Annotated in this window: 54 protein-coding genes and 3 tRNA genes (2 of these 57 running past the window's edge); 32 read left to right on the plus strand and 25 right to left on the minus strand. The window is 63.6% G+C overall.

What is annotated here, in order from left to right:
• Positions 1-1,138, minus strand: partial view of an alpha/beta hydrolase gene (locus QXZ85_RS27340; protein WP_315705109.1) — the 5' portion only. It extends 149 nt beyond the left edge of the window; 1,138 of the gene's 1,287 nt are visible here — the first part of the coding sequence; its start codon is at positions 1,136-1,138; its stop codon lies beyond the left edge, outside the window.
• Between the two features lie 416 nt (positions 1,139-1,554).
• On the opposite strand from QXZ85_RS27340, the gene QXZ85_RS27345 reads away from it, so the two are divergent.
• The gene (locus QXZ85_RS27345) at positions 1,555-2,931 is read left to right on the plus strand and encodes an APC family permease (RefSeq protein ID WP_315768157.1); all 1,377 of its coding nucleotides are present in this window, start codon (positions 1,555-1,557) and stop codon (positions 2,929-2,931) included.
• A complete protein-coding gene (locus tag QXZ85_RS27350; RefSeq protein ID WP_315768155.1) occupies positions 2,931-4,166 on the plus strand; it encodes a hypothetical protein in 1,236 nt (411 codons plus the stop codon). The genes QXZ85_RS27345 and QXZ85_RS27350 overlap by 1 nt, the downstream gene beginning before the upstream one ends.
• A 5-nt stretch (positions 4,167-4,171) precedes the next feature.
• Here the strand turns inward: QXZ85_RS27350 and QXZ85_RS27355 are convergent, their stop codons facing one another.
• Positions 4,172-4,354: a hypothetical protein gene (locus QXZ85_RS27355; RefSeq protein WP_315741378.1), complete on the minus strand. Its 183-nt coding sequence runs from the start codon at positions 4,352-4,354 to the stop codon at positions 4,172-4,174.
• A gap of 124 nt (positions 4,355-4,478) precedes the next feature.
• Entirely contained in the window at positions 4,479-4,829 is a 351-nt protein-coding gene (gene yidD / locus QXZ85_RS27360) for a membrane protein insertion efficiency factor YidD (protein WP_315768153.1), read from the minus strand.
• A 268-nt stretch (positions 4,830-5,097) separates the two neighbouring features.
• Between yidD and QXZ85_RS27365 the strand changes: the two genes are divergently transcribed.
• Positions 5,098-5,994 carry a hypothetical protein gene (locus QXZ85_RS27365; RefSeq protein ID WP_315705114.1) on the plus strand — a complete coding sequence of 299 codons (897 nt, stop codon included), beginning with the start codon at positions 5,098-5,100 and terminating at the stop codon, positions 5,992-5,994.
• Positions 5,995-6,207: 213 nt separating this feature from the next.
• Here the strand turns inward: QXZ85_RS27365 and QXZ85_RS27370 are convergent, their stop codons facing one another.
• A complete protein-coding gene (locus QXZ85_RS27370) occupies positions 6,208-6,675 on the minus strand; it encodes an iron-sulfur cluster assembly scaffold protein (RefSeq protein WP_315705115.1) in 468 nt (155 codons plus the stop codon).
• Between the two features lie 185 nt (positions 6,676-6,860).
• Between QXZ85_RS27370 and folE the strand changes: the two genes are divergently transcribed.
• The 4 genes from folE (at position 6,861) to QXZ85_RS27390 (ending at position 10,648) form a co-directional block, all read left to right on the plus strand.
• Positions 6,861-7,571: a GTP cyclohydrolase I FolE gene (gene folE, locus QXZ85_RS27375; RefSeq protein WP_315705116.1), complete on the plus strand. Its 711-nt coding sequence runs from the start codon at positions 6,861-6,863 to the stop codon at positions 7,569-7,571.
• Positions 7,572-7,609: 38 nt separating this feature from the next.
• Positions 7,610-8,041: a phosphoribosyl-AMP cyclohydrolase gene (gene hisI / locus QXZ85_RS27380; RefSeq protein WP_315741375.1), complete on the plus strand. Its 432-nt coding sequence runs from the start codon at positions 7,610-7,612 to the stop codon at positions 8,039-8,041.
• 151 nt (positions 8,042-8,192) lie between these two features.
• Positions 8,193-9,185, plus strand: coding sequence for a lytic transglycosylase domain-containing protein (locus QXZ85_RS27385; protein WP_316175277.1), 993 nt, complete (start codon positions 8,193-8,195; stop codon positions 9,183-9,185).
• A gap of 287 nt (positions 9,186-9,472) precedes the next feature.
• Positions 9,473-10,648: a DUF2336 domain-containing protein gene (locus QXZ85_RS27390; RefSeq protein WP_316175275.1), complete on the plus strand. Its 1,176-nt coding sequence runs from the start codon at positions 9,473-9,475 to the stop codon at positions 10,646-10,648.
• A gap of 123 nt (positions 10,649-10,771) precedes the next feature.
• Here QXZ85_RS27390 and QXZ85_RS27395 read toward each other — a convergent pair whose 3' ends face one another.
• The 5 genes from QXZ85_RS27395 to QXZ85_RS27415 all read right to left on the minus strand — a co-directional run bounded on the left by QXZ85_RS27395 (position 10,772) and on the right by QXZ85_RS27415 (position 15,985).
• Complete coding sequence (locus tag QXZ85_RS27395) at positions 10,772-11,356, minus strand: Hpt domain-containing protein (RefSeq protein ID WP_315705120.1); 585 nt, start codon at positions 11,354-11,356, stop codon at positions 10,772-10,774.
• Between the two features lie 126 nt (positions 11,357-11,482).
• Positions 11,483-12,028, minus strand: a complete 546-nt coding sequence (locus tag QXZ85_RS27400; RefSeq protein WP_316167206.1) for a response regulator — start codon at positions 12,026-12,028, stop codon at positions 11,483-11,485.
• A gap of 121 nt (positions 12,029-12,149) precedes the next feature.
• On the minus strand, positions 12,150-12,929 hold the full coding sequence (locus QXZ85_RS27405; RefSeq protein WP_315705121.1) for an NAD kinase: 780 nt from the start codon (positions 12,927-12,929) through the stop codon (positions 12,150-12,152).
• 226 nt (positions 12,930-13,155) lie between these two features.
• Positions 13,156-15,309, minus strand: coding sequence for an adenylate/guanylate cyclase domain-containing protein (locus tag QXZ85_RS27410; protein WP_316175273.1), 2,154 nt, complete (start codon positions 15,307-15,309; stop codon positions 13,156-13,158).
• Positions 15,310-15,322: 13 nt separating this feature from the next.
• A complete protein-coding gene (locus tag QXZ85_RS27415; RefSeq protein ID WP_315705123.1) occupies positions 15,323-15,985 on the minus strand; it encodes a hypothetical protein in 663 nt (220 codons plus the stop codon).
• Between the two features lie 251 nt (positions 15,986-16,236).
• On the opposite strand from QXZ85_RS27415, the gene QXZ85_RS27420 reads away from it, so the two are divergent.
• Positions 16,237-17,811, plus strand: a complete 1,575-nt coding sequence (locus QXZ85_RS27420; RefSeq protein ID WP_315741370.1) for a S10 family serine carboxypeptidase-like protein — start codon at positions 16,237-16,239, stop codon at positions 17,809-17,811.
• A 160-nt stretch (positions 17,812-17,971) separates the two neighbouring features.
• On the opposite strand, the gene QXZ85_RS27425 is transcribed toward QXZ85_RS27420, so the two are convergent.
• Positions 17,972-18,523, minus strand: coding sequence for a tetratricopeptide repeat protein (locus tag QXZ85_RS27425; protein WP_315705125.1), 552 nt, complete (start codon positions 18,521-18,523; stop codon positions 17,972-17,974).
• Positions 18,524-18,815: 292 nt separating this feature from the next.
• Between QXZ85_RS27425 and QXZ85_RS27430 the strand changes: the two genes are divergently transcribed.
• The 4 genes from QXZ85_RS27430 to QXZ85_RS27445 all read left to right on the plus strand — a co-directional run bounded on the left by QXZ85_RS27430 (position 18,816) and on the right by QXZ85_RS27445 (position 21,277).
• A complete protein-coding gene (locus tag QXZ85_RS27430) occupies positions 18,816-19,229 on the plus strand; it encodes a hypothetical protein (protein WP_315705126.1) in 414 nt (137 codons plus the stop codon).
• 184 nt (positions 19,230-19,413) lie between these two features.
• On the plus strand, positions 19,414-19,815 hold the full coding sequence (locus QXZ85_RS27435; RefSeq protein ID WP_409977523.1) for a hypothetical protein: 402 nt from the start codon (positions 19,414-19,416) through the stop codon (positions 19,813-19,815).
• A 302-nt stretch (positions 19,816-20,117) separates the two neighbouring features.
• Positions 20,118-20,831 carry a porin family protein gene (locus QXZ85_RS27440; protein WP_315705127.1) on the plus strand — a complete coding sequence of 238 codons (714 nt, stop codon included), beginning with the start codon at positions 20,118-20,120 and terminating at the stop codon, positions 20,829-20,831.
• 206 nt (positions 20,832-21,037) lie between these two features.
• Entirely contained in the window at positions 21,038-21,277 is a 240-nt protein-coding gene (locus QXZ85_RS27445) for a hypothetical protein (protein ID WP_315705128.1), read from the plus strand.
• A 145-nt stretch (positions 21,278-21,422) separates the two neighbouring features.
• On the opposite strand, the gene QXZ85_RS27450 is transcribed toward QXZ85_RS27445, so the two are convergent.
• Complete coding sequence (locus QXZ85_RS27450; RefSeq protein ID WP_315705129.1) at positions 21,423-21,677, minus strand: hypothetical protein; 255 nt, start codon at positions 21,675-21,677, stop codon at positions 21,423-21,425.
• 360 nt (positions 21,678-22,037) lie between these two features.
• A complete protein-coding gene (locus tag QXZ85_RS27455; RefSeq protein WP_315729721.1) occupies positions 22,038-22,592 on the minus strand; it encodes a hypothetical protein in 555 nt (184 codons plus the stop codon).
• Between the two features lie 333 nt (positions 22,593-22,925).
• On the opposite strand from QXZ85_RS27455, the gene QXZ85_RS27460 reads away from it, so the two are divergent.
• From QXZ85_RS27460 to QXZ85_RS27475, 4 genes are all read left to right on the plus strand, one after another.
• On the plus strand, positions 22,926-23,504 hold the full coding sequence (locus QXZ85_RS27460) for a TetR/AcrR family transcriptional regulator (protein WP_315705131.1): 579 nt from the start codon (positions 22,926-22,928) through the stop codon (positions 23,502-23,504).
• 168 nt (positions 23,505-23,672) lie between these two features.
• Positions 23,673-24,335 (plus strand): DUF3313 domain-containing protein, encoded by a 663-nt coding sequence (locus QXZ85_RS27465; RefSeq protein WP_315705132.1) that lies wholly within the window; start codon positions 23,673-23,675, stop codon positions 24,333-24,335.
• A gap of 61 nt (positions 24,336-24,396) precedes the next feature.
• A complete protein-coding gene (locus QXZ85_RS27470; RefSeq protein ID WP_315741790.1) occupies positions 24,397-24,972 on the plus strand; it encodes a DUF2147 domain-containing protein in 576 nt (191 codons plus the stop codon).
• A 109-nt stretch (positions 24,973-25,081) separates the two neighbouring features.
• Positions 25,082-25,345, plus strand: coding sequence for a hypothetical protein (locus QXZ85_RS27475; RefSeq protein ID WP_315741366.1), 264 nt, complete (start codon positions 25,082-25,084; stop codon positions 25,343-25,345).
• 477 nt (positions 25,346-25,822) lie between these two features.
• Here the strand turns inward: QXZ85_RS27475 and QXZ85_RS27480 are convergent, their stop codons facing one another.
• Positions 25,823-26,041: a helix-turn-helix transcriptional regulator gene (locus tag QXZ85_RS27480; RefSeq protein WP_315741789.1), complete on the minus strand. Its 219-nt coding sequence runs from the start codon at positions 26,039-26,041 to the stop codon at positions 25,823-25,825.
• 121 nt (positions 26,042-26,162) lie between these two features.
• Between QXZ85_RS27480 and QXZ85_RS27485 the strand changes: the two genes are divergently transcribed.
• Complete coding sequence (locus QXZ85_RS27485; RefSeq protein ID WP_315705134.1) at positions 26,163-26,492, plus strand: hypothetical protein; 330 nt, start codon at positions 26,163-26,165, stop codon at positions 26,490-26,492.
• A 491-nt stretch (positions 26,493-26,983) separates the two neighbouring features.
• Here the strand turns inward: QXZ85_RS27485 and QXZ85_RS27490 are convergent.
• Together QXZ85_RS27490 and QXZ85_RS27495 are read right to left on the minus strand one after the other, a co-directional pair.
• Positions 26,984-27,058: transfer RNA gene (locus tag QXZ85_RS27490), tRNA-Thr, on the minus strand.
• 191 nt (positions 27,059-27,249) lie between these two features.
• A complete protein-coding gene (locus QXZ85_RS27495; RefSeq protein WP_315761974.1) occupies positions 27,250-27,699 on the minus strand; it encodes a hypothetical protein in 450 nt (149 codons plus the stop codon).
• Positions 27,700-28,088: 389 nt separating this feature from the next.
• Here QXZ85_RS27495 and QXZ85_RS27500 point away from each other — a divergent pair, with 389 nt between their 5' ends.
• Entirely contained in the window at positions 28,089-28,547 is a 459-nt protein-coding gene (locus QXZ85_RS27500; protein ID WP_315705469.1) for a hypothetical protein, read from the plus strand.
• Between the two features lie 61 nt (positions 28,548-28,608).
• A complete protein-coding gene (locus QXZ85_RS27505) occupies positions 28,609-29,070 on the plus strand; it encodes a hypothetical protein (RefSeq protein ID WP_316167068.1) in 462 nt (153 codons plus the stop codon).
• Between the two features lie 46 nt (positions 29,071-29,116).
• Here QXZ85_RS27505 and rlmB read toward each other — a convergent pair whose 3' ends face one another.
• Complete coding sequence (gene rlmB / locus QXZ85_RS27510; RefSeq protein WP_316167066.1) at positions 29,117-29,956, minus strand: 23S rRNA (guanosine(2251)-2'-O)-methyltransferase RlmB; 840 nt, start codon at positions 29,954-29,956, stop codon at positions 29,117-29,119.
• A 213-nt stretch (positions 29,957-30,169) separates the two neighbouring features.
• Here rlmB and QXZ85_RS27515 point away from each other — a divergent pair.
• A tRNA-Tyr gene (locus QXZ85_RS27515) sits at positions 30,170-30,255 on the plus strand.
• Positions 30,256-30,451: 196 nt separating this feature from the next.
• Positions 30,452-32,350, plus strand: a complete 1,899-nt coding sequence (locus QXZ85_RS27520; protein ID WP_315705138.1) for an acyltransferase family protein — start codon at positions 30,452-30,454, stop codon at positions 32,348-32,350.
• A gap of 2 nt (positions 32,351-32,352) precedes the next feature.
• Here the strand turns inward: QXZ85_RS27520 and QXZ85_RS27525 are convergent, their stop codons facing one another.
• The gene (locus QXZ85_RS27525) at positions 32,353-34,293 is read right to left on the minus strand and encodes an acyltransferase family protein (protein WP_315768143.1); all 1,941 of its coding nucleotides are present in this window, start codon (positions 34,291-34,293) and stop codon (positions 32,353-32,355) included.
• A 189-nt stretch (positions 34,294-34,482) separates the two neighbouring features.
• Between QXZ85_RS27525 and QXZ85_RS27530 the strand changes: the two genes are divergently transcribed.
• The 5 genes from QXZ85_RS27530 (at position 34,483) to QXZ85_RS27550 (ending at position 39,309) form a co-directional block, all read left to right on the plus strand.
• Complete coding sequence (locus tag QXZ85_RS27530) at positions 34,483-35,274, plus strand: hypothetical protein (RefSeq protein ID WP_315768142.1); 792 nt, start codon at positions 34,483-34,485, stop codon at positions 35,272-35,274.
• Between the two features lie 150 nt (positions 35,275-35,424).
• Complete coding sequence (locus QXZ85_RS27535; RefSeq protein ID WP_315768140.1) at positions 35,425-36,027, plus strand: TMEM175 family protein; 603 nt, start codon at positions 35,425-35,427, stop codon at positions 36,025-36,027.
• 354 nt (positions 36,028-36,381) lie between these two features.
• A tRNA-Gly gene (locus QXZ85_RS27540) sits at positions 36,382-36,455 on the plus strand.
• A gap of 649 nt (positions 36,456-37,104) precedes the next feature.
• Positions 37,105-38,745 (plus strand): autotransporter domain-containing protein, encoded by a 1,641-nt coding sequence (locus tag QXZ85_RS27545; RefSeq protein ID WP_316188379.1) that lies wholly within the window; start codon positions 37,105-37,107, stop codon positions 38,743-38,745.
• A gap of 123 nt (positions 38,746-38,868) precedes the next feature.
• Complete coding sequence (locus QXZ85_RS27550) at positions 38,869-39,309, plus strand: hypothetical protein (protein WP_315705143.1); 441 nt, start codon at positions 38,869-38,871, stop codon at positions 39,307-39,309.
• A gap of 177 nt (positions 39,310-39,486) precedes the next feature.
• Here the strand turns inward: QXZ85_RS27550 and QXZ85_RS27555 are convergent, their stop codons facing one another.
• On the minus strand, positions 39,487-40,680 hold the full coding sequence (locus tag QXZ85_RS27555; RefSeq protein ID WP_316167059.1) for a urate hydroxylase PuuD: 1,194 nt from the start codon (positions 40,678-40,680) through the stop codon (positions 39,487-39,489).
• 89 nt (positions 40,681-40,769) lie between these two features.
• On the opposite strand from QXZ85_RS27555, the gene QXZ85_RS27560 reads away from it, so the two are divergent.
• Positions 40,770-41,042 carry a hypothetical protein gene (locus QXZ85_RS27560; RefSeq protein ID WP_315705145.1) on the plus strand — a complete coding sequence of 91 codons (273 nt, stop codon included), beginning with the start codon at positions 40,770-40,772 and terminating at the stop codon, positions 41,040-41,042.
• Between the two features lie 35 nt (positions 41,043-41,077).
• Here the strand turns inward: QXZ85_RS27560 and QXZ85_RS27565 are convergent, their stop codons facing one another.
• Positions 41,078-43,801 (minus strand): molybdopterin-dependent oxidoreductase, encoded by a 2,724-nt coding sequence (locus tag QXZ85_RS27565; RefSeq protein ID WP_315705146.1) that lies wholly within the window; start codon positions 43,799-43,801, stop codon positions 41,078-41,080.
• Complete coding sequence (locus QXZ85_RS27570) at positions 43,798-44,625, minus strand: FAD binding domain-containing protein (RefSeq protein ID WP_315705147.1); 828 nt, start codon at positions 44,623-44,625, stop codon at positions 43,798-43,800. Before QXZ85_RS27570 ends, QXZ85_RS27565 begins: the two co-directional genes overlap by 4 nt.
• 163 nt (positions 44,626-44,788) lie before the next feature.
• Between QXZ85_RS27570 and QXZ85_RS27575 the strand changes: the two genes are divergently transcribed.
• Entirely contained in the window at positions 44,789-46,138 is a 1,350-nt protein-coding gene (locus QXZ85_RS27575; RefSeq protein WP_315705148.1) for an 8-oxoguanine deaminase, read from the plus strand.
• Positions 46,139-46,228: 90 nt separating this feature from the next.
• Here QXZ85_RS27575 and QXZ85_RS27580 read toward each other — a convergent pair whose 3' ends face one another.
• From QXZ85_RS27580 to QXZ85_RS27595, 4 genes are all read right to left on the minus strand, one after another.
• Positions 46,229-47,308, minus strand: a complete 1,080-nt coding sequence (locus QXZ85_RS27580) for a BMP family ABC transporter substrate-binding protein (protein ID WP_315705149.1) — start codon at positions 47,306-47,308, stop codon at positions 46,229-46,231.
• Between the two features lie 76 nt (positions 47,309-47,384).
• Positions 47,385-48,302, minus strand: coding sequence for an ABC transporter permease (locus QXZ85_RS27585; RefSeq protein WP_315705150.1), 918 nt, complete (start codon positions 48,300-48,302; stop codon positions 47,385-47,387).
• On the minus strand, positions 48,289-49,380 hold the full coding sequence (locus tag QXZ85_RS27590; protein WP_315705151.1) for an ABC transporter permease: 1,092 nt from the start codon (positions 49,378-49,380) through the stop codon (positions 48,289-48,291). Before QXZ85_RS27590 ends, QXZ85_RS27585 begins: the two co-directional genes overlap by 14 nt.
• The gene (locus tag QXZ85_RS27595; protein ID WP_315705152.1) at positions 49,364-50,935 is read right to left on the minus strand and encodes an ABC transporter ATP-binding protein; all 1,572 of its coding nucleotides are present in this window, start codon (positions 50,933-50,935) and stop codon (positions 49,364-49,366) included. The genes QXZ85_RS27590 and QXZ85_RS27595 overlap by 17 nt, the downstream gene beginning before the upstream one ends.
• Positions 50,936-51,496: 561 nt before the next feature.
• On the opposite strand from QXZ85_RS27595, the gene QXZ85_RS27600 reads away from it, so the two are divergent.
• Positions 51,497-52,603, plus strand: a complete 1,107-nt coding sequence (locus QXZ85_RS27600; protein WP_315705153.1) for a hypothetical protein — start codon at positions 51,497-51,499, stop codon at positions 52,601-52,603.
• Between the two features lie 73 nt (positions 52,604-52,676).
• Here the strand turns inward: QXZ85_RS27600 and QXZ85_RS27605 are convergent, their stop codons facing one another.
• Positions 52,677-53,207, minus strand: coding sequence for a nucleoside deaminase (locus QXZ85_RS27605; RefSeq protein WP_315705154.1), 531 nt, complete (start codon positions 53,205-53,207; stop codon positions 52,677-52,679).
• A gap of 446 nt (positions 53,208-53,653) precedes the next feature.
• On the opposite strand from QXZ85_RS27605, the gene QXZ85_RS27610 reads away from it, so the two are divergent.
• The 3 genes in view from QXZ85_RS27610 to QXZ85_RS27620 are tightly spaced (at most 10 nt apart) and all read left to right on the plus strand, a layout consistent with a single transcriptional unit that may run on beyond the window.
• A complete protein-coding gene (locus tag QXZ85_RS27610; RefSeq protein WP_315705155.1) occupies positions 53,654-54,814 on the plus strand; it encodes a transporter substrate-binding domain-containing protein in 1,161 nt (386 codons plus the stop codon).
• Positions 54,811-55,476 carry an ANTAR domain-containing response regulator gene (locus QXZ85_RS27615; RefSeq protein ID WP_315705156.1) on the plus strand — a complete coding sequence of 222 codons (666 nt, stop codon included), beginning with the start codon at positions 54,811-54,813 and terminating at the stop codon, positions 55,474-55,476. The genes QXZ85_RS27610 and QXZ85_RS27615 overlap by 4 nt, the downstream gene beginning before the upstream one ends.
• A 10-nt stretch (positions 55,477-55,486) precedes the next feature.
• A protein-coding gene (locus QXZ85_RS27620) for an urea ABC transporter substrate-binding protein (protein ID WP_315741354.1) crosses the window boundary here: on the plus strand, positions 55,487-56,240 show its 5' portion. Its footprint extends 488 nt past the window's final position; only the first 754 of its 1,242 coding nucleotides appear in the window; the start codon lies at positions 55,487-55,489; its stop codon lies off the right edge, out of view.

The following is a 56,240-nucleotide window of genomic DNA, read 5'->3' on the forward strand; positions in this document are numbered from 1 at the left end:
ACACCACGCTGCCGGGCTTGAGCGGCCCGTCAATGTCCTCGGAAATCGCAATGCCGCGCTCTCGCAGCGTTGCCATCAGCTCGCGGTCGTGGCGGGCCGTGTAGTGCGTATAGGACGAGACGAAGAAGCCGGAACGATTGCGCTCGATCCAGCCCGCGAACTTGTCGAGCTGGCCATACACGGCGTCGAGCAGCACGACACCGCGGACGCGATCCGTGACGCCGCCGACCTCGAGACTCCATGCGGTCGGCAGGAAGCCGCCGCTATAGCCGACGATGACGATCGGCATGGCCGCAAACGCCTTTGCCGCGTTCGGATCTCTGGTGAGACGGGCGAGGCTGCCGGCGGCCTCGTCCATGAAACGCTTGAAGCCGCCGGGCTGCCAGAACTTGCCGGCGCTGGAATCGGCGGCATCCACGGCCATCTGCGGGGCCAGCAGCACCGCATTCACACTGGAGTCGCTGATCTGCTGCGGAACCAGCTGGCGGTCCCGCACGTCGCGCTCCAAGGTGGCGCCGTTACCGTGGAAGAACACGACGATCACGCCGGGTTTGCGAACGTCAAAATGTTCCGGGACGTGCACCAGCACGCGGCTGTCATTGTAGGTCTGGTCCTGCCAGTAGACGCGTCCCGACAAGCTGCGATGGCCGCGGCGCTCGCCGCTCGTGACGTTGAGAAACGGTGCGTCGGAAGCGGGGTTCGTGCCGTAATAGGGGAACGCCGACGATTTCATGCTGACCAGCGTCGTCAGCTCTTCGCGTGTGTGCGAGGCCGGCGCCTGCGGTTCGAGCGATGCGACCTGATAGGACGCGGGCTTTGTCTCCGCCGGCTTTGGTGTGAAGTCCTCTGGGCTATGCAGCGCGAAGCTTTCGGAAGGCGAGGGGAAGCGGTCGCGGAATTGCGGCGTGGGAAAACGCTCGTCGAAAGTCGTCGGCTGAGCTGGCGCTGCATTGGCGGCCAGAACGCCTGCGTTCGGCGCCTTGCTGCACTGAACAAGCGGAAGCGACAGCAGCAGCGCGGTGGTGGCGGTCGTGACTCGGCGCGGCGCGATGGGAAGCCAGCGGCGCGCGGGCAGGTTCAGCCGACCGGGCGCGCGCGCACGACGATATCTCAGGCTTTTCGGATAAGATCCGAGCATCCGCCCCTGCAACCCCCAAGACCCCCTAACAAGCTTACCCCAAAGACCTAGACCCAAGATCGGCGCTGCGACCGACAGCGCCAGCTTCAGTCCCTCAACTCTGAGCCGGCGATGTTGAGGTGGCGTTAAGCCTGAGCGCCGGACCGCACCCCGCGTTCTCGAGCCGGTTTGCCGCGCTGTAGAGACGCTGGGCGCCTCAAAGGTGTCCCAATCGCGCGACACAGCACGAGATCGTGTCGCGATTGTGGGCTTGGTCGCGCCGCAATGCAACGCCCTCGACCACCGAGTCTGGCTAAGCGGTTCTGAAATACCTCCTTATTGAGGCCTTATTTAGTCCCTGTTAACTATGTTTGAATGGTTTGGGTCGAATCTGGGGCTGGAGCTAAGGGGAGGGGCGTTCAACGCCCCTGCGCGAAATGGCTGCCTCCGACACGGACGGTGCGACTTGGCCCGAGCGGGTGCTTGAGAGCGCCGTGCCGTCGGTGTCGGTGCCGGTCGCCACGGCCCTCGTGGTGGCCGACATGGTCGGTGTCGGCGTCTTTACCAGCCTTGGCTTCCAGGTCAGGGATATCCCGTCCGGCTTCTCCATTCTGCTGCTGTGGGCCATTGGCGGGATCGTCGCGCTGTGCGGTGCGCTTTCCTATGCCGAATTGGGCGCAATGTTTCCGCGCTCGAGCGGCGAATACAATTTGCTCTCGCGCGCGTTTCATCCTGCCATTGGCTTCATGGCCGGCTGGGTGTCAGCAACGGTCGGCTTCGCCGCGCCGGTTGCGCTCGCGGCGATGGCGTTCGGCGAGTATGGCAAGGCTGTCATTCCGGGCGCACCGTCACTGGCGCTGGCGGTCGGCGCGGTCTGGCTGGTGTCGCTGGTGCAACTTGGCGGCATCAGGCAATCAAGCAGCTTCCAACTGATTTCAACGCTCCTGAAAGTTGGCCTGATCGTCGCCTTCCTGATTGCAGGCTTCGCTTCTCCGTCGCCGCAGCCGGTCACGTTCAGCCCGGTAAGGGCCGATGTCGGCTACGTGCTGAGCGGCCCGTTTGCGATCGGGCTCGTCTTTGTCATGTACGCCTTCTCCGGCTGGAACGCCGCGACCTACATCATCGGCGAGCTGCGAGCGCCGGAACGGACGCTGCCGCGTGCGCTGCTCGCGGGCACGTCGCTCGTGCTCGTGCTCTATGTCGCGCTGAACGCCGTGTTCCTGCTCGCCGCGCCGATCGACAAGCTGTCCGGACAGCTCCAGGTCGCAAGCATCGCCGGCACCTACATCTTCGGTACCACCGGCGGGCGTATCGTCGCCGGCATGATCTGCATCGGACTGGTGTCTTCGATCGCCGCCATGATGTGGATGGGGCCGCGCGTGTTGATGACGATGGGTGAAGACATTCCGGCGCTCGCATTCTTTGCCCGGAAGTCGCGAGGCGGCGCGCCGACCTACGCCATCCTGTTTCAGCTCGCCGTGGCGAACCTGATGTTGGTCACCGAGAGCTTCGAGGCGGTGCTCGATTTCATCCAGTTTGCGCTGCTGACGTGTTCGTTTCTCACGGTGCTTGGGCTCATCAAGCTGCGCGTCACCCGGCCGGATCTGCCGCGGCCGTATTTGGCTTGGGGCTACCCGCTGACGCCCCTGGTGTTCCTGCTCGTGACCGGCTTCATGATGTACTCCCTGTTTGCGGAGCGGCCATTGCAGGCCGGCCTCGGCGCGGTGGCGATGATGTCCGGCGTGCTGATTTATCTCCTTGCTAACAAGCGGCCGGGTCGGGATGCCGCGACAGCATTGCCAGGTGCGGATTGATGGTGCGATTTCCCAACGTGCAGACGCTGGTGCTGTGGATCGTCCTGTTGGGGACCGGTTCAGCCCATGCGCAGACGGTCTCGCCCGACGACACCGCGCGGGTCCTTGCGGGGATGCAGCCGTCGGCCGGATCGCCACTGGCTGCATTGACGCAGGATCCGTCGTGGCAGCGCCATGCGAAATTCTTCGACAATGCGTTCGGCCAGCTCGAACAACGTCAGCTTTCAAAAATACGTGCCTGGGCGGATACCAATCTCGCCGCGCCCCGACCGACGATGTTCTACTTCTTCTCGGGGCCCGACTTCCTCTACGCCGACGCGTTCCATTCCAAAGCGACGACCTATGTCATGGCCGCGCTGGAGCCGACCGGTCCGGCGCCCGACTTGACCCGTCTGCCGCGCGGCGGCATCGGGTCGGCCTTGGCCTATGTCGAACACTCGTTGCAATCGATCCTGAGCTTTTCCTTCTTCATCACCAAACAGATGAAGACCGACCTGCATGAGGGTGACGTCAACGGCACTTTGCCGATCCTCTATGTGTTCCTGGCGCGGAGCGGAAAGACCATCCACACGGTCGAGTTGGTCTGGTTGGATGACAACGGTGCTGTGCATGGCAGCAACGAGCAATCCAAACCGAACGCAACGCGCGGCGCGCGCATCAGTTTTGCCGGCGGCGACGGGGTGGAGAAGACGCTTTACTACTTCTCGACCGATCTCTCCAATTCCGGGGTCAAGAGCAGCGGTTTCCTGAAGTTTTGTGAGCCGCTGGCGCCCGGCAACAGCCTGCTCAAGAGCGCATCCTATCTCCTCCACTCCGGCAATTTCTCGGTGGTGCGCAGCTGGCTGCTCAAGAACAGCGCGACGATCGTTCAGGACGATTCCGGGATTCCGCTTGCCAGCTTCGACTCGCGGGCGTGGCGTTTCTTCCCGTTCGGGCGCTACGCGGGGCCGATCGAGAAGTTTCCCAGCATGTATCAGGAACGTTATGTCGACCTGTTCGATCGTGCGCAGCCGCTCGACTTCGGTATCGGCTATCGCTGGCGCACACGCGAATCCAACGTGCTGCTGGCGGTCAGGTTGCCAGCGGCAGAGGCGACGTCATCGGCCGAGGCGATGTTGCCCGCCGAGCCGGTAACCCAGGCTGCGCGACCGCGCCGCGGGCCGCGGCCGCCCGAGCCGATCCCGGCCTATCCGCGGCGGCAGCGTAGCGGTTTCTGGTTCTGGCCGGGCTGGTGAAGCGCTCACCAATGCACGTTCTGGCTGGGAACGATGAATCCTGAGGTGTTGGGCGGCAGGGCGGTGGAGTCGTCGAAATAACGCCACGCGGCGACGATCACGATCAGCAGAGCGACGATGGCGATGAGATCGAGCTGTCTGCCGTCGCGGCGGCCGGGCGAGAATTTGGGGCTGATTTTCCAGCGCATTGTTGTGTCCTCCCATCGGGAAGCATCAAATCAATGCGAGGATCGGAACAAAGTTCCAGGGCGCGGTCTTTGGTCGTGAATGCGCCGCAGCAAATGGAGCGATCGTCCTGGCTGATGCAGGACGTCACCTCGGTGTCGAAGGATCGTTGACGCCGCGCCAGCGCGCATAGCGCCACGGCAGATACCAGCGCGCGCCAGCTGGCGCGGCAAGCGGAACATTGTCGATGCCGGAGGTGCCAAATGGCTGGCAACGCAGCAGCCGCGCCAACGTCATCCAGCCGCCGGCCCACAAGCCGAACCGCTCGATCGACTCATCAGCATAGACCGAGCAGGTCGGCAGATGACGGCAATTGTATCCGACCAGAGGCGAGAGCGTGTGCCGATAGACCCAGATCAGCGCGCGGGCCATCCGGCGTGGCACACGGGACAGGAGCGCCGGCTCGTGATGGTGAGGATGGGAACATGCGTGCTTCATGGGTGAATGCAGGACTCGTGAGCGGAGCGGTGCATAGTTCCCGAGCGGGGAACCGGAACTCGCGTATTTTTGTGCTTATGTGATGCAACTATCACACGTTTTTAGGGGCAGCGCAGCGATCCGCGGCTGGACGGTAAGGAATTGCCCGGATAGTTTTTCCTGACGTCGGTGTGACAGAATAAATAATGCATCGAGGTGGAACTTGCCACGTTTTGACTGGCCACGCGTGACGGCGCGGTTTGGATCTGAGATTGGGTAGGGGGGCGAATTGGACGTGAAGCTGCTGCGGTCGCGTATTTTGCGCTGGACGCTTCTGAGCGTTGCAGCGGTCGGAACCGCGCTCGGCGGCGCGATGATGTCAGCCTCCAACAGTGCCCAGGCAGGGTCCTCGCTTGAGGAGCGCAAACAGCCGATGCGCTTCAGCTGGGTCGCCTGTGAGCCGAATTGCGGCTGGGTCAGTGCGGTCGGCATCATCACGGGGGACAGCCCCAAGGATTTTGACGATTTCTCCAAAACCCGCGATTTGACCGGCACCACCGTGGTGCTGGATTCGAGCGGCGGGTCGGTCAATGATGCGATCGCGCTCGGGCGCCGGTTCCGCGAATTGAAGCTGCGAACCACGGTAGGCATCAGCGTGCGTGGGCGCCGTCCGGGCGAGGCCGCGCGGATCACGCCAGAGGCCTATTGCGAATCGATGTGCGTGTTCCTGCTGCTTGCCGGCACCACACGTTACGTGCCGGAGCGGGCGCATGTCCGCGTGCACCAGATCTGGATGGGCGATCGTGCCGACGATGCCAAGGCCGCAAGCTATACGGCGCAGGACATGATGATCGTCGAGCGCGATATCGGCCGCCTTGCGAAATACACATTCGATATGGGAGGCGCCGGCGATCTGTTGTCGCTCGCGCTCAACGTGCCGCCGTGGGAGGACCTGCATGAGCTGTCGCACGGCGAACTCGGGCTCACCAACCTCGTGACGACCCAGATCGCTGCCGACGTGTTGCCCCAGGGGAGGCCCGCAATTCCGATGGCGGAGCTCACGCCAAAGGGGCAGGACCGTTTTGGTGCTGCGAGCCCTGACGCCGACAAGGCGCCGCTCAAGTCGACGCGGACCGCGGAGGCGGTTGCCCCCGCTAGCACGGGCGCCACGACGCCGGCGCAATAGCTTCCTGCATACGGCCCAAGCCCGGACCGGCCTCATGGTTCGAGACGCGCCGCAAGCGGCGCACCTCACCATGAGGGTTTGCCATTTTTCGCAAAGCGGGCCTCGTCCTGAGGAACTCGCCGGAGGCGAAGTATCGAAGGACGGTCGCGGAGAGAATCGGCGGCCGCGTTTCTTCCCATATGCGATAACCCTGCCCTGAGAAGGGCCGGCCATTCACCCCTGCGCCGCCGCCGGCTCCTTGCCCTTCGCCGCCGCTTTCGCCTCGATCTGGTTGATCGCATCGACCACGGCATCGAAGGTCAGTAGCGTCGAGGCGTGTCGCGCCTTGTAATCGCGTACCGGCTCGAGCAGGGCGATGTCGGCCCATTTGCCGTCCGGAGGGGCGCCGTTCTCCTTCAGCATTTTGCGCACCGTTTCGCGCAACTCGCGCAGCTCCTGCGCGTTGGAGCCGACGACATGGCGGGCCATGATCGAGGAGGATGCCTGGCCCAGCGCACAGGCCTTCACGTCATGGGCAAAATCGGTCACCACCGGCCCCTCCATCTTGAGATCGACCTTGACGGTCGACCCGCACAGCTTGGAATGCGCCGTGGCGCTGGCGTCGGGGTTCTCCAGCCGCCCCAGCCGCGGAATATTTCCTGCCAGTTCGATGATCCGTTTGTTGTAGATGTCGTTCAGCATGTGCCTGACGTCCCGGAATTACCCACCCGGGCGGCCTTGGCGGCCCGGTTTCATCGCCCTATATTGGGACTATATGGAAACGATTGGCGGAAAAACCAGCCAAATCCTTCAGGCGTCCGGCGCTGAGGCGCCCCGTCTGCCGGTGACACTCCGGTCGGATCGCCGGCCGGTCGAACGGAGTTGAGATGGACGCTTTGATCAAGACCCTGCGTACGAACAAGCAAGACAACAAGGCGCTCGAAGGCAAACTGCCGGAGGCTCGCCCCGCCGACCTCGATCCGACGGAATTCCTCGCGGCCGCCGTGCGCGCCGACCGGGCGCGTCCGTCGCGCGCCGAGGCCGAAGCCGCCGTCTATACGCTCCTCAATTATATCGGGGAGGATCCGTCCCGCGAGGGGTTGGTCGATACGCCGCGGCGGGTAGTTGAGGCCTTTGACGAGCTCTATCAGGGCTACCATCTGTGCCCGGCCGAGGTGCTCGACCGCACCTTCGGCGAGACCGCCGGCTACGACGATTTCGTGCTGGTCCGCGACATCGAATTCACCTCGCAATGCGAGCACCACATGATGCCGTTCTACGGCAGGGCGCATATTGCCTACACGCCGGTCGAGCGGGTCGTGGGACTCTCAAAGCTCGCGCGGCTGACGGACATCTTCGCGCGTCGCTTGCAGACTCAGGAACATCTGACCGCGCAGATTGCGGCCGCGATCGACGAGGTCCTCAAGCCGCGAGGCGTTGCGGTCATGGTCGAGGCGGAGCACACCTGCATGTCGGTGCGCGGTGTGGCCAAGCATGGTGCGGTGACCTTCACCAGCCGTTTCACCGGGATGTTCCGCGACAATCCGGCCGAACAGGCGCGCTTCCTCTCCATGGTGCGCGCGCCGCAACGTTATTAGCGCCAGGGATTGGCGCCAGAAGGCCCAGGCAGAAATTCGTGTCCGCGACCTCAGATCACCTTGAGCGCGAGGAGGGGCTTTCCTTCCTTCCGCGATTCGACGCCTCCGGCCTCGTCACCTGCGTCACGACTGATGTCGCGACCGGCGAGGTGCTGATGGTCGCGCATATGAACGACGAGGCGCTGCGGAAGACCGTCGCCACCGGCGAGGCTTGGTATTTCAGCCGCTCGCGCAACGCCTTGTGGCGCAAAGGTGAGACTTCGGGTCAGACCCAGCGCGTCATCGAGATGCGCACCGACTGCGATCAGGATGCGGTCTGGCTCCGCGTCGAGCAGCTTGGGGCGGCCTGCCATACCGGCCGCCGCTCCTGCTTCTACCGCAAGGTGGAGAATGCGGGCGACGGCTCGGCGCACCTGTCCTTTGTCGATGCCGACCGGCTGTTCGACCCTTCGGCGGTGTACCGCAAGTAAGCCAAAGGCCGCATCCACTGCGGAGGCGCTCGGTCATTGGCCCGCCGTATCGGGCAATCTTAACCCGTCATTAACCATGCCCGCCGCAAGTTGCCGGAGGTTTCCGGCGCGTTGGTCTGCCAAGATTCCTCTGCGAAAAGCGGGTCACCTGATGTCGGTCGACGCATCCATTTCCTCGTCCACGGGAATCCTCGATACTGTCCGGGCGCGCGTCGCCGGCGCGATCAAGCAGGCCGCCGACACGGTCGGCACGAGCTTCGAATATCTCTTGTCCACCGCCAAGATGGAGTCGGACTTCAACCCGACCGCGGGCGCATCGACCTCCTCGGCGCACGGCCTCTATCAGTTCATCGACCAGACCTGGCTCGGCACCGTCAAGGAGGCCGGCGGTCAACTCGGCTATGGCGACTACGCCGATGCCATCACCAAGACATCGTCCGGCGACTATACGGTCAACGATCCCGCGATGCGGCAGGCGATCATGAAGCTGCGCGACGATCCGCAGGCGGCGTCCGCAATGGCTGCGGCGCTGACGCAGTCGAACAGCTTCCAACTGACTGGGCTGATCGGCCGGCGGCCAAGCGATGCCGAGCTCTACATGGCCCACTTTATGGGGGTGGGCGGCGCGGCCAAGCTGATCACCAGTGCGCAGGACTCGCCGCAAGCATCCGCGGCGCGGCTGTTTCCGAATGCCGCCGCCGCCAACCGGCCCATCTTCTATGATCGCGACGGCCGGGCGCGCAGCGTGTCCGAGGTCTATTCGGTCCTGACCTCCCGCTATTCCGGTGCAGCCAACTCAACGGCCACCCGCGGCGCACTCGCGCTGTACGGCGGTTCGTCAGCGGGCTCAGGTGCGCTGCCGACGACGGACACTGCGACCTTCCTGTCGATGTTTCCGGACGTGCGCGGCTCCGGGCAGGCCGCTCCGACGAGCGCGGACGGTTCGAGCGCGAATAGCGCGCCAATGGATCCGACGTTCCGCTCGCTCTTCCAGGTCGACGGTCAATCGTCGCAGGCGGTGTCGGCATCGGTACGCGAATTGTGGGGCACCTCGTCGGTCGCCAGTACCTCGTCGACGGGGCAGGGCAGTGGCGCACGTCCGCTCGATCTATTCAGCGATCCCCAGGGCACATTCTCCGGCTGACGCACCGATTCTCGGCCGACAACTTTCTTTGCAGTCTTCGTGGACAGCGGGCGGCCTTCGGCTGCCCGCCTGCTATGTGTGCGCGAGGTGTCTCCGAATTGCGCGCAAGAGTGCGCAAAGAACGCCGTTGATCTGTATCATGATACAGCTTCGGACGTGGTCACTTAATAAAACGTCAATAATACCAGTCACTTATGGTGAACGCTTTGTTAAGCGTCGTGGTTTATTTTCGGTGCTGTTGAGGCCAAGTCAGGTCTCCTGAACAAGTTGCGTAAGCCGGAAAGACCATGATCGTTCGGCAGTTTCTTAGTTGGGTTAGAACCGCGCCAGCCGGTGAACGGGCAGAGGCGGGCCGGGCGTTGGCGCGGGCCTGGCTGATCTCGGACCTCACCGATGAGGACCGCGCCGCCGCCGAAGGCGCGCTGTTGATGCTGCTGGACGATCCTTCGCCGCTGGTGCGGCAGGCCATGGCAGAGGTCTTTGCCCGATCGGGCGAGGCGCCGGCCGCCATCGTTCAGGCGCTCTCGTCGGATCAGCCCTCGGTCGCCGTCCCCATCCTCGAGCACTCGCCGCTGCTGATCGATGCCGACCTCGTCGACATCGTCGCGACCGGCAATTCGGAAACCCAATGTGCGATCGCCCGGCGCATCAAGTTGCCGGCTCCCGTCTGCGCGGCGATCGCGGAAGTCGGCAGCGCTGCCGCTGCACTCGAGCTGATTGAAAATCCCTACGCCGAGCTTGCGCCGTTCTCTTGGGATCGCATTGTCGAACGTCACGGCCACCTTGCTGCGATCCGCGAAGCCATGCTCGCGCTCGACGACCTGCCGGCGGCGACGCGGGCGGCGCTGGTCGACAAGCTCTCCGAGACCTTGGCGCAATTCGTCGTCGCCAAGAACTGGCTCAGTCTTGACCGGGCCGGGCAAGTCGCCAGCGAAGCGCGCGATCGCTCGACGATTACGATTGCCGCGCGCTCGCGCGGCGAGGAGCTGCTCGGCCTGGTGCGGCATCTCCGGACCACCTCGCAACTCACTGCGGGCTTGATCTTGCGGGCGCTGCTCTCCGGCAACATCGAGCTGTTCGAGACGGCGCTGTCGGAGCTCGCCGACATGCCGCGTGCGCGGGTGTCCGGATTACTCAAGGATCGCGGCACGGCCAGCCTGCACGCGTTGTTGCGCCGCGCCGGCATCCCGGAGACCACCTTTGATGCCTTCCGTGTCGCGCTCGATGCCTGTCATGAAACCGGGTTCACCGACACGCTGAGCAGCGCGGCCAGTCTGCGGCGGCGAATGGTGGAGCGGGTGTTGACGCATTGTGCGACGGAGCGCGATGCGGCCGAGCCGCTGCTGATCCTGCTGCGCCGCTTCGCAACCGAATCCGCCCGGGAAGAGGCGCGTCTGCTGTGTGACGAGGTGATGGCCGAGGATTTCGTGGCCGGCATCGAACTGGGGCTGATCGCCGCGTAAGCGACGACAGCGCATCCGGCGCGGCTCGACCTGTTATCGCCTTCCCTTAAGGACCGTGGCGATGGCGTTACAGAAGATCAACAGATCGGTTGCGCGCGGCTGAACGACGCGCTCGGCACCCTATCAAAGATGATCGCCAGGGACGATGCTGGGCGCCAGGATCGCTTCGAGATGTTCGGGGCGGTCTCGGTTGACGTGGATGAGATATTCGTCCGCAACCTTGCGCAATTTGCGGCTGAGCTCGCGTGCCATGGTGACGCTGTCGAGCTTGGTATGGTCGTGCACGATCGCATTGATGGCGTTGATGTGGTGAGTGAACAGCTCCGGCGGCACGCTGTCGAGGTCCGGGGCGTGCTCGATGATCCGGCACAGGCTGTCGGCGGCGGCGCCTGCTGAGGGATAGCCGAAGGTCGACGCATCGCCCTTGATGTCGTGGGCGGCGCGAAACAGTTCGTCGCAGGCCTCCTGGTCAAAGCCGTTCTTCACGATCGCCGCATAAGCCCTCGACAGGCGTTCGGCTTCCGTCACCATCCAGGACTTGAACTCACCGGAGAGGTCGGCGAGCGCAGCTTCCGCGCGGGCGACCGGATCGTCGAGATCCTGGTCGTCGACGGGGCGCAGGACCTTTTTCAAGGGGTTCGGCTGGGTGATGACGTGGTGATTGGCGTAAGTCTTGACTTCGATCGCCGGAGCTTTCTGTTTCGCCATCGGATTTCCTGCGCTGCGCCTTCCTAAGAGAACGCGTTCGACTGCTCGCTCAATCTGATACCTGAGTTACGCTTACGCGGAGCGCCGTTTCCCAGTTTGCGTTAATGCCGCCTCACTGGTCCGCCGCTAAAGCACTGAACGCGCTTTATCCAGAAGTGACGGTTGCTGAAGGATTTCGGCTTCGCCGCCGATCCGGCGCTCGGGGCCGATATAGGCGGTGCTGGTGTTGCGGCGACGATCAGGACCGAAATAGGTCTTGGTCTTGATGAAGGGCCGGGGATTGGCGACCACGTTGAGGATGCGCTGGTACAATCCCTTGGCGGAGATCGGCTTGGCCAGGAATTCGGTCACCCCGGCATCGCGGGCTACCGTCACGCGCCGTTTCTCCGAATGCCCCGTCAGCATGATGATCGGCGCGAATGGATTACCCTTGGCTTCGGGCTGGCGGATCATCTGCGCCAGTTCGAGCCCGTCGAAGATGGGCATCGCCCAGTCGGTGATGACGATGTCCGGAACGTAGTGGGTATACATTTCCAGCGCGGTGGCACCGTCTTCGGCCTCGTAGACTTCGCGCGCGCCGAACGAGTGCAGCAGCGTCCGCAGGATGCGGCGCATGTGGGGATTGTCGTCGCAAACGAGGAAGCGCAGCTTGTTGAAATCGATACGGAACATTGGCCGGCCTGCAGGGGGGACCGATTGAAGCGGTATACCTGCATTAACCATAAAGGTTCGCGGGTTAACGAACGGTTTGCGGCGCAGACGAAAGCGTCGAAGGCCGCCGGCGGCGCGCGGCTCAATAACCGAATTGTTCGCGCAGAATGCGCTCTTCGAGGCTGTGACCGGGATCAAACAGCATCCGCATCGAGATGGTCTTGTCGGACAACACCTCGACGCGACGCACGTCGCGCACTTCGTCATGATCCGCGACCGCCGCAACCGGCCGCTTGTCGCCCTCGAGCACCTCGATGATCACGTAGGCCGTGTTCGGCAGCAGCGCGCCGCGCCAGCGCCTCGGCCGGAAGGCGCTGATCGGCGTCAGCGCCAACAGGGCTGCATTGATCGGCAGGATCGGGCCCTGGACCGAGAGATTATAGGCCGTGGAGCCTGCCGGGGTTGCAACCAGCACGCCGTCCGCGACGAGTTCAGGCATGCGTTCGCGCTCATCGACCAGGATGCGCAGCCGCGCGGCCTGATAGCTTTGCCGGAACAGGGCCACCTCGTTGATGGCGTGATGAATGTGAATTGTGCCGTCGACATCGGTCGCCCGCATCAGAAGCGGGTGAATGAGCGATTCCTGCGCCGCGGCCAGGCGTTCGCGAAGGTCCACCGTGCTGAACTCGTTCATCAGGAACCCGACGGTGCCGCGATGCATGCCGTAGATCGGCTTTCCCGTGCGCATGTGTTCGTGCAGCGTCTGCAGCATCAGCCCGTCGCCGCCGAGCGCGACCACCACGTCGGCCGTCGTGGGATCGCAACTGCCGTACAGTTCGGTAAGCTGCTTGAGCGCGGCCTGGGCTTCGGCACTCGAGCTCGCGACGAAGGCGATGCGCTCATATCGCTTGGGCGTTGTCATGCAGTCGCAGGCTCGCTGGTCGGCTTTCGGTTGGTTTGTCGTCTAACCGACCTTGGCCTTGGTTGTCGAGATGACCGGGCCGCGAATCGTTCTTTCACGACCATCGGGCAGCATTGCGTGCCCTGCCGGCCGGGAATGAGGCTGCGGTGCGGAATGTTGCCTTGCCCAGGTTTTCAGGCCGGCGGCGGCGCGACGAACTCCTTGGATTTGCCCTGTTATGGTCTTGTCATTTCTCCTGCAGGCTCCGCACGGGATCCCAGCCGGGGCAGGGGACTTCGCACCCGGCCTGGCGGGCCCGTTCGGCGAACAGCGCGCTGGGACGGTCGGCATCGGCCGAGCGTGCGAAGCACTCGACGGCCTCTTCGCATTGGCCGGCCCGCCAATGTCCGAGACCTGCCGCATAATCGGCGAGCACGCGCTTCTGCTCTGGCGTCAGCTCCTGCGCGAAACAGACCAGCTCGAAGATCGTCAAAGACTGTTCGCGGCCCTTGACCCTGACGGTGTCGAGCTCGCGCCAGGCAAATTCGGCGCCCGCGGCTGCGACGGTGCTGTCCGAGGCGATGATGACCGTGCCATAGAACTTGTTGGCGCCTTCGAGCCGCGAGGCCACATTCACCGCGTCGCTCATGACGGAATAGTTGAAACGGCGCTGCGAGCCGAAATTGCCGACCAGGGCCTCGCCGCTGTTGATGCCGATGCGCTGGGCGACCTTGATGCCCTGGAACGCGGCCGAGGTCTGGTTGAGCTCGTCGAGCCGCGCCTTGCACGCGAGTGCCGCGCGCGCCGCATTGGTGGCATGGCGCGCATCGTCGATCGGTGCGCCGAACACGGCGACCACGGAATCCCCGATATATTTGTCGACATAGCCGCCATGGCTCTCGATCACATCGGTCATGGCCGACAGGTATTCGTTGGTCAGCGCCATCAGCGACGCAGGCGGCATCCGCTCGGCGATCTGCGAGAAGCCTTCGATATCGGAGAAGAAGACGGTGATCTCGCGGGTCTCGCCGCCGAGCTGGGGCAGCTTGTGGGAGACGAGCATGCGGTCGATCAGATGCGGCGCGAGGTAATAGGCAAAGCTCTTCTGCAGGAGCCTGCGGTCCTTGTCGCTGACCATGAATCGATAACCGATGATGGCAGCGAGCGCGAGCGCTGCGGCCCCGAACGGCTCGCCGAGCGGTAGCACATAGGCGTGGTTGAACAGTGCTGTTGCGAGGCCGGTATAGAGCACGGCCAGCCCCAACAGCGCGGCTGCGGCTGTGGCGGGCTTGGCCAGGCGTGCCAGCACGGCGGCAAGAACCGCAAAGGCGAGGGTGAGTGCGAATGTGCTGGGCCATCCAAGCTCGATTGCGGCCTCGTGCCGGATCAGGTTGTTGATCGCGGTGGCGTGGATATAGACGCCCGCGATCGTGCTCCGCGCGAATGTCGCTGCGGTTTTTCGCTCGGCCAGAGCGCAGCGCGGCCGTCGTGCCCCTTCGGCCCGGGTGGCGAAGCGCTTCGAGGTCAGACGGCGGTCCTCGATGCCGACCGTGCCGATCAGGACCACCTTGCCGGCAAACTCGCGGCGGAAATAGTCCTTGTCCCCGTTAACCGCACAGGCGCGCAGGTCGGCAAAGGAATAGGTCGGGATGTCGTCGGCGCCGCCGGCGAAATTCAACGTGATCGTATTGGCGATGCGACCGGCCGAGCCGATATCGCCGAGGCGCACCGTCCCGTCCGGATCGATAGCGGGCGAGTTGCCGCGTGCGCGTGCGGCCAGCTCCAGCGCCAGGCTCGGCACCCTCAGGCCATCGACGGCGACCGTCAGGGGATGACGACGCACGACGTCGTCGCTATCGGTATAGGTGTTGAGCGGGCGCAGGTTTTGCTGCCGGCGAACGGCGATGCGCTGGCCCGGCGAGGGCACGATCGGCTGCTCCGCGAACACTTCGCCCAGCACGACCTTGCCGGCGGCGGCGCCTGCGGCGAGGGCACGCAGGAACTCGCGATCGAAACCACGGGTCTTCTCGCCCAAGGTGCTGTCGCCGAGCGGGATCTCGGATTGTTCGATCGAGGTCGGAAAGACGATGTCGAACCCGACCACCTTTGCTCCGCCATCGATCACCGCGCCGAGGACGCGGCCGATCTCTCCGGTCCAGGTCAGCAGCGGCGAGCCGCTGAACGGCGGCGTCGCGTAGCTTTCCTCGTCGATCGCGACCACGACGCTCGGACTTTCCTCCGGCGCGTGCCGGTTGCCGAACGCCTCGAAGCGCAGCCAGGTCAGGATGTCGAGCGACAGCCCGCGGCCACGCTCGAAGGCGGGAGAGACGAACAGAGCCGCGCTCACGAGAGCGATCGCTAGAACGGCAAGCGTGTCGCGCGCCCGGCGGCCGATCGTCACGGAGCCGCTTCCATCAATTCATCCGAATGAGGCGCCCGACCGCTGGTCCCGGGCCGGCCTTGGCCTGCGGATCCACCCGGAACACGATGCGCGAGGTTCCGAAGCTCGCGACATAAGTGCCGCCCGGCGTCAGCGGATGGCTGGTGCCGGCGAAATCGTAGAACCTGCCTTTGAACTGCCGGCCGGAGATCTCGACCTGCTGGCGGTCGCCGGGCTGATCGAGGCGTTCGACCACCAGGATGCCCCGGCCGTTGACCTCGAAGATCGGCGATGCGCCATAGACGATCGCCTGCGCGATCGGGGCGCTGTCAGGAGCGATCCCGCGGACGATGGTTGCTGCGACCTCGCTGGTCTCGGGCGCGGTAGCCTCGGCGTGAGCAGCATCGCAATTGACGATGTCGTTCTTGAGCGTGGCGCCTTCGACTTTGCTCTCTCCAACTCCCACGGTGACGCCGCCCGGTCCGCCGATGGTCTCACGGCGGCAGGATTTCAGATAGCTGATCACGAGCGCGCCGTCTGGCCCGAGCTTGATGTGCTGTCCTGGGACGACATAATCCATCAGTTCCGCCCCGGTGACGTCGCCTTGGATCTCCTCGACCAACGCGACCGGCGGAGCGGCGAAGGCCGGCGTCGCCAGAGCGATCCATCCCGCGACCATGAGCGGCGCTGTCTTCATTCATGAACTCCGTGAGCGGCGGCAGGTGGGATCCCCGATGCCCCTGGATTTAGACGCGACAAAGGGGCGATCGGTTCGAGCGCATACCATACCCGATCGCACCGGGCACTCGCCTCGATGTGACCGTCCGGGTGGACGACATGGTTTAGGTTGGCCGCACAGCTTCATTCATCTGTCGTAAGAGATCGTAACTTTCGGCCGCAAGAGTGCCGCTGTAGTGAGGGGAGGTGGTCCCCCCCTGGAGGAATGACATGGTGGTTTCGAGTTCTAAGTTGCAACGCGCCGGCTGTGCGGCCTTCGCCGGCGCTCTGTTGGTCTGGGCAGGAATTGCGCGCGCGGAGGACCAGCCACCGCCTCAAGCGCAGCAGACGACAACGCCGGCTGGACCCCGGGCGGGCTCGACCGGGGCCCGCGCCGCCAACACGCCGGCTTCGCCCTCCGCCGCCGAACAGCACAAGCTGCCGCCGGATTCCACGACCAAGCACAAGATCGAATTGCCGGGCCGCACGATCGCCTTTACCGCCACGGCCGGCTCGATTCGTCTGTTCGACGACAAGGGCGAGCCGCAGGCCGATATCGCCTATACCTCCTATCAGCTCGACGGCTCCGATCGTGCAAGCCGTCCGGTCACGTTCTTTTTCAACGGCGGGCCGGGAGCGGCGTCGGCCTGGCTGCAACTCGGCAACACCGGGCCATGGCGGTTGCCGATGAACGCCGACAGCGTCACCCCGTCGAGTCCGCCCGCGTTAGAGTCCAATGCCGACACCTGGCTGGACTTCACCGATCTCGTCTTCGTCGATCCCGTCGGCACCGGCTACAGCCGTTTCGTGGCGACCGGCGAAGACGTGCGCAAGAAATTCTTCTCGGTCGACGGCGATGTCAGCTCGCTGGCGCTGGTGGTGCGGCGCTGGCTGGAAAAGCATGACCGGCTCTCGTCGCCGAAATTCCTGGTCGGCGAGAGCTATGGCGGCATCCGCGGGCCGAAGCTCGTGCGCAATCTGCAGAACGAGCAGGGCGTCGGCATCAAGGGATTGATCCTGATTTCGCCGGTCCTCGATTTCCGCGACTATTCAGGATCGAGCCTCCTGCAATATGTCGCGAGCCTGCCCACATTCGCAGCGGTGGCACGACAGCTCAAAGGCCCGGTCACGCGTGCCGATCTCGCAGATGTCGAGCGGTACGCCAGCAGCGACTTCCTGCTCGATCTGGTCAAAGGCGAGGCGGATGCCGATGCGACAAATCGGCTTGCCGATAAGGTCGCGAGCCTCACCGGGATCGAGCCTTCAGTCAGCCGGCGCCTTGCAGGCCGCATCGACATTGCCGAGTTTCGTCGTGAATTCGACCGTCGCGACGGCAAGATCACCGGGCGTTACGACGCCTCGGTGCTGGGATTCGATCCCTATCCGGATTCCAGCTTCTATCATTTCAGTGATCCCTCGGGCGATGGGCTGACCGCGCCGATGACCAGCGCGATCGTCGATCTCACCACCCGCAAGCTCAATTGGCGGCCGGACGGCTCGTATGAGCTGTTGAGCGGTTCGGTGAACAAGGCCTGGGATTTCGGCCGCGGCCTGCATCCCACGGAATCCGTCGGCGATCTCCGCCGGATCCTCGCGCTCGATCCGAAATTGAAGCTCCTGGTCGGCCACGGCCTGTTCGACCTGGCGACCCCGTACTACGGATCGAAGATCAAGCTCGATCAGCTGCCGGCCTTCGCGCAGCCGCCACGGACGAAGCTCGTGGTCTATCCCGGCGGCCACATGTTTTATTCGCGCGATGACTCGCGGCACGCGTTCCGCGGCGAGGTCGAAGCGCTGATGAAGTAGGGGGAATCACGCGCCGTTTCGGTGCCTGCGGCCTTCGCATCGCGGGCATCGGATCGGGTCGATCCGATGCCCGCAAAACATCCGATGCCGCAAAACAAATGGCGCAACCCGAAGGTTGCGCCATTTTTTCAAGGAGGCGACGAGGAAGGAACCTCGGCGCTTAGTAGACGAGGCCGGTGCCCGGCTGCTTTTCGAGGGCGGCCGCCAGCGAGCGATATTCGTAGCTGTTGGTGCCGGCGAGCTGCGCCACCTTGCCCAGGTGATACTGCGCCTGTTCGCGGTTGCCCTGTTCGAGCTGCCACAAGCCGAAATACTGCCAGGTGCGGACGTGGTTCGGATCGTCCGCCAGCGCCTGTTCGTAGTACTGCTTGGAGGCCTCGTAGTTGCCGAGCTTGCGGTAGGAGTAGCCGATCAGGTTGGCAACGTCGGCAACGTCTTCCCGATGCAACGCCTTGAGTTGCTCGATCGCCGAGGCGTAATCGCCGCGGTCGTAGATCGTGGTGTAGGCCGTACGATAGGCGGCAAGGAATTTCGGATCCTCGATGCTCGAGCTCTTGTCGCCCTTCTTCTTGCTCTTCGTCGAATCAGAAGCCGGCGGCGCCGACGGGGTGTCGCTGCCCGCCGCGTACGCCTTCGACAGCAGCAGCGGCCCGGAGGCCACGGCCATCGAGAACAGCGCCAGCGTGGCAATCCTGATCGCAGACTTATTCATTCATCTCTCCCGAGTTCGATTGGCGATCCAACGGTAACAACTGCGACATGAACCTTCGCAGCGCGGAAATATTCCCGGCTATTTGCGCGGATTTTGCGCCGCGATCTGTGCATTATACCGGCGGGAAGGTGACAGGGCGGTCATTTAGGTAACAAGTCAGTCATCAACATGAACGCTAGCCTGAAACCCGCTTCAGGATGGGTTCAGTGCAGGCGCCTTACGCTCCTTTGCATGATCGATGAGGCCGGCTGATCGGGCCGGTCCCTCTCAGATCCATCCGAAGGAGATGACCATGCTGAAGAAGATGTCAGTTGCACTGCTCGCCGCATCGATCCTGGCTGCGCCCGCCGTTGCCGCCGGCCGCGCGAAGACGGACGTGTCCCCCAAATCCGGTCAGGCTCAGACTCAAACCCAGACCGCGCCGAACACCCAGCTCACCACCGGTACGGCCAATGCCGGGGCAGCGAAGACCGGCGGCGTGAACTCGACTGTCGCGAAGTCGCAAGCCAATCCGACCAAGGTGACTCGCCAGCACCGCGCGCATCGGCATTACGCCCATCGTCATCACAAGAAGGTGAATGCGATGCGGGCTTCGATGAAGGTGCACGGCGCGCCGAAGGCCAAGGTCGGCTTCAACAAGACCAGCCACAAGGCCATGCCGAAGGTCAGTTTCAGGCCGGTGTCGCCGACAGCCCGCCGCGGCTGAGATCGACTAGCTTCGGCCAACCATGAAGAGTTGGGGTCTGTCGTCGGGCGCACAGCATGTGCGCCCGACAGAGGCGGGGGGGCTTCGATCAGAACCGATTTCCTTTGCGTCGCGGATTGTTTAGAACGCCGGGCGACGAATCTCAGTCTTGAACGGGGCGAGCCAGGTGATATCGCCGAGGGCTTTGGTGCTGCTGCTGCCGCTGCTGCTTGCGGCCTGTATCACCGACGGGGACAGCAGCAACACGCTTTCGTTTACCAGCGACCGCGGGATTTCCAGCCAGCCGTTCCCGAACAATTACCGCGCCGAGATCCTGGCGTTCATGCGGACCTATTTGAACAACCCGGTCGGTCTGCAGGACACGGCGATGGCCGAGCCGGTGCAGCGGACCGTCGGCGGCAGGCTGCGCTACGTCAGCTGTCTGCGATATTCCGCCCGCGACACCGACGGTTCCTATGGTCCATCGAGCGACCGGGCCATCGTCTATGTCGACGGACGGCTCGACCGGGTGGTCGAGAATGCCGGGGAACTCTGTGCCGGCGTTACCTTTGCGCCCTTCCCGGAACTGGCGGCCATGACCCGCTAGGGCCGGGCTCTAACGCGAGCCATCCTTGGCTGTCGAGGCTTGCCTCGTTCTCGGGGGCGCTCCTTGCGCTCGCCCACCACGCATCACAATTAAAGGAGGGGTTGAACAAATCCCGCCTTTGCCGGACCAAACCTGTGGCAGGGCGCGCTTCACGAAAAATTCGGGAAGCCTATGGAACAAAAGGCCTTTGTTGCCCGGGGGTGACAGGCGCCGCCCATTCACAGCTGCGTCAGCGCCATCGGGCAACCCAAATGCGGCCACGATGTTCGATAGATGTCGCAACTGAATAACGGGGACTTTCGATGAAACGAGTTTTGTTAAGTGCTGTCGCGTTGTCGGCCTTGGCGGCCCCGGCTTTCGCCGCCGACATGCCTGCGCGCACCTATAACAAGGCGCCTGTCTATGCCCCGCCGCAGGCGATCTATAACTGGACCGGCTTCTATATCGGCGGCCATCTCGGCGGCGCCTTCTCGCAGAGCAACAGCCTGGAAGGCAATAACGGCCGTTTCCTGGGCGGTGTGCAGGGCGGCTTCGATTATCAGTTCGCGCCGAACTGGGTGCTCGGCATCGAGGCTCAGTACAGCTGGATGGACCGGAACACGACCAATTTCGGTTTCCCCGGCGCGACCGTGGTCACCTCGACCGGTGCCAACCAACTCGGCTCGGTGACCGGCCGGATCGGCTACACCTGGGGACCAGCGCTGCTCTACGCCAAGGGCGGCTATGCCTGGCGTGACGGCAATGGCCTTGGCGTCTCGGTGGCAGGCATCCCTGCGGCCTTTACCACCAACGGCAACCACAAGGACGGCTACACCGTCGGTGGCGGCCTCGAATACATGTTCGCGCCGAACTGGTCGGCAAAGGCCGAGTATCAGTATTACAATTTCGGCAATACGACCTTCACGGGCGGTCCTGCGCCGATCGTCGGCAGCCGCTTCAACAGCGACGAGCACACGGTCAAGGTCGGGGTGAACTACCGCTTCGGATGGGGCGGCCCGGTTGCCAGCAAGTACTGATTGTCACGACGGCTGCTGGGTCCTCCGGCTCGACGCCTAAGCCAGGAAATTGCTCACGCCCGCGACCCTCGCGGGCGTTTTGCTGTCGCTATTTGCCCACGTCACGGCGGGCTTCCTTCGCCGCTGCAAAAATTTTTTCAAAGCTTCGTGAAACTTTAGCCGACGATCGGTTATTATGGGGCCGCCGGTCTGATGGATCATCCCCCATGCGTATTTTGGTGTCGGTGCTGTTGTTGTCCGCGGCAGCCTTGCCGTGCTCTGCCCAAACCATTCTCAAGTCCGAGCCGCTGATGCTGGCGCCCTATGAGGTCGCGTTCGTCCAGAACGCATCGTGCCCGCCGGGCAAGGTGCTGAAGGTGACGGGCGTCATCCGCGGCCTGAGCCGCAAGCGGACATGCGTCGCGCTTCCTGCCGAGCAGGCGTCGCTGGCCACGGCGACGCCGTAAGGCGAGCGACCGCTGCGGTGGATCGACCGCGGACAGCCTGTGCTGTCCGGGGGCGGTTGAAGTGTCTCTTCTATTCTCCCCTGGATCTCCCTCGGAGCATTCCTCCCAGGGGGGAGGGTTCGCAGCGCTCAGGGCGAAGCAGCGCTCAAGATGAAAATGGGATGTGGAGCGGCAGCTGCTGCTCGGCCTCTGCGCAATTCTGCCACGGATCTTCTTCCGGCTCGACGGCACAAGGCCTGATCTCGTAGTCGTTGTCGAGACAGAGGTGGACGTCAGAGCGACGCGTACCGGTCGTGACGTCAACCACAAGTCCGCTTTGCCGGGCCAGTCTCCAGACGTCGGCCTCGGTCGGATAGGCCTTGCTCAACTTGGCTTCGTTGCAAAACAGCGCGTAGGGCATTCTGAACGGCTCCGGTCGACTCAAGATGAACCGAGGATGAACAAAGCTTGCGCCGAGACGCAGGCGGGGCTTGGGCAGGAAAGCGGCGATTTCCAGTTCGGCGAGTCGTAAACGAGTCCTAAATTTTGGAAAAAAGAATCTCTGGGACTCGTCGCCTAGAATCGCCGGATGGTTAACCCCATGGGGACCGACCTCCACATCTTTTGCGGGCGAATACAGCTGACGCTCGCCTTCGGGCTGCTGGTGGCTTTGGCGGCCAATGTGGCGCTGCTTTGCGCTTGGCTATCTGCGCGTTAGGGCGATCGCTTTCATCCATTCGGTCTCCCGAACGCAAGAGACGGTCTCGCGCAAAGCGTCACGCTATTTGTTGTCGTTCCGCGAGGTCTGCTCGATCGACGCGCGCAGCCGCGCCAAGGTCGTGGTGAAATATTCCTGGCGCTCTCGGTTGAAGCGCTCCTGATGGGCGCGAAAGCTCGCGATGCGGGCACGGATTTCGTCCTGCATGTTCCGCTGAATGCCGAGTTGTGCGGTAAGGGCAGGGGAAGGCGTGCTTTTGAAGGGCGTGGCCCGGAACGAGCCGGCAGCCGGTCCTTCGTCCGCGACCGGAGCGAATTCGGATGGGTTGGAGCTATCCGGCTCCGGTGCCGATGATGAAGACACCGCTTCGCCCGCATCATTTGCTGCGCTTAGCTCAACAGATCCCTCTACAGCGAGGATGTCCTGTTCGGCCGGGGCAGAGGCGGACTCGGACCCAGCGGGCTCGCTCCCGCCTGCGCCGGACTGCGGCGGGGTCGACACCGGTGCCGCCGATGGCTGATGGGGGGCGCTGACAGGTATCGAAGGGGGAGCCAACTGGGCAAAATCGACGGGTTTGCCCGTGACCTGCTCGACGAAAGCCAACGTCTGCGCAATCAAGGCGTCGCGTTCCTCTTTCCACCCCATGGCGCTTTACCCCTCAGCCTCGCGCTGTGATTGCAGCAAAGTCTTCGGCCCAGATCAAGTAGCCGGGCCAGTGAGTTCTGGGGATGAATGAATGTTGCGGATGAAATGGGGCAGTACGACTGCCGCATTCCCGTCCCCATTGCGCCCCCAACGATCACCAGCCCAGCTGAACACGCTCGCGTCGGAATAGTTCCAAACCGCGCTGGGACGCACAATGCACGGCGGCTCTCTGGTGTCTTGACGAGCCAAGCTCGCTTCCATCAAGTGCGAGGTCGTGAATGCCTCGCCATTTCTCCAAGCCGGATCATGGATAATCCTTCCCGTTCTGAACGGTCGCGCAAAGCGGCTTTATCGGCTGCTCTCACCATCATCGCACGCGACGGGCCGGGGCGGCTGACCCTGGACGCCATCGCGCGCGAGAGCGGCTTGAGCAAGGGCGGCTTGATGCATCAGTTCCGCAACAAGGAAGCGGTATTGAGGGCGCTGCTCGAGCAGCAGTTCGTTCATTTCGGCGAGTTCTCCAAAGAGTTCAGGCGCAAGACGGCCGGCGCCACGAAACAGCCCGAACTCGCGACGCAGATCGCGACCTCGCGTGAGCTGATCGCGCAGCAATTCTCAGTCGCCCAGGCGATGCTGGGCGCCTTGGCCCAGGATCCAGGGCTGCTGGCGGACGCGCGCGCTGGAGACGCTGAGCGAGTCGCCGAGATCAGGGCGGAAGCATCCGATCCGGACCTTGCAGTCCTGCGTTGGGCGGCGGCGCGCGGCCTGGCGTTGATGGCGATGCTGCGGATCTCCCCCATTGCGGACGAGGAGATGGAACGGCTGTTCGGCCGCCTGGCGGACGACACCCAGTGGACCGCCCTGGAGCAGACGTCAGCCTCCTGAGGCCTCTTGGCTCAATGGTTGCGAGCTGGGGCGCCTGATCGGAGCCCCGTGTGCTGCAGCCAAACACAACCGGCATCTTCTCTGGCACTTTACAAACCGTCTAGTCGGTTTTATGATGCAGCGCATCAGGATGCTGCCGCAGGGGCCATCTCGCGTTTTGGAGGGAAGATGAAAGGTCCAATCCGGACCCGCAGCGTCCTGGCTCTGCTGTGGTCCGCCGCCGTGGCAGGATGCAATAGCGTCACCCCGGTGGCCTATTCTGAAGTGGCATCGGCGCATTACCTCGCACCGAACGCATCCGATACCTCGGGACGGGTGCCGTATCGCTACGCTGCGCCGGTCGATTGGCGCGGTTACGACAAGGTCATGCTGGATCCGGTCGTGATCTATCGCGGCCGCGACCACCAATTCGGCGATATGCCCGAGCAGGACAAGGTGAAGCTCGCCACCTATATGCGGGCGCGTTTTCTGGAGCGACTGAGTACGCGCTTTGCGACCGTGAGCCAGCGCCAGCCGAACACGTTGCGCGTGCGGCTCACCTTGACCGGTGCGGTGACCAACACGCCCGTGTTGGGGACCATGTCGCGCTTCGATCTGGCAGGTGCGGTCTATAACGGCGTGCAGACCGCGCGCGACGGCGAGGGGCTGCTGACCGGATCGGTGTTCTACGTGGTCGAGATTCTCGACGCGCCCAGCGGGCGGCTCCTGAGTGCCTTCGTCAGCAAGCAATACCCCAGTCCCTACGACATCCAGGCCAGTGTCGGTGCGCTCGCAGCTGCGGAGGCGGGCGTCGACAAGGGGGCCGATGCGCTCCTCGCCCAGCTCAGGTGAGCGCATGCGAGGCAGCGCATGGCTCGAGGCGGACACAAGGACGAGGTCGATCGAGGTGAAAATAAGATTCCTGCTGCGTGTGGTCCTGCGTCTTGCCCTGAGCATGCTGCTCTCGGTGGCCGAAGGACGAGGCCAGGCCGCGACCGTCAGCGACCCCGGCGGCACTTGGCTGACTGAAGATGGCCGCGCCCGGGTGCGGTTGGAACGTTGCGGCGCCGCGCCCGAGCGCATCTGCGGCTACATCGTCTGGATGAAGGAGCTGGTGGACAGCAGAGGTCAGCCATTCCGCGATCGGCTCAATCCTGATCCGGCCAAGCGGCCGCGGGCGCTGCTCGGCCATCAGATACTGCTCGGTCTCAAGCCAACCGCCGACGGCCGCTACGCCGGCGAGGTGTACAATGCCGAGGACGGCAAAACCTACGGCGTCTCGGTCTGGCGCGACAGCCCGGGCCGATTGGCCGTGAAGGGCTGTCTGCTCGGGCTATTTTGCGCCACTCAGAGCTGGACCCAGACGCGAGACGCGGCGCCGGGCCAATTGCTCGGGCCGACCGGCGATCCCACTGGCCCCGTCGCCGACCCCGAATGGGCAGCGCCGCGGCTGCCGGCTGCGACTGCCGCCAAGACGCGAGCGCGGTAGTGTCGTGGATTTGGCGTTTGAGTTGCTCTGCCGCGCGGCCGCGGCGACATCTATGGAACTCGCAGCGGGGCATTGGGTTCTCCGAGTGGGGGCGATGAGGAGCGTCGCCATGAGACAGAGCATTGTTGCAGCCATCGCCATCGCTGCGGTTGCTGCTGGCGCCGGGTGGGCGGTCCATTCGACCAAGATCGCCGACTCGTGTCCGTCCCCATCTGCGGCTTCGGTCACTGCACTCTTTGCGCCATGCCAGGCCGTCGAGACGGCGACGGCGCCCATGATCTCCCGCAAGAATGCCGTGCAGATGGGCCTGATGCCAGCGGATGAACGGAGTGGGCCGGGAGCGGGTTCGCCAACCCTGTTTGCGGAGAAATAGCGCGAGGTTGGCTGGTGCCGCTAGCGGTCGCCCGAGCCCGCCTTGGCCAAACGTCCGGCGTCAGGTTCGGACGTCATCTCGGTAGCAAGCGCCTCGAAGGGCCGGCAGGTCGACAAGCCTGGCGCCATCGAACGCGCTGACCGGGATCGCTAGCACCAGCCCGGAAGTGTTGGCGGAGCGACAATCGACGGCGCTAGCAAAGGAGCCGGCGAGTTGGGCTCGACCGCCGCCATCACGCCAATCGAATGTCCCCGCGGGTCAAGGAGAGAAGGCCGCCCATACGTCTTTGGTGATGGTGGTGGTCTCGTGCGGCATTGGTCCACCCCAGATAGTCGTCAATGCGCTCGCGCTGATCAGCGCGCACCTCAGCATATCAGTGCAGGGGGCTTCGGTCCCTCAGATTCAGTCCCTCAGATAAAGGGGCAGCAGTCTACTCGCCTCTCTTTCGGGCGGACGCACCTTCGAGGACGCCTGGAGCTATCGTCGTTCGGCGCGCGGCCGACGAAATGGCTCTTCCGTGCCGACGCCCAACGCAGCCACGACACGTTCCAAAACGTCGATCGATGGATTGCGCTTGCCGTCCTCTACGCCTGACAAACAGGTTTGGTGGACGCGTGCCCAGTGCGCAAGCTCCTCCTGCGAGAACCCCTTGTCGCGCCTTATCCTTTGTAGATTAAGCCCAGCCCGGCTGCGCACAGAGCGCAACAAGGTGCAACAAAATGCGACCTTACTAAAGGTTGCTACGGTGCAAGACTATCATGTAAGGTTGTCCTGCTTTTTGACGGTTCGACCAACGTCCTGACAGAAGGAGGAGGCTATGGAGCTTGAACAATCGCCACGGCAGATCGCTCTTTGGCAAGAACGCCGATCGGACACGATCCACCGCAGCCTCGATGATCTCTTGGCCATGGCGCACCGGTACCGCCATGAAGGTTGTTTGTGGCAGGCGATGGAGATGTATTGGATGTTGTCGGAAGACCATTACGGGACCGCCCAGGCGATGGAGGCGGAAGGGAGCCTGCTGGAACTGGCTGATGCCTATAAACACGAAGGTGCGCGACATGCGGCGCGCGCTGTCTATGAGCGCCTGTCCAATTTGGATGGCATAATGCGTCGCCATGAAGTGGAGACTGTGCGGCAAGCTTGACATCCCAGAGACGGGCTTGCAGGGCGGCGAAGCCCAACGAATGTGGCAAAGTGGAGCCCTCAATACCCAAGCCGCGGCGTGCCGCGCCAAGGGTGCCTTTGCTCATCGGCCGCATGTGTGACCGCGAGGACGGAAACACGAACTCGCTTCTGCCGGTCAGCTCGCGCAACTCGCCGGGGATGGCGACCGCTTGGCTGTTGAGGGGCACACGCGCGGCCGACGCATCTTCATGATTTCGGCCGGCAGCGAAATGGCTGGGGCGTTGTCGTGTGCACTAACCCAGCTCCGTCGCAACTGACGCAACTCGCCCGGTCGGAGCGCGGTCAACGCGGGCAGTCTCGTACCGTCATCTGGGCCGTCACCCAGGCTTGTCATCAAATGCCATCGCAGGGATTTGGTAGCATTTCGGTGGCGTCAGATAGCTACGCCATTGACTGTGCTTTGCTTTCGGATGGCTGTGGATTTTCGTTGATGGCAGCGGATGAACAGGATGGTGCCGGCTGAGGGGATTGAACCCCCGACCTTCGGTTTACAAAACCGCTGCTCTACCGCTGAGCTAAGCCGGCGAACGCATCGTCAGGATCGCGCCGCCTTCCGGAAGCCAGCTTGCGCTGGCAGAGGCGGGCAGCGGCGCCGTTCCTATCAGAGTTGCCCTGGCGAGGCTACTCCCGTCCGCAATCGGGCGTGGGCCGCAACAAAGGGACGACCCTAAGGTCGCCCCTGGCCGAGACGCTTGATGGCTCGTGCCGGCCCCTCGTCACTGGCAGAGGTGCATCACCCCATCACTGCCCTTGAACATCGTGCCGGGACGGCAGGCCAGCCCGTTGCGGGTGGCATAACTGTCCCAGTTGCCATAATAGCCCGTCGGGCCGCGGTCAAAGGCTGGCTGGCTGTAGTGATAGGGTCCCGGGTCATAGGCGTAAGCGTCGGCCGCGCGGAATGGAGCGGTGGCGATCGCGCCGGCAGTTCCGACCGCAGCGCCTGCGACTCCGGCAGCCGTGCCGACTGCGCCGGCGGCGACATCGACCGGCCAGAAACCGCTGTTGCGGCGATCCCAACCGTTGTTGTTCCAGCCGGCATCGGCCTGCTGCGGCATGGTCTGCTCGCGCACGATGTTGCGGTGTCCTTTGACGTGCTTGGCGAGCGCGGGACCTGACAATGCCGTCGCAAGCGCTGCCGCCACCCCGACAATAGCGATCTTGTTCATGGAATACTCCGTCGTTGTGCCCCGCCAGCTAAGCGCAACATCGGACTGGGGTTCCTGGATATCTCTCCGGCTTCTTCAAACCGTCGTGAGAGATTGCGAATGCCACCGTCTCTCATCCGCGCGGCGCGCTGCTGGGTGCTCGGTGTGGGATCGACGATCGGGATGGTCGCGCTGTTGGCGGCGATGGCCGCACCGTTTGCGATTTCGGCGTGCGCACGCGTCACAGCCGCTTCTCACCAACATGGAAAATGGGGCGGCAGCGATAGTCGGCGGCATTAACCCGGGAGGAATGCCCGCGCGTTAGGCTTACCGCAAGATCGAGGTGCGCCCTTAACCCTTATCGGCGGCCATTGAGGTAATTTGAACAGGACAACCGGGACGTGAACTCTATGCGTTTTACCATGGCTTTGGCCATTCTGATCGGAACGGCCTCCGCATCCTTCGCCAGCGAAGGGTTCGAGATCATCAGGCCGATGCGCCCGGGTGTGCCGATCATCATCAACGGCATCGATGCATCCTACGCCGTGGTCGAAGGGCAATTCGGGCTTGGCCGCGGTTATCAGATGCAGCCCACCATCTATGGCGGCCGCTATGTCGATTCCGAGCCGCAGGTCGGCCACTATTATCCGAGCCTCGGCTCCAAGCCGGGCTATGGACGGATGGAGATCGAGCCGCCGGCCAACCGCAAATTGCCGAAGCCGGCAGAGAGCTATCATCGATCATGGGGCGCCCAATCCATGATGCAGCCGCCGCAGCCGGAGGTGCCGATGTATCCACCTGCGGTGATCCTGGCGCCGCCTGAGGGTCATCGCGATTTCGGCGGCCCGCCGATGGACTATCGCCGGTAACGGCGAGGGCTCGAGACCAATAAAACGAGATCAATAAAAAACTGATCGACAGGAGAGAGTAATGCGTCAAACGATTTCAGGACTTGTTGCCGTTATTGGCCTTGCTGTCGTGGGCACAGCGCCCGCGGCGGCTTGCGGATTTACGACCTGCGGGGCGTGCACTGCTTACGCTCCCTGTGCGCCGGCTTACGTCTATCAGCCCGCCTATACTTATCAGCCGACCTATACCTACACTTACTCCGGCTGCGGCGCCTGCGGCGCGCGCTATGAGCGCCTGGTCGAGCCGACCACCCAATATTACTACGTGAATCAGGGCCCGACCTACAGCGGCCCGGGCGCCTTCGCGCCCTATCCGGCCTACAGGGAGAGTGCGCTGCCGGCCTATGGTTATGGCTACCGGCACTACTATCACGGCGCCGGCGTCTCCGGCCCCGCCGTTTACGGCTACCGCCACCACAGGGCGTATCGTTGGGGCTATTCGCGGTACTATCAAGGCCGCCCGGTGCTGCGCCGCTACGACTGATCGCGGGTGCGCGAGGTTCGGTGCCCGCGGGCGGGCGTGTTGCGGTTCAGGGCATGAGTCCAAGCTGGCTGGCGCCGATGTAAAGCGCCAGCACTGCGGCGTTGGAGACGTTGAGGCTCTTGATGTCGCCCGGCAGGTCGAGCCGCACCACCACGCTGCAGGTCTCGCGGGTCAGCTGCCGCAGGCCCTTGCCTTCGGCGCCGAGCACCAGCGCGAGCGGCTGGCGCAATTCGATCGCGGCGAGCTTCTCGGATCCTGCGCTGTCCAGGCCGACGGTCTGGAAGCCGCGCTCGTTCAGTCGGCTCAGCGCGCGGGCGAGGTTCTGCACGGTGACGATCGGCACGAGCTCCAATGCGCCGGAGGCGGACTTTGCGAGCACACCGGTTGCTTCCGGGCTGTGCCGCGCGGTGGTGACGATCGCCTTCACCCCAAACGCCGCGGCCGAGCGCAGAATGGCGCCGACATTGTGCGGATCGGTGATCTGGTCCAGGACCAGGACCATGCCGGCCGCTTCCAGGGTCTCGACATCGGGCGAGGGCAGGGGATCGGCTTCGGCAAGCAGACCCTGATGCACCGCATCAGGCCCGAGCTGGCGATCGATCTCGCTGGGGCGGACGATCTCCGGTGTCACCCGGGTCGGGATCTGTTCCTCGGCGAGCCGGCGTGCGGCATTCTCGGTCAGATACAATTTGCGGATCCGGCGCTGCGGATTGGCGAGCGCCAAACTCACCGTATGCCAGCCATAGAGGATCACCGGCCCGTCATGATCGGATCCGCGCTCGCGCCACGCCGGCGGCCGGCCGAAACCACCGGGTTTACCGAAGGATTTGCCGGCTGGTTTACCACCGGGGCGCCGGGCGGGGGGCTTTCGATCGCGTTCTTTCATGAAAGGGCTTGTGTCATGCGGACCAGATTCTGGCAATTTGGCAGTGTGGGACCCGGAAATTTGCCATTCCCTTGGTTGACTTTGCGGTCCGCCTTCGACCATAACGGCCCCGGCCGCGCGCGCCCGCTTTGAGGGCCCCCGCGGCCTTACCGTCTTTATGGCGCTGATGGTCGAACGCCGCTCTTTGCGGAAGGCCGCCGATGCCATTGAAACGGGGGAGTGTCCCGAGTGGCAAAGGGAGCTGACTGTAAATCAGCCGCCTCATGGCTTCGCAGGTTCGAGTCCTGCCTCCCCCACCAACCCCGCCGGTAGCTCAAGTCAAGCCTTTCGGACAATCCGTTCTCCGAATGTCGGTAGGCTCGGGTAAATTTGGCCGAACTTGCTCGGCAATGGCGCCGCCAAGCCGCCGGGCTTGATGGAGCCAACTGTATCCAGATATTGCCATTTGTGTCCTGATGTGCTTACCGACCGCTCGGTAATGCGCAGTGGTGGGCGGTGGGACGCTGGTATCGGGCAGATATTGATGGTCTGCGGGCGATCGCGGTTGGCATCGTCGTGCTGTTCCATCTGCGCATCAGCGGGTTCGAAGCAGGCTTTGCCGGCGTCGACATCTTCTTCGTCATCTCCGGCTATCTGATCACCGGCCATATCCTGCGCGACATCGCCGCGAAGCGGTTCTCGTTCGCCGAGTTCTACCTGCGGCGGGCGCGCCGGATCCTGCCGGCCTTGATCGCCACCATCATGCTGACCTTTGTCGCGGGCTGGCTCTTTCTGGCGCCGGAGTTCCTGCGCCAGCTCGCCAAAGAGGCAACGCACGGCCTGCTGTCGATCTCCAACATCCAATATTGGCGCGAGGCGAACCAATATTTTGCGCCGACGGCGGACCAGTTGGCTTTGCTGCATCTGTGGTCGCTATCGGCCGAGGAGCAGTTCTATCTCGTCTCGCCGCTGCTCCTGGTTCTGTTCAGCCGGACTGCTTACGCGTTTCCCGCGATTGGGCTGACCGGGCTGATGTCGCTGCTGGCCGCCATCATCTGGTTGCCGCGCGATCCCGGGGCGGTGTTCTTCCTGACGCCCTTCCGTGTGTTCGAATTCGTGCTCGGGGCACTTGCCATTCAGCTGGAGCGGCCGCTCGCCAAATCGTCCGTGGGGCGCGCCGTCGTTGCGGCCGCCGGCTACGTCGTGCTGATCGGCAGCCTGTTCTTGATCGGCCGCTTTCAGGAGGCCGCGGGGATCGCTGCGTTGCCGCCGTGCATTGCGACCATGATGATCATCGCGGCCAATCGGCCGATTCGCCTGCTCGCCAACCCAGCGGTGCTTGCCATTGGGCGCGCCTCCTATTCGCTGTATCTCGTTCACTGGCCGGTGATCTTCTTCGCGCGCTTCATCTTCGGGGATCCGGCGGAAACGCCAGGCGGGATCGCGGCCCAGCTTGCGGTCATGGCGGCGCTCACGGCTCTGCTGTTCTTCACAGTCGAGCAGCCGCTGCGGCGGCTGCAGCTGGCAAGATGGAAGCAGGCAACCGGATTCGGCGTCGTGATCGCCGCCTGCGTGGCGATCACCTATGGAAGCTTCAGAGCCGATGGCATCATGTCGCGGATGCCGGCCGACCGGCTTGCATTATTGAAGCTGCAGAGTTTTGGGTTGAACGTTTGTCGGCAAAGAACCGATGTGAGTTGCGCGTTCGGCGATCCCAGCGGATCGCGTTCGCTCGAACTGGTTGGGGATTCCTTTGTGCAGCAATATGTCGCTGCGTTGGATGGCCCGCTGAAGGCACGTGCGATGGCGGGCCACACCTCGACCATCGGTGGCTGCCCCGTCTTGCTTGACGTCACCCTGCCAGGGCCGCGCGCGCAGACATGCGCGGAGCATCGCGACCGAGAGCTCGCGCGCGTCAAGCAATCGCCGGCCGAGGTCGTGGTGATCGGGCAGGCTTGGCAGGTCTATCTTGAGATGTTGAGCGGAGCGCATGTCCCGATGTCAGCCGCCGATCTGGCCGATCATGTCGCCGCCACCATCCGCTTTCTCGACCGCCCGGGACGCCGTTTCCTTGTGATCGGGGCGCAGGTCCGGCCCGTTGATTGCAGCTTTGATCGCTTGCGCATGATGCCCGGGCCGATCTGGCACAGGCTGCCGAAGCCATGCGAGCCGCTACCGAAGCAAGCGGCGATCGCGGACGGGGGCGCCATCGACGAGGCCTTGGGCAAGGCTCTGGCGAGCGACACGAACGTGACGCTGTTGAGGCCGTCCGAGATCTATTGCGACGAGGACTGTCCCGTCGTGAGCGATGATGTCTGGCTCTTCCAGGACGCCGGCCATTTCACGGTCGCCGGCGCGCAACGGATGGGAGCGCGGGCCAGCGCCATCTTCGCCAAGGTTCTCTCGGGCGAATAGCCTCATTGGGACTCGGCCGTTGGCGCCCGTTCCAAGACCGACTGCAATGCCGTCGATGTGTCCACAATCCGCCTGGCGAGCAACACCGAGCCCTCCGCGGTCAGATGACCTTGGTCCCAGGCGATCGGCGCCCCTGCCGCGACGACCGGGCAAGGTGCGTTTGGCGGGCACAGGAGGCGGAACGGTGACACATACTCCGTCAGCGGCACGTCCTTGAGCATGTTGCGCAGGATATCATCCGATCTCTCGACGAAGGGGAGCAGATGACTGTCCGGCGCCGCGCCGAAGTGCATTGCGGACACGACGAGGCGCGGCAGGGCCGTGTCATATTGCAGACTCGGGCCGACCAGCACGACGCGGCTTCCGGAGGCGGTGATCGAGGCAATCGCCGCGAGCAGGCTTCGGCGTGTTTCCTCAGCTTCGACCGAGCGCGCCCAACCGCCCGAAATCAACACGACGTCCGGCCTGATCTCGCGGATCAAGGCCGGAACCTTGCGGTTGAAGGCAGCGCATCGCTCCGTCTGGCCGTAGCTGATGGCGGGAAGGCATTGGGCCATGGTTGCCCTCAGGACGCTGCCTGGCGGGAGGGCTTGTCGCAGGCCGTGGGTGAGGTGCGCGGCGTGGCTGTCGCCCCATACGAAAACGTTGGGCCTGGGGCCGGCCGCGATGCACGAGGGCGAGAGCTCCTCGACTGTCTGGGTTGGATCCAGGAAGCAGGAGCGATCTTCGTAGACCGGTCGATAGTCGTAATCGAGGAAACTCGCCATCGCCAGCTCCTGTGGCGAGAAGCGGAACGGCAGGCCGGCGGACCAGATCATCGCGGCCGCAAAGGCGATGGCTGCAATGCCCGTCGCGCCGAGCGCCCGCCATGTGATGCGCCACTCGGCCCGACGTGCGGGCCGTTCGACGAGATAGTAGCTTGCGACCGAAAGCGCCGTGCAACAGACGACGAGTGCGAACTTGTCGAAACCGGACGTCGGCGGTCCCCAGACTGCATAGACCAGAGACAACAGCGGCCAGTGCCAGAGATACAGCGAGTAGGACCAGAGCCCGACGGTGATCATCGGCTTCGTGACCATCAGCACGGCTTTGCTCGGCGCCGGATTGGCCCAGATCACCGCGGCAGTAGCGAGACAAGGCAGCAATGCGGCTTGTCCAGGATAGGGCGTTCGCGGCGAGAACACGTTGACGGCCGCGCCAAGCGCAATCCACCCGAGCGCGGCCGCTACGATCCTCAGCCGTTGCGTGGGAGGCTCAGGCAATGCCTCGATGGCCAGCAGTGCGCCAAGCGCGAATTCCCAAATGCGCGCCGGCAACAGATAGAATGCGCCTGCCGGCTGTAGCCGTGTTTGCAGGACACAGATGGCAAAGGATGCAAGCGCTGCGATCACGAAGCCGAACAGCGTCAGCGAGCGGCGCAGCGCGAAGGCCGCGACCGCGGCGGCCGGGAAGAGCAGATAGTACTGCTCTTCGACCGCAAGCGACCAGGTGTGCAGCAGCGGCTTGGTGATGGCCGCTGCGTCGAAATAACCCTGCTGCGACCAGAACAGGATGTTGGAGGAGAAGGTCACGACGGCGAGCGCCTGTTTCGCAACGGAGACCGTATCCTGCGGCAGCAGTAGGACGCTGGAGCAGGCCAGCACCGTACAAAGCATCGCGAACGAGGCTGGCAGGATGCGGCGCGCCCGTCGCTTATAGAAGTTCGCGAAGGAGAAGGTGCCGGCGAGAACCTCGGCCCGTATGATCCGCGTGATCAAGAAGCCGGAGATCACGAAGAAGACGTCCACGCCGACATAGCCGCTTCGGAACGGCGAGATGTCGTAGTGGTAGGCGATCACGGAAATGACCGCGAACGCTCGAAGACAATCAATATCCGGTCGGTAGGAGAGAGGGCTCAAATCACGGTCCACAGCGAAATGTTGCCCCTGGCGGTCGGGACACATGCTGCAACATGTTACCCTGAACAGGACGAATACGTCACCCTCATTGGCACACGCGCACCGCGAGTATTGCAGAATCAGCACAGTGGCTCGCGATCGCCGTTGCCGCTCACGATTTGGTGCTTGCGTTCACAGACTTGCCCCAATGCCATGTTGGCCTTTGCTCCCTGGCAGTTTGTAGAGTGTCGTGTCATGCGTAAGTCGAGTCCGAAGGCCGGCCGTGCCGTAATAATTGGCGGCGCTATTCTACTTAAAGTTGCGTGCGGGACGGCGTGGGCCGAGACCGCAGATCCCCCAAGCGCTCCGCCGGCATCGCCCGGCGAAACAGCCAAGGACAGTGGTCCGTTCGGCGGCTGCGAGCCGATCGGCCTGACGGCATCCGGCGAACTCGTGTTCCCGCTGGAGTGCAAGAAGGCGATCAAGAAGCCGGCCGACGCCCCGGTCGCGTCGGATGAGAAGGCTCCGTCCGCCGAGAAGTCGGTCACGACCGACGCCAAGCCGGCGGCGGCGGACAAGTCGGCCGCGACGCCCGAGAACTCCACGGCCGAAGCGAAGCCCGCAACGATCGAAACCGGAACTGCGGCGAAGGAGGAAGTGCCGAAGGCTGCGGCAGCGGAGACGACCGCGACTGCGACTGCCAAGCCCGTGAGGGAGGCGGCGGCAGCGGCGGCAAAACCGGCTGCTGCCAAGCCTGCCGTGTCGTCCGAGAAGAAGGCCGTAGCGCAGGCGGGTGGATCGAAGAAGGCGGGTGGTCACGCCGCTGCAACCGAGCATGGCGCGGGCGAGGCCAAGTTGGTCCCTGCGCTGGCCAAGCGGCTTGCGATGGTCAAGCCGGCTCAGCCTGCGGCGGCAAAGCCGCCAGCCGACGCCAAGGCCAAGCTCCAGACCGCCGCGGCTGTTCCAGCTTGCACGCACTATCGTAGCTACAATCCCACGACCAAGAGCTATCTCGGCTTCGACGGCCATACATACGCCTGCCGCTAGTAGCGGGGCGGGCGCCTGCCGGTACCGCGCAAGGTGCCGGGGCTGCCGCGCGAGTTTCGGAAAGTCGGGAGCATGCTGCTATAAGGAACGAGAGTCCTCGCTGTTCCAGCGGGGCCGAGCCCTTGCTGCGTGCTGCCGCGCTGTTCGATCATGAGCAAAGCCGAGTCCGAACTGTTCGAGATGCGCCGGCTGGAATCGCTATCCAACACCATTTTCGGTGTGGCGATGACCCTGCTGGCCTACGATCTGCCGAAGGCCAATTTCGACAAGCTGCCGAATTGGGACGATCTGGTCCATGTCTATTCCGGCCGGCTCTCGGCTCTGATTCTAAGCTTCATTATTGCGGGGCTGTTCTGGGTCAGCCATCACCGCCGTCTCGCCCAGCAGCCGTATGGCGGGCGAGGGACCGTCATCCTCAATCTGTTCTTCCTGCTGTCGATTGTCCTGCTGCCGGTGACGAACGGGCTCTATGGCAATTACCGGCTGAGCAGTGCCGTCGCCGTGCTCTACGGCGAGCATTTGACGACCATCGCCGCCCTCAACGCCGTGCTCTGGTGGATGGCCGGCCGCGACCGTCCGGCTGAGATCGCCGGCGCCATCTTCCCGGTCCTGGTGTTCGTTCCAGGCACGGTGATCGCCGCGTTCCTGCCTGGCTATGTCCAGTATTTCTGGCTGCTTGGGTTCGGGGGGCTTTTGGCCCGGCGTTTCGTGCGCGCTCGGCCCGGTGGCGAACAGGCTGTCCGCGGTGGCTGATGCAAAACGCGGCGGGCTTGCGCCCGCCGCGCTCGGTTCTTGAACTCGCTGGTCCAGGGCCGAGATCGCCCCGAGTGCCGAGCCGGCGCATGATCCAGACGAATCATGCGGTCAAAACATGCTCAGCGGGCGATCCCAGCGAGGTGACAGCGCTTGGTATAAGACACTGGATCACCTCCTTTCGTTGTTGATGGGCCCCTCAATATAGCGTGCGGTGCCATGCGCCGAAAGGGCGGCGGCGCCCGAGGCCAGACAGAAGGGGTCGCCCGGGTTCCCGCGCCCACAGGACAGATTGCCCCGCGCGTCAGGAGAGGTTGAGACGGGCGTTCCGCCATGTTAGGGAGAGCGCCCAACGCGGGTGTAGCTCAATGGTAGAGCAGCAGCCTTCCAAGCTGAATACGAGGGTTCGATTCCCTTCACCCGCTCCAATGGTTTCAATGGCTTGGGCTGGGCTGCGAACGATTCGGACTTCCGACAAGCCAGGCTGGACACTTCCGACAAGCCTTCCCGGTCTGTTCGAAAAGTGAGCCGGAGCGATTACGCCCACTTGCTACGCTTATTGATGCGCTTCAGCTGAGTCTGCTGCCTGGCCTCGTCGTCGCGGTGCAGGTAGCTCACCGCCGCCGTTCTGCCGTCGATAACCAGCATTCTCATTCGAACTGTCTCCTGCGTGCAACAATGATGTTGCCCCTCTCATGATACAACTTCAAGTCGTTGATGTCTGGGAGGACCATCATGAGGGGCGCCTGTTTGCAGTGGCCCGCCGGGCCGATCGTCGACAGGACAGTGCGCAGGCGGCTGCAGCTTTGTTTGATGTTCCTTTGCCTCGTGGTCATTCAGACCGTTGCTGGCATTCGTCCCGCGGCTTCCCAGATCGGGACTCTGCCCCCCGGCCAGATCGTTTTTGGTCCCGTGGTGCGCGGGCAGAGCTTTTTCAGGTTGGGCCTGCAGGGTACGGCGGTCCCGGAAATCATCAATGGCTATGAAGCCAACAATTTCCTGGATGGTCTCATAACTCCGTCCACGCTGTCATTCGTCAATACGACAGGCTCGCAAGCGGCTGTCGTATTGACGGCGGTGCCGACGCAGTTCGTTCGCTTCTATGCCCCGAACGCAGGGATCGGCCAGATCGGCAACTTCATCGTTGGTACCAACGCGGTGCGCGGTCTGACGCCGGAACAGATTCGCGACCTCCTGGCGCTGCCCGCAGTCCCGACGATGCAGACGCTGGTGCAGGTGCCCGCAGGGACGTGCCTTCTGTTCGGCACGGCCGGTGCGATCCTCAATTCGCAGGCTCCGCCGCTCGGGGTATGGGGCCACGGCGGCGCGGTGCAGGAATACATCATCGGGCAGCAACAAAACGGAGCGGGATGCAGCTCTACGGCGCAACCTCCTCTGTTCATTTCGACTGCCGACTACATCAACGCGCAGCTGATCGGTGCCCAGGCTCTGCTCTATACGCCGCGGGCCGGCGGCGGCAACGCGGGAGCCGTTGCCGGAGCGCTCGACCGGGGGCCTTATCCGGCGCTCTTTACCGCCATGGACAGCATGTACAACGCTCTCGACGTGCTCAATTTCGGAGATGATCCCCGACCGTTGCGCTCCGCGCTCGTCCAGCTCGACGGAGAGGTCCATGCCAGCGCTCGCACGGTGATGTTCGGCGACAGCGTCTATTTGCGCGAGGCGGTGCTCGGACGCATGCGCCAAGCCTCGTTCGCCGGCGAGCTCGGCCCGATGGCCGCTCTCGGTCTCGGAGGCCCCATGTTGGCCCATGCGGACGGGGCCGGCTCATATTCTCTCAGTCAGGAGCGGGACTCTGCGCTCGCCTATGCCGACCGGTCCAGGCCTCCGTTTCCGGTGAAAGCAGCAGTGCCACAGCCACCCAACCCTGAGAATGTATTCTGGGCTCAGGGCGTTGGTGCCTGGGGCAGGTTTGGTGGCAAGGGAGATGCGTCGAGCGTGAACCGCGATCTCGGTGGATTCTTTGCCGGCGTCGACCGCCGCTTCGCGCCCGATTGGCTCGCCGGCTTTGCCGTCGGCTATACCAGCTCTTCCCCGAGTATCGCCGACCCGAGAAGCTCGGCCGGCATCGATACCGCGCATGTCGCCGGCTACGTCGGAGGCCACTTCGGCCCCTGGAACCTGCGCGGCGCGGCTTCGGGCAGCTTTAATACGGTCGATACCAATCGAATAGTCATCTTTCCCGGATTCTTCGACGCCGACGGTGCCCGTTATCATGCGACCACGACTCAGGTCTTTGGCGAAGTGGGGTACGGCACGTCATTCGGGCAAATCGCGACCGAGCCGTTTGCCGGGCTTGCGTGGGTCCATCTCGACACCGACAGCTTCGCGGAACAGGGAGGTGCTGCGGCGCTGAGCGGTTTCGGCAGCAGAGAAGACGTCGGCTATTCCACGCTGGGAGCGCGCGCGGCCGACAATTATGTCCTCCAAAGTGGTCTGGTACTTACGCCGCATGTCTCGGTCGCATGGCAGCACGCCTTCGGCAGCGTGAACCCTGGGGCTGCGCTTGCCTTCGCTACCAATGGTGCGTCCTTCCTTGCCGCCGGCGTGCCGCTCGCGCGCGACGCAGCGCTAGTCAACGCCGGATTGGATCTGACTGTTACGCCTCAGGTCGTGCTGCAGCTGGTCTATTTCGGACAACTCGCCGACCGCGTTCAGGATAATTCGGTAAAGGGCACGTTGAAGTGGCGGTTCTGACACGTCACGGTTTGGGAACAGCTGGCCGCGATCTCGTGCGGTGAAGCAAATGAGTCCGGCAGCCAGGACCGGATCGTCGTGTTCAAATCGAACCCGACCGCTTCGGACCGAGTCCGGTCGAATATGTCAGCGTTCTTCCGGGAGCGCGCCGCGCGAACGGCGGATCGTGGCGCAACGGACACACAACCGGCCCAAGAGAATGGTCCGAGTTGGAATTCCAGACACGAAGCTCTATTTCACCCTTCGGCGCGGCGGATGAGCCGCCCCCCAAAACCTCCCGAGGATCCGATGAAGAAAATCTATCACACGCTGCACTTCGTAGTGCACGACGAGAAGGTCTTGCATGAATTCGTTCGCAAGCATGCCGATCCGGAGGATTTCTCGGCCATGGAAGAGCACGATGCCGACGAAGCAGAGAAGGGCGAGCCGGTCGATCACGTCTACTCGGACGTCGAGTGGATCGTTGAAAACGGCCGCGTCTTCGACGCCGAAGGCATCGAGTACAGCGGCGGAGAGACGGGCGAGATCGACGAGGCGGACGAAGACGACGGGATCTCGGACTGATCTGCAACGGCGAGCCCGCTGACGGGTTCGTGTCGTTCGGACACGGACCCGTCGAAAACGGATCGTGGCTTCTGACCTTGCGGTGGCTTGGTCGTTGCCTTGCCGATCATTTTTCTGGTGCTGGATCGGCAGCGCGCAATGCGGCGGAGATGCCGCAATGGGATTGGCCTTGCGGCGCTATCGGTCTCGGCTCGCCGCCCAAGCGGCAAGCACGGCGCGCTCCTCGGGCGTGATCTCGGTGATGTTGCCGGGCGGCATGGCACTCGACCAGGCAGCGTTGCGCGCAATCAGCCGCGCATTGCGCTGGATGTGTTCGCGGCTGTCGAGCAGCACCGCTTTCGGCGCGGTGACGATCCCGTCCCACACCGGCTCGGCGGCGTGGCACATGCTGCAGCGGGACAGCACGATCTCCTCGACTTGCGCATAGGTCGGCGCGCTTGGCGCTGATGCGGCCTTGGCATCGCGCGGTCCGGCGGCGGACAACAGCGCAATCGCGATCATCCCGGCCACGGCGACACCCCACACCCACCACGGCGAGGGTCTGCCCTTGTGCCGTTCGTTGAAGAAATGTCGGATCACGGGACCGAGCGCCAGCACGATCGCGACGATCAGCCAGTTGTAGCGGGTGGCGAACAGCAGCGGATAGTGATTGCTGATCATCAGCACGACGACGGGCAGCGTGAGATAGTTGTTGTGGACCGAGCGTTCCTTGCCGGCCTTGCCGAGCTTGGGATCCGGCGCTTCGCCCGCGAGCAGTGCCGCGACGATCTTCTTCTGGTTCGGGATGATCACCGCGAAGACATTGGCGACCATGATGGTGCCGATGATCGCGCCGATCTGGTTGAAGGCGCCGCGTCCGCTTAGGACGTGCGTGAACGCATAGGTGAGCGCGACCAGGAAGACATAGCCGCCGAGCGCAAACGGCAGCTCATGCCGCGCCAGTCCGCTGCGGCAGGCGGTCTCGTAAAGCAGCCACGCCAAGGCGAGCGAGCCGAAGCTGAACAGGCCGGCCTGCAACGGCGTCAGGTCGAGGATCGACTTGTCGATCAGGAACAAGTCGGCATTGAGATAGTACACCACGATCATCAGCGCGAAGCCGGACAGCCAGGTGGTGTAGGCCTCCCATTTGAACCAGGTCAGCTCGCTCGGCATCTGCGCCGGCGCGATCAGGTATTTGACCATGTGGTAGAAGCCGCCGCCATGCACCTGCCACGCCTCGCCCATGACGCCGGAAGGCAGGCCCTGGCGCGGTTTGAGGCTGAGATCGAGATGGATGAAGTAGAACGAACTGCCGATCCAGGCGATTGCTGCCACAACATGCAGCCAGCGGAAGATCAGGCTCAGCCACTCCGATATGATCGATCCCCACATATCTTTCTCATGATTCGCGTGGTTGGCGTTGCGGTGGACTTCCTGCGCCTGATCAAGTTCAATAAGCCAGGATGAAGCGAGGCGGTTCGATGAAGAAGCTGGTTCTGGTCATGCTGTTGCTGGCGCAGCCCGCCTGGGCGCAGATGAAGCCGGTGGCGAAGGACGCCGCCGGACGCGCCGACCCCTGCGCGCCGATCGGGCGGACAGAGGATGGCAAGCTGGTCTATTCGATGAAGTGCGAGACTTTGCCGAAGCCGGCAGTGCCCCCTCAGGCCGAAGCGAAGCCGGCTTCTGAGCCGGAGCCCGAGACCGAACGCAGCGGCCTGTTCGGCCTCTCCTACGACCGGCGGCCGAAGCAATAGCGCCATCGTCTCGGACCTCATCGTCTCGTTCGCGATCAACCGCCGAACTTCTCCTGTAGCAGTGGAAATAGCCGGTCCGGCTTGAACGGCACCGCGGTGAAGCGGATGCCGGTCGCCTTGCGCAGCGCGTTGCCGAGTGCCGCCGCCACCGGGTTGTAAGGGCTTTCGCTCATCGATTTCGCGCCCAGCGGACCCAGCGCATCGGTAGTCTCGGCGAACAGCACCTCGGTGCGCGGCACGTCGGCGAATGACGGCAGATGGTAGTCGCGGAATTTGGGGTTGACGACGCGGCCGTTGGCATCGATCACCACCTCCTCATAGAGTGCCGCGCCGAGCGACTGCGCTACGCCGCCTTCGACCTGGCCGCGGCACTGCATCGGGTTGGCGACGCGGCCGGCGTCAGCGGCCTGCACGCTCTTGAGGATCTTGATCTCGCCGGTATGCTTGTTCACGGCGACACGAAAGCCCTGCACGTTGAATGCGACGGAGCGCGGCGTGCCGCGCGAGTTGCCGTTCGCCGCAAGGGCCGTTCCGTCGGTCTTGGCCTGCTTCGCAAGCTCCGCGAAGGAGAAGCGTTGCCGTCCACGCGTCACGCCGCCATCGGCCAGCGTGCACGCGTCAGGATCGACAGCCCAAAGCCGCGCCGCGAAGGTCCTGAGCCGATCGGCCAATTGCTCCGCCGCATCCTGTGTTGCGCGTCCCGCGACGAAGGTGCCGGCCGAGCCATAGGCACCGGTGTCGTGTCCGCCATGCGCGGTGTCGGATTGTCTCAGGCTGATATGATCCACAGCGGTGGCGAGGATCGTCGCAGCGATCTGACGATGCACGGTGCTGGTGCCGTTGCCGAACTCGGCGGTGCCGACGGTGAGATCGAAGCCGCCATCTTCGCGCAGTGCGATCGCCACATCGGCGATGTGGCCGTCCGGTGGCACCGTGTCGATCATGGTCAGCGCGATGCCGTCGCCGGTGAGCCATTCCGCGGAGAGGTCAGGTTTGCTGATATCGGCGGCCATCGCTCGCTCGACCAAATCGAGGCATTGATCCAGCCCATAGGAGCCATAGAAGACGTCACGGTAGCCGTTGTCCGGCGGATACAGCATGGGGTCGCCGGACTTGACGACGTTACGTCGTCGCATCTCGAACGGATCGATCTTGAGCTGATGTGCCAGCTCGTCGATCGCGGCTTCGACCGCGAACAGGCTCTGCGGCAGGCCATAGCCTCGGAATGCGCCTGATGGCACCGTATTGGTATAAGCGACGACGGCGTCGACCTTCTTGTTCGGGCAATTGTAGACGCCGAGCGATTCGCCACAGGCGTGAAACAGCACGGGGCCGGCGTGGTTGCCGTAAGCACCGGTGTTGGAGAGCACGTCGAGCTGCAGCCCCGTGAGCTTGCCGTCCTTGTCGGCTCCGGCTCTCACGGTGACGCGCATTGGATGCCGTGTCGAGGTCGCGATGAACTGCTCCTCGCGGGTGAATTCAAGCTTCACCGGCCGGCCGGTCTTCAGCGCGGCCAGCGCCAGGACGTCCTCGACGAACATCTCCTGCTTGCCGCCGAAGCCGCCGCCGACGCGTTCGCAGAACACGCGAATCTTCTCCGCCGGCAAGCCGAAGATGTCGGACAGCGCGCGCCGGGTCAGGAACGGCACCTGCGTGCTCGAGCGGATGTTGAGAACACCGGAGGGCTCGAGCCAGGCCAGACCGCCGTGAGTTTCCAGCGCGGCGTGCTGGACCCGCTGCGTCGTGAACGTTCCCTCATAGGTCACGGCGGAAGTCGTGAGCGCCGCTGCGACGTCGCCATATTCGCCATGACTCTCTGCAACGATGTTCCGCGCGGCATTGGCGACGCGATCTTGCGGCGTGCGGCCAGGATGAATGATCGGTGCGCCCGGTGATATCGCCTCAACGGGATCGGCCACCGCGGGGAGGAGTTTGTAACTGATTGCAAGCCGCCGGCAGCCTTCCTCGGCCGCCGCCTCGCTCTCTGCGACCACGGCCGCGACCTTCTGCCCGATGAAGCGAACGACATCGTCGAGCACGCGCGTGTCATCCGGATCCATCCACGCCTTCTCGTGTCGCGCCGTCGAGAACAGCGTGGCTGGTGCATCCTCATGCGTCAGCACGGCCACGACGCCCGGCACGGCGAGTGCCGCAGCCTTGTTGATCCCGACAATCTTCGCATGCGCATGAGGCGAGCGCGCGAGCTTAATATGGCAGAGCCCGTCGATAGCGGTATCGAACGTGTAGCGGGCCTCGCCGCGCACGATCTGCGGTCCGGCAGGTGCCGGCAGGCTGCGGCCGAAAGCCTCGCCGGCAGGCACATTCTCGATATTGCAGATGCCATGAAGCGCATCCTCGATCGCGCGATAGCCGGTACAGCGGCAGAGATTGCCCTTGAGCGCGACACCGAGTTCCTGCCGCTGCGCCTGGTTCAGCGAAGCACAGGTCAGGATCATGCCGGCCGTGCAGAATCCGCACTGAAAGCCTTGGGCATCGACGAAGGCCTGTTGCATCGGATGCAGCCCGTCGTCGGATGCCAGCCCTTCGATGGTGGTGATGGCATGTCCTTCGGCGCGAAGCGCCGGGATCAAGCAGCTATGCACCGGCTCGCCGTCGAGCAGTACGGTGCAGGCGCCGCAATCGCCGGCATCGCAGCCTTTCTTCACGCCGAAATGACCGGTCTCGCGCAGGAAGGTGCGCAGGCACTGACCTGGGCGCGGCGCGGCGGACAGTTCTTTGCCGTTGACGAGATAGCTCATGCTCGCACGTCGTCCGTCAGTTCGCGGCGGACTTGCTCGGCGAGCCGCAACGTCATCGCCTGGCGCCAGACCGGCTTGCCATGCAGGTCGCGATGATAGAGGTCGTCGGGAACATCGTGCAGGATCGACTCTCGCATCACCTCTGCGGTGGGCTTGGTGGCGAAGCGAAGCTGGACCGGCTTCACGGTCGAGGCGGTCACGGTCAGCAGCAGATCGCCACCATGATCGGTCGTACCGATCACCAGGGCGGCCGAACGCCCGACCGGCGTCAGCGAGATCTGGCGAAAGGCGGCGCGTCGCCGCAACGCCACGAGCGGCACATCGATCTGTCGTAACAGGTCGCCTGGGCCAAGCACGTTGCGCTGATTGCCCGTCACGAAGTCAGCGACTGCAATCCTCTGCTCGTTGCCGTCGGCTTTCCAGATCGTGCAGACGCCATCGAGGGATGCGAGCAAGGAAATCATCGGCCCGGCCGGCAGCGACATGCAGAGATTGCCGCCGACGGTTGCCGTCTTCCAGATCTTGAATGAGGCCAGGAAAGCGCGGCAGCACTGATTGATCAGCGGCGCGGCGAGCCAGTCGGCGGGGCAGGGGAAAGCGTCGAGCTGTGCAACCGTACAGGTTGCAGCGATGGCCAGGCTGGTTTCGTCGACCTCGAGCGCCGGCCAGTGAAGGTCGCTGAGGTCGATCAGTCGCGACAGATGCGCCTGCGGTTCCGAGAACAGCCAGGTGCCGCCGGCGAGCCAGGCGTCGCCTGCCTTCCAGACCGGCAGCTCCGCCCGGCTGCGCGGACGAACCACTTCGGTGATGGTGTTCAAATCCATGACCTGTCGACGCTCGTGAGGCGACCATCGCCATTGAAATCCTTGCAAGACCGGCGCCAACTGGCAATAGCGTGCTGTTGGCCTTTCGATTGCAGGCGTAGTCTTGGATAACCGAGGGGTGAGCGCCGATATGGCCGGCACAGAGCGCAGGCGGAAGATGAACATGAGCGAGTCGCAGCCGATCTGGATCAGGGACCCTCTCGCCATTCTCGCCGATGGTGCCGCGCGCGGTGTGGTCACCAGCGGAGGCCGCATCGTTGAGCTGGTCGGGGCGGGGTGCGAGCCCGCGACCCCAAATGCCGCGGTTTTCGATGCGAAGGCGCATGTCGTGATCCCCGGGTTGATCAACACCCACCATCATTTCTACCAGACGCTGACGCGGGCGTTGCCGGCAGCGATGGATCGGGAGCTGTTTCCCTGGTTGCAGGCGCTTTATCCGGTCTGGGCGAAACTGACGCCGGAGGCGCTCGATCTCGGCGTGACAGTGGCGATGGCGGAGCTGATGCTGTCCGGCTGCACCACGACCACCGATCATCATTATGTGTTCCCCGCAGGGCTCGAGGACGCCGTCGACATCGAGGTGGCCGCGGCGAGGCGGCTGGGGCTGCGGGTGTCGCTGACACGTGGCTCCATGAACCGCTCGCAGCGCGACGGTGGCCTGCCGCCGGACAGCGTGGTGCAGGACGAGGACACGATTCTCGCCGACAGCGCCCGCGTGGTCGCCAAGCATCATCAGCGTGGACCGGACGCGATGGTGCAGATCGCGCTCGCGCCGTGCTCGCCATTCTCGGTCACAACCTCGCTGATGCGCGCGACCGCCGAACTGGCCGAGAAGCTCGACGTGCGCCTGCACACGCATCTGGCGGAAACCGAAGACGAGAACGCCTTCTGTCAGGAGATCCACGCCTGCCGGCCCCTCGATTATCTGGAACAATGCGGCTGGCTCGGCTCGCGCACCTGGCTTGCACATGGCATCTTCTTCAATAAGGAGGAGATGACGCGCCTCGGCAAGGCAAAGACCAGCATCACCCATTGCGCCTGCAGCAACCAGATATTGGCGTCCGGCTGCTGTCCGGTATGCGAGATGGAAGAGGCGGGCGTCGCGATCGGTCTTGGGGTGGACGGCTCTGCCTCCAACGATGGATCCAACCTGATGCAGGAGGTGCGCGCGGCGTTCCTGTTGCAACGGGCGCGCTATGGAGTCGGCAAGGTCAGCCACAAGGATGCGCTGAGCTGGGCCACCAAAGGCTCGGCTGCCTGTATCGGCCGTCCCGAGCTCGGCGAGATCGCGGTCGGCAAGGCCGCGGACCTCGCGCTGTTCAAGCTCGACGAACTGCGGTTTTCCGGCGCGGGTGATCCGCTTGCCGCGCTGGTGTTATGTGGCGCGCATCGCGCGGACCGCGTCATGGTCGCCGGAAAATGGGCGGTCGTGGACGGCGTCGTTCCCGGGCTAGATCTGGCCGATCTCATCCGGCGCCACAGCGCGGCGGCACGCAGGATGCAGATCGGTTAGTTTCTCAGCTGGGCAAAGATGGTTCTGCTGCAGCGGTGGGCTCTCTCCCCCGCAAGCAGGGGAGAGAGAAACGAAAGCTTCACCGACGCGTCACTTCCCCGGCACCTTGTCATCGACGCCCTTGACGTAGAAGTTCATGCTGAGGATCTGGCTGTCGTCGAGGTGATCGCCGCCCTTGCACTCCACCTCCTTGCCGTCTTGGGCGAACACCGGGCACTTGAACGGATGCAGCTTGCCGGCAGTGATCGCGCCCTGGGTGTCCTCGGCCATCTTCTTCACATCATCAGGCATGTTGGTGTAGGGCGCCATTTCGAACATCTTGGATTCGAGCCCGCCCCAGGTGTTCTCCGGCTTCCAGGCACCGTCGAGCTCGGCCTTGACGCGTGCGACGTAATAGGGCGCCCAGGTGTCGAGGATCGAGGTCAGCTGCGCCTTGGGACCGAACTTGATCATCTCCGAATCCTGGCCAAAGGCGAACTTGCCGCGCTCCGCCGCGACCTGCATGGCCGCCGGGCTGTCGGTGTGTTGCATGATGATATCGGCGCCCTGATCGAGCAGAGCCTTGGCCGCATCGGCTTCCTTGCCGGGATCGAACCAGGTGTTCGCCCAGATGATCTTGACCTTGATGTTCGGATTGATCGACTGGGCTCCGATCATGGTGGCGTTGATCCCCGAGATCACCTCGGGGATCGGGAACGAGCCGATATAGCCGAGCACGCCGGTCTTGGACATCTTCGCTGCGATCTGCCCCTGGATGTAGCGGCCCTGATACCAGCGCGCCGAATAGGTCGACATGTTCTTGTCGCGCTTGTAGCCGGTGGCGTGCTCGAAATGCACATTGGGGTATTTCTTCGCGACTTTCAGTGTCGGGTCCATGTAGCCGAACGAGGTCGTGAAGATCAGCTTGTTGCCGGCGCGGACCAGCTGCTCGATCGCGCGTTCGGCGTCGGGACCCTCCGGAACATTCTCGAGATAGGTCGTCTCGATCTCGTCACCGAACTCCTTGACCAGCGCCTGTCGCGCCAATTCGTGCTGATAGGTCCAGCCGAGATCGCCGATCGGGCCCAGATAGATGAAGCCAACCTTCAGCTTATCGGCGGCGAGCGCCGCGCCGCTGACGGCAGCGGTAAGGATGAGCGCGGCAGCTGCCGCCAAAAATCTGTTCGCCATCATCAATCTCCCAAAACGGTCGGGGGTGAACTTGCAGAACAACATGCGGCCCCCTCGCATGTGCCCCGAGTGATCTTCATCGATCCGGCACGAACACCGTCCCGAGCGCCGCCGGCGCGGTTGAACCGCCGGTCCGGGTCCGCGCCAGCAGCACCAGCACGATGATGGTTGCGAGATAGGGCAGGGCCGACATGAATTGCGATGGGATGCCGACGCCGGCGCCTTGCGCGTGCAATTGCAGGATCGTCACCGCCCCGAACAGATAGGCGCCTATCACCAGGCGAACTGGGCGCCAGGACGAGAACACGACGAGCGCGAGCGCGATCCAGCCGCGGCCGGCGGTCATGCCCGGAATGAAGAAAGGTGTATAGGCAAGCGGCAGATAGGCGCCGGCAAGCCCGGCGCAGGCGCCGCCGAACAGGACAGCGTACATTCGAATGCGCAGCACGGGATAGCCGAGCGCATGCGCCGAGACATGATTGTCCCCGCAGGCTCGCAATACGAGCCCGGCACGCGTTCGGTACAGGAACCACCAGACTCCGACGATGAGCGCAATCGACAAGTAGACGAAGGCATCCTCGCCGAACAGGATCCGGCCGACCAGCGGGACCTCGCTTAGCCCGGGAATATGCAAATGCGGTGCGGTCGAGATGCGCTCGCCCACGAAGCGCGCGCCGATCAGGCCCGATAATCCGATGCCGAAAATCGTGAGCGCAAGACCTGTTGCGACCTGGTTGACCGCGAGCCCAAGTGTCATCAAGGCAAAGATCAGCGACAATGCCGCTCCCGCGAGTATCCCGCAGAGCGCGCCCACGACGATGGAGCCGGACAGCCAGGCACCGCCGAATCCGCAGGCGGCGCCGACGATCATCAGGCCTTCGACGCCGAGGTTGAGGACGCCGGAGCGCTCGGTCACCAACTCGCCGGTGGCCGCGATCAAGAGCGGCGTCGAAGCCGCCAGCACCGAGAGGATGATGGCCTCAACCAACTCCACGTTGCACCCCCCGTGACGCGAGGATCAGCCGAAAACGGTAGAGGATCAGGGAATCGCAGGCGAGCACGTAGAACAGCAGGATGCCTTGGAAGACCTTGGTCACATCCAGCGGAATCTTCATGGTGATCTGAGCCTGCTCGCCCCCGATGAAAGTCAGCGCGAGAAACAGCCCTGCAATTAATATTCCAATCGGGTTGAGCCGGCCCAGGAACGCCACGATGATCGCCGTGAAGCCATAACCTGGCGAAATTCCTGGTTGCAGGTGCCCGACCGGTCCGGCAACTTCGATGATGCCGGCCAGCCCGGCGAGCGCACCCGAGACGGCGAAGGTCAAGACGATCAGTTGATCGGCATTGAAGCCGCCGAAACGTGCGGCGCGCGGGGCTGCGCCGACCACACGGATCTCGAATCCCTTGATGGTTCGCCGTAGCACGATGAAGGCGCCAGCCACGACCAGGAGGGCAATGATGGCGCCGAGATGCAGGCGTCCGCCCTCGATCAGCACAGGCACCGTCGCGACGGGATCGAACTCGGCGGTGGTCGGGAAATTGAAGCCGGCCGGGTCGCGCCAGGGACCGCGGACCAGGTAATCAAGCAGCAGATCTGCGACATAGACCAGCATCAGGCTGGTGAGGATCTCGCTTGCGCCGAACTTCACCCGGCATAGCGCCGGGATCAGCGCGTACAGCGCACCGGCGGCAGCGCCTGCCAGCAGCATGGCGGGCAGGACCCAATGGCCGGCGTCGGTGCCTTGGGTCTTCACCGCGATCCAGCTGCCGGCGACCGCGCCGATCAGGAACTGCCCTTCGGCGCCGATATTCCAGGCGCTGGCGAGATAACATAGCGATAGCCCGATCGCGATCATCACCAGCGGCGTCGCCTTGACCGCGATCTCCTGCAACGAATAGCTGTCGGTGAGCGGTGCGATGAAATAGGCCGCCAGGGCGGCGAGCGGATTCTTGCCGAGCAGGGCGAACAGGATCGTCATCGTTACGAGGGTGAGCCCGATCGCGATCAGTGGTGAAACCAGTGCTATCGTGCGCGACTGTTCGGCGCGTTTTTCAAGCACGAGTTGCATGCGCCGTATCCTTCTGATCGAGGCTGCTGCCGCCCATCAACAGGCCGAGCTTTTCGCGCGTCGCCTCCGACCGCGGCAAGGCGACCGACAATTGGCCGTGGAACATCACTGCGATCCGGTCGGCGATCTCGATCAACTCATCAAGATCCTGGCTCGTGACGAGAACTGCGGCACCTTGATCCGCCAGATCGAGCAGGGCTTGGCGAATCACAGCCGCGGCGCCCGCATCAACACCCCAGGTCGGCTGGTTGACGACGAGCACGGCGGGGTTGCGCAAGATTTCCCTGCCGACCACGAATTTTTGCAGATTGCCGCCTGACAGGCTCGCAGCCTCCGGATCGCGCTCGGCCTTGCGGACGTCGAACGCCTCGGTGGCGCGGTCGACCGTTCGCAGCGTGGCTGCGGTATTGACAAAGCCATGCTGAACCATTTCGCCGGCCGCATGGCCGGTCAGCAGAGCATTTTCAGAAAGCCTCATCCGCGGCGCCGTGCCATGCCCCAGCCGCTCTTCCGGCACGAACGCAGCACCCAGCTTCCGGCGTTCGGTGATCGAGAGGTGCCCGCAGGCGATGCCGTCGATGATGATGGTGCCGGGTTCTTTCACCCGCCGCTCACCCGACAGAGCCGCGAATAGTTCATCCTGGCCGTTGCCGGCGACCCCTGCGATGCCGAGGATCTCGCCGCCTCGCAGTTCCAGCGAGATGTGCCGCAGGTTCACGCCATGCGGGTTATCGGGCGGAAGAGCGAGGTCGTTGACGACGAGCCGCGGCACGGTCACCCGGCGTTCGCCCCTGGGCTTCACCGTCTTGACCTCCGAGCCCACCATCATGCGCGCCAGCGAGGCGGCGGTTTCGAGCCTGGGATTGCAGGTCGTGATTTTCCTGCCACCGCGCAAGATCGTGGCGGTATCGCAGAGCCGCTTCACCTCCTCGAGCTTGTGGCTGATGTAGAGGATCGCGCGGCCTTCCGCCTTCAGCCGTTCCAGGACTACGAACAGTTGGTCTGCCTCCTGCGGCGTCAGCACCGCGGTCGGCTCGTCCAGGATCAGGAATTTCGGTCTCTGCATCAAGGCGCGTACGATCTCGATGCGTTGGCGCTCGCCGACCGAGAGCTGCCAGACCTCGCGTTTGGGATCGAGCGGCAGCCCGTAGTCGCGCGCGACATGTGCGAGCCGCGCGGCAATCGCCTTGAACGACTCCTCGCCGTCGAGGCCGAGCGCGACGTTCTCGGCGACAGTGAGGTTGTCGAACAGGGAGAAGTGCTGGAACACCATCCCGATACCCAGAGCACGTGCCTGCGCCGGGCCGGACAGCACGATTCGCTGGCCCTGCCAACGCAGTTCGCCCTCGCTCGGCTGGATCAGTCCGTAGATGCTCTTGACCAAGGTCGATTTGCCGGCGCCGTTCTCGCCGAGCAGCGCGTGGATCTGGCCTGGCCAGATTTCGAAATCAATCGCGTCGTTGGCGACGAAGTCGCCATAGCGTTTGGTCAAACCGACAGTCTGCAGGAGTGGGATTCCGGGTGCAGGTGAGGCGGCGGGCGGCAAATCGGACATTCTCTGCCACAGCTTGATAGGGAGGCTTGCTGATAGGAGGCTTGCCCGAATTGTGGGCTAATTTGTCGCTGCACGTAAGAGGCGAAAAGCGTCACCCTGTGCTTAACTCCTGCTCAGCGTCAGCCTGCGATGAGCGGAGGCCGCCGCGTCGATCGACCACACCGCCTCGCCTGGATCGTGGCTGGATTGTTGTAAATTTACGACAGTCTTTGTAAATCAATCCGATGCAGCTAGCGCTGCTTGTTGGATGAGCAGCATCATTCCACGCGCAGGTTCGACAATTCGGCACATCGGCAGTCTCCGACTTGGCATGGCTCAGGCGTTCGAGCCGCGGACAAAAATCTCAGTAATGTGAACTAATAAGCTTCGCGCGCCGATCGCTTTCGGCGCCGGCCTGACCGCGCTTGCAGCTCCGTCTCGTGCATACAAGCCGATGACGTCGAGGCGCCACCCTGATGAAAGGCGCGGCAGGCGTTGAAAAAAGATGAGGCTTCTCCCCTCGGCAGATCGGCGCAACTCTCCGCTCCAACAAATGTGATTGCTTTTCAACTGGGGGTGCTCATGACGTTTCGTCGGACAATCATTGCGGCAGTGACGCTGGCGGCCGGAGTGCTGGGGACGATCGGCTCTGCTGCGGCGGCCGATCTGCCGGTCAAAGCCGCGAAGAAGGCAGCCGATCTGCCATTCTTCCTGCTGATCGATAACCGCGTAAGCTTCTCATGGATGCCGAAGGGCACCGATCCCGGTGTATTTTCGGTGCGGCCGGACGGAAGCATCAACGGCACCACCGCCAAGCAGGTCTACTCCTTTACCCATTTCGATCTCTGGCAATACGGCACCAACTTCTTCACGATCTCGATGTTCAAGTCGGACCATAACGATCCGGCCAATCCTTGCACCAATGCCGGTGTGATCTTCACGCCGTCGACCGGAATTGCCACGCCGGCGTCGTGCGAAGGTGCAACCGAGATCTATGGCCTGTTCCGCTCGACCTTCGGCTGGAACGAGATCTTCAACACCAAGGCCTTTACGATGGGGCCGCTGCACAACGTCTCGTTCGAAGTGGGCATGGATGCCAATACCGAGAACAATTATCTCTCGCCGGCCAAGCGCGACGTGGTCGCGGGTCTGCAGTTCGCGTTCGATCTGCCGTATAAGGGCTATATCGACGTTGCGCCTCTGGTCTATTGGGAGTTCTACAACCGCAATGCCTTTACGCAGTGCGGAGCTGGCTGGCAACTGCCGGCGCCTGCCGTACCCGGCGTGAACTGCCTTAATGACGGCAACCGCAGCTTCAACCCGACCTGGGCTGTCGAGGTCAATTACTACATGGATCTGGGCTTCCTGCCGCCCAACATGCAATTCTGGTCGATCAGCGGCCGCGCCGGATGGTATGGCGAGAAGGGGAGTGAGAACAATCCGCTGCCGGGCATCAAGACCGCGATCGAGTTGAACTCGGAGCCGATTCGTCTGACCTTCGACGCCAGCAAGGCGGTGCTGGGCGAGAAGTATTCGCACTTCGTCGATCTCTGGGTCGCCTACCGCTACTGGCAGAACAAGTTCGGCATCGACCATAAGGTCAGCACGGTCTGCAACGTCCGGGCGGGTGTCAGCAACAACTCCTGCACCGAGGAGACGGTGTATGGCGGCATCACCGTCAAGTTCTGATCATCGCATCTGATGAGCCGATGGCGCCGCGATCGCATCCGGCGCCATCGACCGTCTTCCTAGGGACCCGCCGTCAGGTCCCCCACACGCCGGCGTGAACCGCTTCGGCCTCGTCCTCGAGCAGCGGTCCGATGACCTCCGTCGGCCGCTGCCCACTGGCGAACACATCGCGGCAGGGCAGGTCGAGTGTCGGGTTCTCCGGATGGTTGCCGGTGATTGCGCGCAAGCGGTGTTCGCTCAAACCGTAGACCACACGCCCGATGCCAGCCCAGTAGAGCGCGCCTGCGCACATCGCGCAGGGCTCGGCGGACGAATACAGCGTCGCTTTCGCTCTGACGTTTTCGCTTAGCGTGGTACAGGCTTCGGTGGCGACGAGTCGTTCGGCATGAGCCGTGCCGTCGCGCGTGGGCATGTAGCCATTCTCCATCTCGATCAGGACGTTTCCGTGCTCATCGGCCAGAATGGCCGCGAAAGGGTGGTTGCCGTGCGCGAGCGATCGGAGCGCGACGGCGTAAGAACGCCGTAGGAAATCTTCATCGCCCGCGCGCGATCCGGGAACGCCGGTGCCGGCGGGTGCGCTGCCATTGATATGCTGCTTGACCATTGATCCTCCGCTGCGGAGCGATGTCCCCAATACTGAGCTTCTCAGGCTCGCGCAGCAAGTCTTCCTAGGTGCCGCGTGGGATCGTGCTGTGCGTGCGCTCCGTTTCGCAGTATGTATGAGCGGGCGGACGCATCGAAGTGCGTGGTGCGCAGAACCGATGACAGAACGACTACAGCGTCAAGAGTAAGACCTTGAACAACCGGAGCGTCTCACCGTGCATAGTTTTGACGCATGCTGGTGCGATTTGATGCAGTCATCGCTCTGATAACGCTCTTGACAGAGTCCGGGTTCTAGACGACCGTTGCCATGCGCGTTGGGCAGCGTGGCCCGTCAACGCAACGAGTTCAATCATTTCCAACACCGTCCCGAAAGGGTGCGTTTGGTTGGTGGCGAGGGCGCCCTCGGCTTCACAGCCGGCGGGCGCTTTTTTTGTTTTGGGTCGAGGAATGGCACGGAAGCAGTTTCGGATCGGCGTGATGTTCTCGACGACGGGGCCGTACAGCGTCGTCGCGCGCTCGATGCTGAACGGTGCGCTCTTGGCGCTGAGCGAGATCAATCAGACGCAGGATGGCGTCACGCTCGAACCGGTCGTGGTCAATCCGTCCGGCGATCTTGCGAAATACCGTGAGCTCAGCCTCGACCTCTTGAAGTCCGGCATTCGCCAGGTGATCGGCTGCTACACTTCGTCGAGTCGCAAGGAGGTTATCCCCTGTTTCGAGAAATTCGACGGCCTGCTCTGGTATCCCTCTCATTATGAGGGATTCGAGAGTTCCGATAACGTCATCTACACGGGGGCGGCGCCGAACCAGCATGTATTGCCGTTGGTCGACTATCTCGCATCCCGGGTCGGAAAGCGTGCCTTCTGCGTCGGGTCCAACTATATCTGGGCGTGGGAGAACAATCGCATCTTCCGCGAAGCGCTGACGGCGCGCGGCGGTACGGTCGTGGCGGAACGCTATCTCTCGGTCGGCGACATCGAATTCGACCAGGTTATCTCGGCGATCCTCGACCAGCGCCCGGACTTCGTGTTCAACAACCTGATCGGCACGAGCGCTTACGCATTCCTTCGCGACTTCCGCGCCGCCTGCCGCTCTCGCGGCATCGACCAAGCGGCGCGAATACCGGTGGCGAGCTGCACGCTCTCCGAACCCGAACTGCAGGAAATCGGCGCCGAAGCTGTCGACGGACACCTGTCCTCCAGCGTGTATTTCTCTTCACTGAACACGGTGGAGAACGCGGCGTTCATGCGGACATATACGAGCGCCTTTCCTGGTGGACCCGTCGCCTCGGCCGATGCGGAGGCCTCCTATATCGCGGTGAAGCTGTTGGGCGCGACACTTGCGCAGGCCGGGAGCGACGAATCGCGCCTCGTGCGCGGCGCGGTCGCCAATCAGCGCCTGCGCGCGCCGCAAGGCGAGGTGCGGATCGATCCACAAACCTATCATGCCTGGCTCACGCCGCGGATCGGCCGCTCGTCCCTCCACGGACAATTCGAGCTGCTCCTGGAAGCGCGTCAGCCGATCGAGCCAGATCCCTATCTCGTACAGTCGTCGCCGCGCTTTGCGACGGCCATGCGTCCTCCGCTGCTGCGAATGGTGAAATCATGACATTCCGATTGCTGCAGAACTTCAAGGGTGGCCGTGCGCTCGTGGTCATCCGCCGCGCAGGATGGGAATCCACGCTGGAGACGACGCTGGCCAAGCTCGGTGTCGCTTGCGAATATCCCGACATTGTCGACGGCCGCGCCCAAATCGATGTCGGCAGTTTGCACCCCGAGCGCGATATTCTCTTCGTCGACGGAGATCTCGATGGCGCCGTGACGTTCGAGGTCAATCCCGTATCGAAGCTGCCGCCGGTACCGGTCATCGGGCTGGTCGGCGTCGAAGCCCCGAGCCGGCTGAAAGCGCTCGTCAACCTGGGCGCGACCTCGTTTCTGCGCAAGCCCGTGCACGGCGGAGCCGTCTATACGTCACTGTTCATGGGCATCAATCAGTTCCTGTTGCGCGCGGAGATGTTCGAGCAGTTGCAGGAGCTGGAGAGCCGCCAGCGGGGCCGGCGCGCGGTGGTTCGAGCGGTCGTCCTGCGCATGCAGGAAACCGGATCGAATGAGGACGATGCCTATTCGGAACTTCGCCGCGACAGCATGCGCGTGCGACAAAAGCTGGAACTCTACTGCGAGGAGTTTCTGAAACGACGGGCGAGACCGCCCGATACGCCCGCCCGTGCGATCAGCGTCGCGCTGGAAGGCGAAAAAAAGCAAGCGATGTAGGAGCATCACGATGACCAGATCTGTAGTGAGAGGGCTGCGCGCCGCGGCCCTCACGGGAACGCTTGTCCTTGCGTCAGGCGCGCTCGCGGCGGAAAATCCGATCAAACTCGGCGTGCTGGAGGATCAGTCCGGCGATTTTGCGGCTGCCACCATCGGCAAGGTGCACGCGATCCAACTCGCCGCCGACGAGATCAACAAGGCCGGCGGCATCATGGGCAGGCCGCTGGAGCTCGTGACCTACGACACACAGTCGGACAACACGCGCTACCAAGAGTTCATGCGGCGCGTACTGCAGCGGGACAAGGTCGACGTCGTGTTCGCCGGCTTCTCCTCGGCCTCGCGCGAGGCGTACCGGCCGATCGTCGACCAGTTCAACGGCTTTGCCTTCTACAACAACCAATACGAAGGCGGCGTCTGCGACGGCCATATGATCGTGACCGGCGCGGTACCCGAGCAACAATTCTCGACGCTCATTCCCTACATGATGAAGACCTACGGCAAGAAGGTCTACACCCTGGCGGCCGACTACAATTTCGGCCAAATCTCGGCCGAGTGGGTCCGCAAGATCGTCAAGGAAAACGGCGGCGAGATGGCCGGTGAGGAGTTCATCCCGCTCGGTGTTTCCCAATTCTCGCAAAGCATCCAGAACATCCAGAAGGCGAAGCCGGACTTCGTGGTCACGCTCCTGGTCGGTACCGCGCAGGCCTCCTATTACGAGCAGGCGGCATCCGCCAACGTCAACCTGCCGATGGCATCCTCGGTCA

It is taken from the genome of Bradyrhizobium sp. SZCCHNGR1005, assembly GCF_032489995.1.
Lineage (GTDB): Bacteria > Pseudomonadota > Alphaproteobacteria > Rhizobiales > Xanthobacteraceae > Bradyrhizobium.

Bases quoted from the DNA above. Each gene is read 5' to 3' on its own strand.
- QXZ85_RS27395 (WP_315705120.1), bottom strand. From the start codon at position 11,356: ATGGCGAAACAGAAAGCTCCGGCGATCGAAGTCAAGACTTACGCCAAT.
- QXZ85_RS27345 (WP_315768157.1), top strand. From the start codon at position 1,555: ATGGCTGCCTCCGACACGGACGGTGCGACTTGGCCCGAGCGGGTGCTT.
- QXZ85_RS27385 (WP_316175277.1), top strand. From the start codon at position 8,193: ATGTCGGTCGACGCATCCATTTCCTCGTCCACGGGAATCCTCGATACT.
- QXZ85_RS27615 (WP_315705156.1), top strand. From the start codon at position 54,811: ATGACATTCCGATTGCTGCAGAACTTCAAGGGTGGCCGTGCGCTCGTG.
- QXZ85_RS27560 (WP_315705145.1), top strand. From the start codon at position 40,770: ATGAAGAAGCTGGTTCTGGTCATGCTGTTGCTGGCGCAGCCCGCCTGG.
- yidD (WP_315768153.1), bottom strand. From the start codon at position 4,829: ATGAAGCACGCATGTTCCCATCCTCACCATCACGAGCCGGCGCTCCTG.
- QXZ85_RS27425 (WP_315705125.1), bottom strand. From the start codon at position 18,523: ATGAATAAGTCTGCGATCAGGATTGCCACGCTGGCGCTGTTCTCGATG.
- QXZ85_RS27430 (WP_315705126.1), top strand. From the start codon at position 18,816: ATGCTGAAGAAGATGTCAGTTGCACTGCTCGCCGCATCGATCCTGGCT.
- QXZ85_RS27440 (WP_315705127.1), top strand. From the start codon at position 20,118: ATGAAACGAGTTTTGTTAAGTGCTGTCGCGTTGTCGGCCTTGGCGGCC.
- QXZ85_RS27420 (WP_315741370.1), top strand. From the start codon at position 16,237: ATGGTGGTTTCGAGTTCTAAGTTGCAACGCGCCGGCTGTGCGGCCTTC.
- QXZ85_RS27535 (WP_315768140.1), top strand. From the start codon at position 35,425: ATGAGCAAAGCCGAGTCCGAACTGTTCGAGATGCGCCGGCTGGAATCG.
- QXZ85_RS27415 (WP_315705123.1), bottom strand. From the start codon at position 15,985: ATGAAGACAGCGCCGCTCATGGTCGCGGGATGGATCGCTCTGGCGACG.
- QXZ85_RS27465 (WP_315705132.1), top strand. From the start codon at position 23,673: ATGAAAGGTCCAATCCGGACCCGCAGCGTCCTGGCTCTGCTGTGGTCC.
- QXZ85_RS27605 (WP_315705154.1), bottom strand. From the start codon at position 53,207: ATGGTCAAGCAGCATATCAATGGCAGCGCACCCGCCGGCACCGGCGTT.
- QXZ85_RS27400 (WP_316167206.1), bottom strand. From the start codon at position 12,028: ATGTTCCGTATCGATTTCAACAAGCTGCGCTTCCTCGTTTGCGACGAC.
- QXZ85_RS27575 (WP_315705148.1), top strand. From the start codon at position 44,789: ATGAGCGAGTCGCAGCCGATCTGGATCAGGGACCCTCTCGCCATTCTC.
- QXZ85_RS27445 (WP_315705128.1), top strand. From the start codon at position 21,038: ATGCGTATTTTGGTGTCGGTGCTGTTGTTGTCCGCGGCAGCCTTGCCG.
- QXZ85_RS27600 (WP_315705153.1), top strand. From the start codon at position 51,497: ATGACGTTTCGTCGGACAATCATTGCGGCAGTGACGCTGGCGGCCGGA.
- QXZ85_RS27495 (WP_315761974.1), bottom strand. From the start codon at position 27,699: ATGAACAAGATCGCTATTGTCGGGGTGGCGGCAGCGCTTGCGACGGCA.
- QXZ85_RS27530 (WP_315768142.1), top strand. From the start codon at position 34,483: ATGCGTAAGTCGAGTCCGAAGGCCGGCCGTGCCGTAATAATTGGCGGC.
- QXZ85_RS27595 (WP_315705152.1), bottom strand. From the start codon at position 50,935: ATGTCCGATTTGCCGCCCGCCGCCTCACCTGCACCCGGAATCCCACTC.
- QXZ85_RS27580 (WP_315705149.1), bottom strand. From the start codon at position 47,308: ATGGCGAACAGATTTTTGGCGGCAGCTGCCGCGCTCATCCTTACCGCT.
- QXZ85_RS27590 (WP_315705151.1), bottom strand. From the start codon at position 49,380: ATGCAACTCGTGCTTGAAAAACGCGCCGAACAGTCGCGCACGATAGCA.
- QXZ85_RS27610 (WP_315705155.1), top strand. From the start codon at position 53,654: ATGGCACGGAAGCAGTTTCGGATCGGCGTGATGTTCTCGACGACGGGG.
- QXZ85_RS27390 (WP_316175275.1), top strand. From the start codon at position 9,473: ATGATCGTTCGGCAGTTTCTTAGTTGGGTTAGAACCGCGCCAGCCGGT.
- QXZ85_RS27500 (WP_315705469.1), top strand. From the start codon at position 28,089: ATGCGTTTTACCATGGCTTTGGCCATTCTGATCGGAACGGCCTCCGCA.
- QXZ85_RS27570 (WP_315705147.1), bottom strand. From the start codon at position 44,625: ATGGATTTGAACACCATCACCGAAGTGGTTCGTCCGCGCAGCCGGGCG.
- QXZ85_RS27460 (WP_315705131.1), top strand. From the start codon at position 22,926: ATGGATAATCCTTCCCGTTCTGAACGGTCGCGCAAAGCGGCTTTATCG.
- QXZ85_RS27555 (WP_316167059.1), bottom strand. From the start codon at position 40,680: ATGTGGGGATCGATCATATCGGAGTGGCTGAGCCTGATCTTCCGCTGG.
- QXZ85_RS27405 (WP_315705121.1), bottom strand. From the start codon at position 12,929: ATGACAACGCCCAAGCGATATGAGCGCATCGCCTTCGTCGCGAGCTCG.
- QXZ85_RS27505 (WP_316167068.1), top strand. From the start codon at position 28,609: ATGCGTCAAACGATTTCAGGACTTGTTGCCGTTATTGGCCTTGCTGTC.
- QXZ85_RS27355 (WP_315741378.1), bottom strand. From the start codon at position 4,354: ATGCGCTGGAAAATCAGCCCCAAATTCTCGCCCGGCCGCCGCGACGGC.
- QXZ85_RS27475 (WP_315741366.1), top strand. From the start codon at position 25,082: ATGAGACAGAGCATTGTTGCAGCCATCGCCATCGCTGCGGTTGCTGCT.
- folE (WP_315705116.1), top strand. From the start codon at position 6,861: ATGGACGCTTTGATCAAGACCCTGCGTACGAACAAGCAAGACAACAAG.
- QXZ85_RS27450 (WP_315705129.1), bottom strand. From the start codon at position 21,677: ATGCCCTACGCGCTGTTTTGCAACGAAGCCAAGTTGAGCAAGGCCTAT.
- rlmB (WP_316167066.1), bottom strand. From the start codon at position 29,956: ATGAAAGAACGCGATCGAAAGCCCCCCGCCCGGCGCCCCGGTGGTAAA.
- QXZ85_RS27350 (WP_315768155.1), top strand. From the start codon at position 2,931: ATGGTGCGATTTCCCAACGTGCAGACGCTGGTGCTGTGGATCGTCCTG.
- QXZ85_RS27525 (WP_315768143.1), bottom strand. From the start codon at position 34,293: ATGTGTCCCGACCGCCAGGGGCAACATTTCGCTGTGGACCGTGATTTG.
- QXZ85_RS27485 (WP_315705134.1), top strand. From the start codon at position 26,163: ATGGAGCTTGAACAATCGCCACGGCAGATCGCTCTTTGGCAAGAACGC.
- QXZ85_RS27550 (WP_315705143.1), top strand. From the start codon at position 38,869: ATGTCAGCGTTCTTCCGGGAGCGCGCCGCGCGAACGGCGGATCGTGGC.
- QXZ85_RS27370 (WP_315705115.1), bottom strand. From the start codon at position 6,675: ATGCTGAACGACATCTACAACAAACGGATCATCGAACTGGCAGGAAAT.
- QXZ85_RS27565 (WP_315705146.1), bottom strand. From the start codon at position 43,801: ATGAGCTATCTCGTCAACGGCAAAGAACTGTCCGCCGCGCCGCGCCCA.